The organism is Mesorhizobium sp. WSM4817 (genome assembly GCF_055811135.1).
Genome location: NZ_JBVVQQ010000023.1, coordinates 57,672 through 111,117, shown reverse-complemented (window position 1 = coordinate 111,117; position 53,446 = coordinate 57,672). Strand labels below are relative to the sequence as shown.

Below are 53,446 nucleotides of genomic sequence, written 5' to 3'. Positions count from 1 at the left end.
CGCGGTAGACGAGGCCGGCCAGCGGCAGGCCGGCAACCAGGATCAGGATGTTGAAGAGGATATGGGCGTTGACGATCTGGTCGGGCACGGTGGCGCCGAGAAAGGCGACCGACGGTTTCAACCACAGGAACAGGATCAGCATGGCCAGCGAGCCCATGCCGCGCATCAGGAGATTGCCGATCGGTACGACACGCACGCCCGGCTCCGCATTGCGGGTGAGTAGCGGCGCGATGATCGACGAACCCAGATTGACGCCGAGCACCAGCACGATGCCGAGTTCGGGCGGGATGAAGCCGCGGCCGGCGAGCGTCACCATCAAAAGGACCGCGGCGATCGAGGAATGGAACAGCCAGGTGACCAGCGCCGCCAGCAGATAGGCGGTGACCGGATCGCCGGAGAAGTAATCGACGACGACCGGCATCAGGGTGCTCTGGCGCAGCGGCTCCGAGGCCTGGCCGATCATTTCCAGCGACAACACCAGCAGGCCGATGCCGACCAGGATGCGGCCGAACTGGCGCCAGTCGCGCCGCTCGGTGGCCATGAACATGACGGTGCCGGCGACAAGACAGACCGGCACCAGCAGCGACAGGTCGAAGGTGAGCAGCTTGACCACCAGCGCCGAGCCGATCTCGGCGCCGCGCACGGCAAGCTGGCCCGATATACCGCTGACGATGCCGGCGCCGGCGAAGGACCCGACCAGCAAGGTGACGGCGGTGGAGCTTTGCAGGGCGATCGCCAGGCCGCAGCCGGCCAGAACCGCCATGAAAGGATTGCGCATGGTGGCGCGCAGCTTGTGGCGCAGCACATCGCCATAGGCGCGCTCGACACCTGTCTTCACCAAGCGGGTGGCAAACAGCATCAGCGCCACCGCGCCGGCAAGATGCAGCAAAACGACCGAACCGCTCATGTCAGGCTCGCATTCCGACAGCCACCAGCAATATGGGAGCCGTGATGGCAAAGGCGCAAAAGAGGGGGCGAATCAAGGACATTGCAAAGGTCGATACTACTCCGATTACTTTTAGCCGGATAATAAATTTTGCCCAATTCGGCCGGCTGTTGCGCGACAGGGCGTGTCGGAAATGGATGGATCGCAAAATGGTTGCATCGCCGGCCGGCTTCTTGATGGTCGCGCGCTCAAGTGCCGACGACCGCTTCAGATCAGGTTTGAGCTGAGTGTTGAATTAGCTATTATAAATATTTGAAATCATTACAAAAATGTAATCCGTGTGTTCAGTTTCGGTTCATTTTTCGGGCTCTATTGCTTGGGCATCGACAACCAAGGAGTACCCCGTCATGAAACGTATCATTCTTTCCGCAGTCGCCGTATCGATGCTGGCTGCGACGTCCCTGCAGGGCCAGGCAGCGCCGCTGAACGCGCCGAATGCACCGCAGTCGACCTACAGCCAGGTCGACTGGAAGAAGCCGGACAGGCACGTCAAGACGCGCGTCGTGGTGAAGAAGAAAGTCGTCGTCAAGAGGAACCATTGGCGCAACGGCCAGAGATATTCGAGTTGGAGGCGCCACCAGCCGGTCCGCGACTATCGCCACTATGGCCTGCGTCGTCCGGGCCGTGGCCAGGAATGGATCCGCGTCGGCAACGACTATCTCTTGGTCAGCGTCGTCTCCGGCATCATCTTCGGCGCGATTGCCGCGCACTGACCGTCAAACGTCGACCGGCGCAATGCCGGACAGGAAGGAAGGCGGCCGGCAACGGCCGCCTTCTTTTTGCCCTGTGAAAACCGGGTATGGTTCGCATTAGGAGTCGTCGGGTTTCGCCGGCGTGATTATATGGACGCAAACGAGCCGTTTCCGATGCGCTTTCCACCTGCCTTCCTCGACGAGATACGCGACCGCGTGCCGATTTCCTCGGTGATTGGCCAGCGCGTGGCGTGGGACAGGAAGAAGACCAACGCGCCGCGCGGCGATTATTGGGCGTGCTGTCCCTTCCATGGCGAGAAGAGCCCGTCCTTTCACTGCGAGGACAAGAAGGGACGCTATCATTGCTTCGGCTGCTCGGTTTCGGGCGACCACTTCAAATTCCTCACCGAACTCGACGGAATGAGCTTTCCCGAAGCGGTCGAGAAGATCGCCGACATGGCCGGGGTGCCGATGCCGTTGCGCGATGCCCAGGAGGAACGGCGCGAAAAGGAACGCGCCAGCCTGACCGAAGTCATGGAAATGGCGACCGCCTTCTTCCAGGAGCGGCTGCAGGGACCGGAAGGCGCAAAAGCCCGCGCCTATCTGCGCGACCGCGGGCTGACGCCGGCGACGCAGCAGTCGTTCCGGCTCGGCTATGCGCCCGACAGTCGCAATGCGCTGAAGGAGCATCTTGCCGCCAAGGGCGTGCCCAAGGCCGATATCGAGGCATGCGGGCTGGTGCGCCATGGCGACGACGTTCCGGTTTCCTACGATTGGTTCCGCGACCGCATCATGTTCCCGATCCCGGACTCCAGAGGCAAGATAATCGCCTTTGGCGGGCGGGCGCTGGCAGCCGATGCGCTCGCCAAATACATGAATTCGCCCGACACCGAGCTCTTCCACAAGGGTAACGTGCTCTATAATTTCGCCCGGGCGCGCAAGGCAGTGGCCAAGGGCGGCACGGTGATTGCCGTCGAGGGCTATATGGACGTGATCGCGCTGGCGCAGGCCGGTTTCGAGAATGTCGTGGCGCCGCTCGGCACCGCGCTGACCGAAAACCAGCTCGAACTGCTGTGGCGGATGGCCGGCGAGCCGGTGCTGTGCTTCGATGGCGACCAGGCCGGTCTGAAGGCGGCATGGCGCGCCGCCGACATGGCGCTGCCGGCGGTCCAGGCAGGCCGCTCGGTGCGCTTTGCGCTTCTGCCCGAAGGCAAGGACCCGGACGATCTGGTCAAGGCCGAAGGGCCGGACGCGTTTGGCGCCGTGCTTTCCGAGGCGCGGCCGCTCGCCGACCTTTTGTGGATGCGAGAAACGGCCGGCGGCATCTTCGACACGCCGGAACGACGGGCGGAACTGGAAAAAACGCTGCGCGAACTGACCAGCCGCATCCGCGACGAGAGCTTGCGCTATCACTACCAACAGGAAATGCGCGAGCGAGTGCTAAGCTTTTTCGGCGCCCAGCGCGGCGCGCGCCAAACCTATCAAGGGGGGCGCCAAGACGGGCGGTCCGGCGGGCGCTTTCAGGGCAAGGGCTCAGCTGCTGGCGGGCAGTTCGCACGCGGCGGCAATGCCGGTGGACGCACCGCGATCACCGAAAGCCTTGGCCGCTCGGCGCTGGTCAAGCGCGGCAGCGAGGGGATGTCGGTGCGCGAGGCGACGATCATCGCAGCTCTTGTCAATCATCCAGCGCTGATCGACGAGAATTTCGCGCATGTCGAGTTCCTCGACCTCGCCAACACCGATCTGAAGCGATTGCACGCGGCGATCCTCGATGCGATGGCGCATGACATGGCCAACGACCGCAACGCGGTGATCGCGACGATCGAACGTGCCGGCTGCGGCGAGATCTGGGCGCGCGTGGTGGCGCTGATCAAACGGGCGCGGCAATGGCCGGCGCTGGAAACGGCCGGACTTGACGATGCCCGCGACGCCTTCAGCCAGGCGCTCCACTTGCAGCGCAGCGCGCGCACCTTACATAAGGAGCTGAAACAGGCAGAAGCAGCGCTCGCCAGCGATCCCACGGACGAAAACTACCGGCATCTCGTCGAGATCCAGGCGCAATTTCGTGACGTGCAGGCAACGGAGGCGCTGATTGAAGGGTTCGGCGTGTCTTCGGGCAGGGCCGGGCGGGTGTAGGTCGAAGCTTACGAAAGAGTGAAAGTGCAGAACCGTGCTTGCGCGTCGAATCAGCCGCGGCGCTTTAAGTCGGGTAATTGATTCGCTTTTTTCATGCGAATCATGCGAGAGGCGCTTGACCTTCTGGCAGAATGACGGAATCAGGACGATTCGAAACGTTAACCCGCGCCGGCGTCGACGGAAATGCAGCGATGTGAGGTACCGGTCACTGGACAGGCGGTCAGCCTGACACAGTTACCAGGGTTAATCTGGACTTAACGAGAGATGCAGTTACTGGCCCGGGGAAACGCGTTCTAGCGAGAGCGCATCTGATTTAACCGGTACGGCAGCTTACGCGGCTTGATACTTATGCGGCTAGATACCTGGCCGCTTGGAGAAAATAAAGAATGGCGACAAAAGAAAAGGAAGAGGTCGAGACCGAACGTGAAGGCGCCACCGATGGCCCTCTGCTCGACCTTTCCGACGATGCTGTCAAGAAGATGATCAAGGCCGCCAAGAAGCGCGGCTATGTCACCATGGACGAACTGAATTCGGTGCTGCCCTCGGAGGAAGTCACCTCCGAGCAGATCGAGGACACGATGGCCATGCTCTCCGACATGGGCATCAACGTGGTCGAGGACGACGAGCAGGGCGAGGAGCCCGAAGCCGCCGACGCGGCTGCCGACGCCGAGGAAGACGCCAACGAACTGGCCGAGCAGACCGGTACCGCCGTTGCTGCGACGACCACCAAGAAAGAGCCGACCGATCGTACCGACGATCCGGTTCGCATGTATCTGCGCGAGATGGGCTCGGTCGAGCTTCTGTCGCGCGAGGGCGAAATCGCGATTGCCAAGCGCATCGAGGCTGGCCGCGAGACGATGATCGCGGGCCTGTGCGAAAGCCCGCTGACCTTCCAGGCCATCATCATCTGGCGTGACGAGCTCAACGAATCGAAGATCCTCTTGCGCGAGATCATCGACCTCGAAGCGACCTATGCCGGACCGGAGGCCAAGCAGGCGCCGGTGGTCGAGCGGATCGAGGAAGCCAAGACCGACGACAAGCCGCGCCGTTCGCGCGAGGACGAGGACGACATCACCAATGTCGGCGGCGACACGCGCGGTCTGACTGATGACGACGAGGAAGACGAGGACGAAGCCAGCCTGTCGCTGGCGGCGATGGAAGCGGAGCTGCGTCCGCAGGTGATGGAGACGCTCGACGTCATCGCCGACACCTACAAGAAGTTGCGCAAGCTGCAGGACCAGCAGGTCGAGAACCGGCTGGCTGCCGCCGGCACGCTGTCGCCCAGCCAGGACCGCCGGCTGAAGGAGCTGAAGGACCAGCTGATCAAGGCGGTGAAGTCGCTATCCCTGAACACGGCGCGCATCGAGGCATTGGTCGAGCAGCTCTACGACATCAACAAGCGCCTGGTGCAGAACGAAGGCAAGCTGTTGCGGCTGGCCGAAAGCTATGGCGTGCGCCGCGAGGAATTCCTGAAGGAGTACCAGGGCTCGGAGCTCGATCCGAACTGGACGCGCTCGATCGGCAATCTGACCTCGCGCGGCTGGAAGGAATTCACCAAGAACGAAAAGGACGCGATCCGCGACCTGCGCGCCGAGATCCAGAATCTCGCCACCGAAACGGCGATCTCGATCCTGGAATTCCGCAAGATCGTCAACCAGGTGCAGAAAGGCGAGCGCGAAGCCGCGATCGCCAAGAAGGAAATGGTCGAGGCCAATCTGCGCCTCGTCATTTCCATCGCCAAGAAATACACCAATCGCGGCCTGCAGTTCCTCGACCTGATCCAGGAAGGCAATATCGGCCTGATGAAGGCGGTCGACAAGTTCGAATACCGCCGCGGCTACAAGTTCTCGACCTATGCGACGTGGTGGATCCGGCAAGCGATCACCCGCTCGATCGCCGACCAGGCACGCACAATCCGCATTCCGGTGCACATGATCGAGACGATCAACAAGATCGTGCGCACCTCGCGCCAGATGCTGCACGAGATCGGCCGCGAGCCGACGCCGGAGGAACTGGCGGAAAAGCTCGCGATGCCGCTGGAAAAAGTGCGCAAGGTGCTGAAGATCGCCAAGGAGCCGATTTCGCTCGAAACGCCGGTCGGCGACGAGGAGGATTCGCATCTCGGCGATTTCATCGAGGACAAGATGGCGATCCTGCCGATCGACGCAGCGATCCAGGCCAATCTGCGCGAGACGACGACGCGGGTGCTTGCTTCACTCACCCCGCGTGAAGAGCGCGTGCTCAGAATGCGCTTCGGCATCGGCATGAACACCGACCACACGCTGGAGGAAGTCGGCCAGCAGTTCTCGGTCACCCGCGAGCGCATCCGCCAGATCGAAGCCAAGGCGCTGCGCAAGCTCAAGCACCCGAGCCGCTCGCGCAAGCTGCGGAGCTTTCTGGACAGCTGATGCCGGGCAACGAATAACAATTTAAAGGGCGCTTCGGCGCCCTTTTTCGTTGTGCGCCAGGCATGGCGCGTGGTGCGCAAGCACCGTTTGACCGGGATGGTATCCGGTCGATGACTTGGAGGTGAAAGTCCTCTGCGGACCCTGGTGATGGGAACCGCTAGCCGAACAGCAAGGGCGACGTCGCGAGGCGGGTCTGAAGGAAGCTGCAAGCAAAGTGCCGGCCTGACGAACAGGAAGCGCATATGAGGCGTCCGCATCCGGGCGAGGGAGCAATGAAGCCCGATATCACCCGGAGGGTGTGGCCGTAGATGCGACAGGTAGATGGCACGAAGGTCACGCGTCTTACCCTGGGAGGCCTGCCGGCCTGCCCCGGAAACGGGTGTGCTACCGCCGCCGAGAGGCGCCGGGAAGGGTCGGCAGGAGTCAGCAGAGGCCGTAGTAGCCGGACCAACCGGTGAAGGGCTGAACGTGTCGATGGAGGTCGGACTTCATTTCCGACCGCCTTGGGCAGATACCTCGCGAGAGGGCCTGAGCCGGAAGTAGCGGGCGGAACCCGCAAGATAAGGCTGGGCGCCAATAGGGCGGCGGCATTGAGGACCTCAAGCCGAGCGCGACACGAACCGCCGTGTACGGGACCGTACGCACGGTGGTGTGGGAGGGGGATGCCGCAAGGCTCCCTCCTACCCGATCAGGGATTGTCTCGCCGGACGGTGCGGTTGTTCTTGCAGCATACCGGCTGTGGGAGGATAATCGCGTGTCGGATGCTTTTTCTGGGCAACAAACCCGGATGCCCGCCCCGGCGGTGACGCCGCGCTCCGAGGCCTCCGGAGGGAGGTGTGCATGACAACCTATATCGTGCTGATCAACTGGACTGAGCAGGGCGCCAGAAATGTGCGCGAGTCGCCGAAGCGGCTCGATGCCGCCAAGAAGCTGCTGGGAGACATGGGCGGCTCGTTCAAGGCGTTTTATCTCACCATGGGCGAATGCGATATGGTGGCGGTCGTCGAAGCGCCCGACGATGCGGTGCTCGCTCGATTCTCGCTGATGCTGGCGACAGGCGGTAATGTGAGGACGCGGACGCTCAAGGCCTTCCCGGAATTGGCGTATCGCGAGATCGTCGCCTCGCTCGGCTGAGGCGTGCGCGGCTATAGACCCGCGCAAGCTGCCGGTCAGGCGCCGCTTGACGGCGCCCGGCCAATCTGGCTCGAAGGTGGCTGGCCGAAGTGGCTTGCCCGAAATGTTGCGGGGCGAAGGTGTTTCCCCGGATAGTCAGCGCAGCACTTCAACGCGCGTATCGAGACACATGCCCGAGCCTCTGCTGACCGTCTGGTACAATACCCGTTGTCCGGTTTGCGATGCCGGCATCGTCAGGCAGAAGCGGCGGCTGGTCGAGGCGATCAAGGCCGGGCGGATCGCGTTTCGCGACATCAATGCCGAACCGGCGGCGCTGGCCGGATACGGCGTGTCGCTGGAGGACATCCGCCGCCGGCTGCACGCAACCGATGCGGACGGCAGGCTGCTGGTCGGCGCCGACGTCGCAATTGCCGTCTGGCTGAGAACGCCGGGCGAGGGCTGGCTGGCAGCGCTGTTCGGCAATCGCGCCGTGCTGCCGCTGACGCGCTATGCCTATGATCGCTTCGCCGATCTTCTCTATGCCTGGAACCGGCGCAAGGGCCGCTGGTAACCGATATTAGCCAAGCTCGGTGACAAACTCAATCTGGTGGCACCGTACTCAGATACATCGTAAGATATATCTTGACTCAACGGCCTCATTCGCATAATTGAGATATATCGTAAGACATAACTCAAGGAGCAGACAATGCACGGACATCATCATTTCGGCGAGCATGCCGAGCGCGTTTTCGTGCATATGGCCGGCAAGTTCGGCGGTCGTGGCGGCGGCTTCGGCCCATTCGGCCACGGCATGAGGGGCGGCGGGCGCGGCGGGCCGGGCGACATGTTCCGCGCCGGGCGTATGCTGGCCGACGGCGATCTCAAGCTGATCACGCTGTCGCTGCTGGCCGAGGCGCCGCGCCACGGCTATGACATCATCAAGGCGCTGGAGGAACGCACCAGCGGCGTCTACAGCCCGAGCCCCGGCGTGGTCTATCCTACGCTAACCTTCCTGGAAGAGGCCGGCTATGCCGTCTCGTCGGCGGAAGGCAACAAGAAGGTGTTTTCGATTACCGAGGCAGGGCAGGCGCATCTCAATGACAATCGCGAGATGATCGACCATGTGCTCGATCATCTCGAGCGTTTCGGCCGCAAGATGGCAAAGGCGCGTGACTGGTTCGGCTGGAACGACGATGGCGAGGATAGCGGACGTCGCGGCCGCGGCGATTCGGAAAAGCGCGACGAATTCCGCGCCGTGCGCCACCGGCTACGCACAGCCCTCGGCGACATTGTCGACGCGCCCGCTGAAAAACAGGCCGAGGCGATCGCGATATTGAAAGGGGCGGCCGAAGCCCTCGAAGCGCTGTCGCGCGACTGACTTCCAGGCCGGATGCGGGCCTTGCCCGTTTGCCTAAGGACCGCTAGTGAAATCATCCTGCACCACGCTATGTGATACAGGATGATTGCCGTTGGAGGGCGCGCTCATGTCTTTTCTGAAACGTCTTTTCGGCGGCGGCGGCGACGCGGGCGAGCCAAAGAGTGCTGCACCGGCAAAGCAGATCGAGCACAAGGGATTTTTGATCAGCGCCACGCCGTACAAGGCGGAAGGCCAATACCAGACCTGCGGCGTGGTTTCCAAGGAGATCGACGGCGTGATGAAGGAGCACAAATTCATCCGCGCCGATCGTTTTGCCGGGCTCGACGACGCTGTCGACATCTCGATCAAAAAGGGCATTCAGCTGGTCGACGAACAGGGCGAGAAGATGTTCGGGTGAGACCCGATCGGTCTCCGGCGCATCTTGAAACGAACAAGGCAAGCGCCCTGTCAGGCGCCTGCCTTTGATTTCAAGTTGCCGACGGCTGGCGGCCTACGCCGCCGCAGCCTGTTTGCTTACGGTCGATGTCACCAAGGCATCCACCTTGGCTGATGCCTTGGCCAGAGCGGCAGTGACCGCATCCGGCCCCATGCCGACGCCTTCGATGCGGATGACTTCGACGTCGGTCATGCCGATGAAGCCAAGCACGCTGCGCAGGTAAGGGATGGCGTGGTCCATCTGCACGGCAGCGCCTTCCGAATAGATGCCGCCCGAGGCGAGGACGATGTAGACCTTCTTGCCGGTGACGAGGCCCTTCGGGCCATTCTCGCCATAAGAGAAAGTCTTGCCGGTGCGGGAGACGTGGTCGACCCAGGATTTCAGCGTCGACGAGATGCCGAAATTGATGAATCCGGTGGCGAGGATGATGGTGTCGGCCGCAAACAGTTCATCGAGCACGCCGTCGGAAACGCCGACGACCTCGGCCTGGCGCTGGGTGCGGGCCTCGGCGGGCGTATAGATGCCGGTCGAATAGTCCGGATCGATGTGCGGCAGCGGGTTTGCCACGAGATCGCATGCGACCAGCTTGGCCGAAGGATCGGCGGCGAGCAGCTTTTCCGCAAGTTCAGTGGCGATGCGGGTCGAATGCGAGGCATTGCCGCGCGGACTGGATGTGACGAGAAGGATGGACATGGCGGGTCTCCAGGGTTGGCTGAACTGTCCCGACCTATATGGGCGAGCTGACCCATTTGAAAAACCGGTATATTTTATGTATGTTCCATCCAAATAGTGGATAGAACGATGCAGCCAAACCCGACGCTCGATCAGCTTCAGATCCTTGTCACCGTCGCCGACACCGGCAGCTTCTCCGCCGCCGGCCGCAAGCTCAACCGAGCGCAGTCGGTCATCAGCTACGCCATCGCCAATCTCGAGGCGCAGCTTGGGCTGAAACTGTTCGAGCGCGAGGGCACGCGCGAGCCGCATCTGACCGATGTCGGCCGGGCGACGCTGGAAGATGCGCGGCGCATGGTCGGCGTATTGCAGCGCATCCGCTCTCGCGTCGACAGCCACAAGCAGGGCCTGGAGGCTGAAGTCGCGCTGTCGGTCGATGCGACGCTGCCTTCCACCGTGCTGGTGCGCGTGTTGAAGGCGTTCGAGGCGCAATTTCCAACCGTGATGCTGCGCCTGCATATCGGCACGCTCGGGCTGATCCCCGATCATGTCGTCAATGGACATGCCGATCTCGGTATTGGCGGCCTGCTGGGCGAGGTCGACGCGCATCTTGTGCGCATTGGCTTCATGTCGATGGTGCCGGCGGCCGCGCCAAGCCATCCGCTGGCGCTGCTTCCCAAGCCGGTGCCGCTGGAGGAGGTGCGCGAACACATCCAACTTGTCGTCAGCGACCAGTCCGAGCGCACCAAAGGGCGCGACTACGGCGTCTATGCCTACCGCACCTGGCGACTTACGGATATGCGAACCAAGCATGCGCTGATGCGCGAAGGGTTGGGCTGGGGCGGACTGCCGCGATGGTTGATTGCTGACGATGTGGCCAACGGCCGGCTGGTGGAACTCGATCTGGAGCCGTATCGCGAAGTCCGCGCGCCGCTTTATGCCATGCACCGCGCCGACCGCAGCCCGAAGCCGGCTGCGGCCTGGCTGATCGACCAGTTCAAGCGCCAGCTTGGCTGTTTCAACGAGTTCGAGCCGAACCAGGGGCCTGGGGCGACAGACCATCAATCAGCGCCATGAGAACGGCACGGTAGTCCTCGGTCGAAGCGCCTGCTTCGATGGCGAGCGCCGCGCGGTCGAAGGCGGCGGCAAGCAGCGCGGTCAGCGCTTCCACCGGCAATCTCATCATGGACTGCGAGCGCATCGCGGCAACCAGGCCTTCGCGCAACGAGCGGTTGCCGTGGCGGTTGTCGATCTCGTCCATGGCGGCGCGGCCGAGCACGGCCGGCCCGTCGAGCAGCAGCAGCCGGGTGCGGCCGGGTGCGCGCATGGCGGCAAGATAGGCATCCGAGCCGGCGATCAGTGCGTCGCGGGCAAACAGCGAGGGCGGCGAGGCGCGCTCGATCTCTTCCGCCACAGCCGCCGCCTCCTGCTCGACCACTGCGGCGAACAGCGCCTGCTTGTCGGCAAAGTGATGATAGAGCGCGCCGCGCGTGACGCCGGCCGCAGCCACGATCTCGGGCGTGCCGGTCTCCGCATAGGATTTCTCGGTGAACAGTTTTCGCGCCGCGGCGATCAGGTCGGCGCGCGTCGCTTCGGTGCGATCGCGGTTGGAGCGGCGCGCGCTTTTTCGTTGCATACATTCAGCCTGTATGTTAATGCGTATTCGCATGCAGACTGTATGTTATTTGACGGGAGAAGGAAAGATGAAGACGACAAGCTATTACCCGGTGCTGATGACCGGCGACGTTGCCGGCACGAAGGCCTTCTATGTCGCGCACTTCGGCTTCAAGCCGCTGTTCGAGAGCGACTGGTACGTGCATCTGCAATCAACCGAGGATCGCCGCGTCAATCTCGGCATCGTCCACGGCGATCATGAAACCATTCCTGAGGAAGGGCGCGGCCGGACCTCCGGCCTGCTGATCAATTTCGAGGTCAAGAACCCGGATGCTATCTATGAGCGGGTCATCGCCGCCGGCCTGCCGATCCTGCGAACGCTCCGCGACGAAGCCTTCGGCCAGCGTCATTTCATCACCAAAGACCCCAATGGCGTGCTGATCGACGTGATCAAGCCGATCCCGCCGAGCGCCGAGTTTCTGGAGCAGTTTGTCGAAGGCGCGGCGGGCTGAGCGAGACAGGGGCTGGCAGGAATTGTCTGTAGATATCAGCTGAAGCCTTCAGCCGCGTGGCCGGTCATGTCTTTGCGGTCTATGCTGAGCTCATCAGCCTGGGCCTCATTCCATGCGTGAAATCTGCCTTGTCCGCGCACCCTCCAACCTTGGCCTGCGTCCGCTGAGGCCAGGTCATATTCCGGGCACGTGGCGTGCGCCGCAGGCGTTGACCGAAGCCGGCCTGATCGAGACGCTTTCGCCCCTCAAAGTGGTTGATCTTGATCGGCCCGCCTATAACACGGAGCCGCAGCCGGGCACCCGGCTGCGCAACGGCAATGCGATACGCAGCTTCAATCTCGGACTCGCCGAAGTGGTTGCCGGCGCGCTGAGACGAGGCGAGTTCCCGCTGGTCGTCGGCGGCGACTGCGCGGTCCTGCTTGGCGCGCTGGCTGGTGCACGGCGATCCGGTCCGCTGGCACTGGTCCATGTCGATGGCCATAGCGATTTCCGCCATCCGGGCAACTACGACGTCGATGCTTCGCTCGGCTCGGCCGCCGGCATGGACCTTGCGCTCGCCACCGGACGTGGTGAGCCGTTGCTGACCGACTGGCCTGAGATCGCGAGCCCACTTGTCGCGGACGAACAGGTGGTTCAGATCGGCGAACGCGAGAACCGCAACCCCGACTTCGCCTGGCCCGACATCACTTCGACCGGGATGACGCTGATCGATGTCTTTACCGCGCGGGAGCTCGGCGCGGCAGAGGTCCTGGAAAAGACCTTGACCACGCTGGCGCGAACCGGCTGGCCCTATTGGGTGCATTTCGATGTCGATGCGCTCGATCAGACGGTGATGCCTGCGGTGGATTCACCAGGCAGCCCCGGTATCGATCCCGACGATCTCATCGCCGTCCTCGCGGCGCTGGTGGCGGATCCGCGCTGTACCGGAATGGACATGACCATTTTCGATCCGGACCTCGATCCGACCGGCGAGCTGGCAGTGCTGTTGGTTTCGCTGCTTGGCCAACTGTTTGCGCCGCGATAGTTATTACGTCCGCGCCACCGGCATCAGCGTGACCTGAGAAATGCCGGAGCGGCGCACCACTGTGCACAGCGTTTCGCGGCCGATGCGCTCGGCGTCGAGCATGCGCACCAGATCGTCGACGCCGGTGACCGGGCGGCCGTCGATGGCGGCGATGATGTCGCCCTCTTTCAGGCCGGCTCTGGCGGCCGGGCTGTTCGCCTCGACACTGCGCAGGCGCACCGCCGTGCTGCTCGACACTTGCGACAAAAGGGCGGCGCGACGCGGCAGGGTTGTCGTGTCGGCCGAGACACCGATGAAGGCGCGGCGGACGCGGCCGAAGCGGATGATCTCCGAAATGACGAAATTGGCGGTGTTGGAGGCAACCGCGAAGGCAATGCCTTGCGCGCCATGGATCATGGCTGTGTTGACGCCGATAACCTCGCCCGCCGACGACACCAGCGGTCCGCCGGAATTGCCGGGGTTGAGCGCTGCGTCGGTCTGGATGACATCGTCGATCAGCCGGCCGGTGGAAGCACGCATCGAGCGGCCGAGCGCCGAGACGACACCTGATGTGACGGTCCATTCGAAGCCGAGCGGGTTGCCGATGGCAATGGCGATCTGGCCGCGCCGCAGGCGCTTGGAATCGCCGAGCGGCGCAATATCGGCAAAGCTACCGTCGGCACGCACCAGCGCGATGTCGGTGTCGGGGTCGCGGCCGAGAACGCGGCCTTCTCTGGAGACGCCGTCCGGCATGGTGACGCGGACGCTGCGGGCATCGCCAACGACGTGGAAATTGGTGACGACCAGCCCATCCGGTGTGATGACGAAGCCGGAGCCCAGGCCGCCGGCACCACCGATGCGCTCGATGCGGCAGACGGCGGGACCGATGCGGTCCACGGCATCAGCGACCGTTGCCGAATAATCGTCGAGCAGCGCATCGTCGAACTGCAATTGCTGGGCGGGGAGGGACATGGCAGGGCTCCGTGTCTTTAGAGCAAGATGAAGGATGCCTATATGTGCGGAGCGGCCGGATCGGCCGCGACCTGACCAGATGGCCAGTCCGACGCCCAACTAGCCGTCAGGCGAGTACCCGCCAACGCGCTGCCGAGCGATATCTGGGGTAGAGCGACGAGCGTCCATTGGACGCTCAAAGTGCGCTCTAAGACTTTGAGTTCTCGCACCGTGTTTTCCGAAAATCGATGCCGATTTTCGGGCCGAGGCGAAAAAGACCCAGGAGACCGACATGAGCGACTTCAATCTAAGCGCATTTTCCAACGCCATCGCCGATATCGCCGCCGCAGCGGCGCCGGCGACGGCGAGCTTTGCCACGCATCAGCATCGCACCGCGACCGCCTTCCATTGGCGCGACGGCTATTTTGTCGCTGCCGAGGAGGCGGTTGAGGCCGGCGAGGAGATCGAGCTGACGCTTTCTTCGGGCGACAAGGTGAAGGCTGAACTGGTCGGACGCGATCCATCCACCGGGACCGCCCTTCTGAAGCCGGCCGGCGCGCCGGACGTGCCGCCGCTGACCAAGGCAGGCACGGTGCGGCCGGGCCATCTGGCCATTGCCGTCGGCAATAGCGACGGTGCGTCGCTCGCCGCATTCGGCACGGTTGGTGAGGTCGGTCCGGCCTGGCGCTCGATGCGCGGCGGCACGATCGACCGGCGCATCAATCTGGCCGTCAATGCCGGTGGCCGTTTCGAGGGCGGCCCGGTGCTCGACGCCAAGGGCGCACTGATCGGCATGCTGCTGTTCGGGCCGCGCCGGCGGGCGCTGGTTATGCCTTACGAGACGATCGAACGGGCGGTGGCGACGCTGCGCGAGAAGGGCCATGTCGCGCGCGGCTATCTCGGCGCCGGCCTGCACCCGATCCGCAACGGCGACACGCATGGCGCGATGGTGATGAGCCTCGACGACAATGGCCCGGCGAAGGCGGCCGGCCTGCATCTTGGCGACATCATCGCGTCGTGGAACGGCGAGGCCGTGCACGGCCCGCGCGAGCTGATCCGCAGGCTCGGGCCGGACAGCGCCGGCGCGTCGGTGACGCTCGGCGTGGTGCGCGGCGGCGAACGGCGCGACGTCGTGCTGACCATCGGCGAAAAACCGCTAAACTGAGAAGATCGATGGCAAGTCACAGGATCACGGGGCGGCGGCTGACGGTGCTGATCGCACTCGATGACGTCGTGCGCGCCGAGCACCTGTCCACCGCTCTTGCCGCGACCGGCGATCTGCTGCCGATTGTGGCCGGTAGCAGCAATAGCGCCGACAGAGCGGATGTCGCGATCGTCGATGGCGTTTACCTGGAAAGAGGGGGCGTGGAAGGCGGGCCCAGCGATCCTGTCATACCTCGGGTGCTCCTGTCGCAACGAGCGAGCCGGCGGCGGCCGGCCGATACCGTGTTTGCCGTGCTGCCGCCGGCAGTGGACGATCTGCTGATCGCTGCCGCCGCGCGACTGGCGGCGGCTGGCTATCGGATCTCGGGCGAGGGCCGCCCCTTGTCCGATCGACATGACGATTTCGCCTTCCATGACGACGATCTCTCCGACGAGGAGCCGGTCGGCGACAGCGCCGGCCGGCCGGTGCTGTCGCCGCGCGAGAGCGAAGTGCTGGCGCTTTTGGCCGAGGGCGCGCCCAACAAGGTGATCGCGCGGCGCCTGAACATTTCCGTGCATACGGCGAAGTTCCACGTCGCGGCGATCCTGATCAAGCTAGGTGCGGCCAACCGCACCGACGCCATCGCCATCGCGATGCGGCAAGGCCTGGTGCTGGTTTAGTGAATGACGTCCCAAGGCAGGATGTGGGGCGACCATTGTCAAAGTTTGCGCTGCCCCTCATCCGCCTGCCGGCACCTTCTCCCCGTATAGTGACGGGGAGAAGGGAGCTGAACGCAGCCACGGCTCCATTCTTGCGACGTTGCCAGTTGGCGAAAGCTGTGATGAAGGCGTCCTTCTCCCCGTCTCTATACGGGGAGAAGTGCCCGGCAGGGCGATGAGGGGCAGCGCGACGCCGCGGAAATCCTCCGCAGCGTCACCATCTCTCGATGCTCCCCGCTCTTGTATCCGGCGACGGCACGGGGCAAGGATCGCGACCAACCGATTTGCAACGGAGGCGCAAGACATGTCGCTCAAGGGAAAGACGCTGTTCATCTCCGGCGGGTCGCGCGGCATCGGGCTGGCGATCGCGCTGCGCGCCGCGCGCGACGGCGCCAATGTGACCATCGCGGCCAAGACCGCCGAGCCCCACCCGAAGCTGCCGGGCACGATCTATACGGCGGCTGAGGAGATCGAGCAGGCCGGCGGCAAGGCATTGCCGATGCTGTGCGACATACGCGAGGAGGGGCAGGTGGCCGAGGCGGTCGCCAGAACCGTCGAAAAATTCGGCGGCATCGACATCTGCATCAACAATGCCAGCGCCATCCAACTCACCGGCACGCTGGAAACCGACATGAAGCGCTACGACCTGATGCACCAGATCAACACACGCGGCACGTTCCTGGTTTCCAAAATGTGCATTCCGCACCTGAAGTTGGCCGACAATCCTCACATCTTGAATCTGGCGCCGCCACTCGACATGAAGGCCAAATGGTTCAAGAACCATGTCGCCTATACGATGGCCAAATTCGGCATGTCGATGTGCACGCTGGGCATGAGCGCGGAGTTCGCCAGGGACGGCATCGCCGTCAATTCGCTGTGGCCGATCTCGACGATCGATACGGCAGCGGTGCGCAATCTTCTGGGCGGGGCGACAGTGGCGGCGATGAGCCGTTCGCCCGATATCATGGCCGATGCCGCGCATGCGATCCTGCTCAGGCCGTCGCGCGAAGCGACCGGCAATTTCTACATCGACGAGGAGGTGCTGGGCGCCGAGGGCGTCAGCGATTTTTCGATCTATGCGCCTGACGCGACAGGTCCGCTTGCCGGCGATTTCTTCGTGCCGGACGAGGTGTTTGCGAATTCGAAAACCAACGTGAAAAATATCTACTGACTGGCACCGGCATAGCCCTCGTTTCCCAACCGAAGCAGGAAACAAAAACCCCGCCGGCGAGGGGGTACCGGCGGGGCTCATGTGTCCCGCTGGAGTCGGGACAGGGCAGGGAAGCCCTAGCCAGAATCTGGGGTGGACGACCTCGCGATTCAATGCCTGGTTAAATCGCGACTTACATTCTCCTGCAACCTCGGCTCACTGCCGGAAATTGCCCATCCCGGTGAAACGGGGGTGGGCTGCGTCTTCCCGCATAGATTCCAGAAACCAGTTCAGGTTCCTGGAATTGCGAATTAATTCGCGCTGGCGACCGGCGCCACCAGCGAGGTGATGCGGCGGATGGCGACGCGACGGTTCTCGCGCTCAGGCTCCGACGTATCGACCTTGAGATACTCCTCGCCATAGCCCTGTGTCGTCAGGTTCTCCGGCGGGATGCTGAAGGCATTGCTCAGGGCTTCGGCGACCGCCTCGGCGCGACGGTCGGACAGAGCGAGGTTCGCCTCCGGCTTGCCGACGGCATCGGTATGGCCCTCGATCAGGAAGGTTTCCGCCGGGTTCTTCTCCAGCAGCTTCTCCATGGCGGTGGCGACGCCTTCCAGTTTCTGCACCTCGGTTTCGGGGATCGAGGCTGAACCGAATTCGAAGTTCAGCGTGTCGAGGTCGATGCGGCGGGCGATGTCGCGCACGCGGGCCGAGCGCTTGACCTCGTCGATCGAGTAGAGGCGCTGCACCCTCTCCACCGGCGGCTGTTCTAGGAAGGCATAGTAGTCTTCCGGATCCTCGACCTCCTCGGAATCCAGAATGTACTCCTCGCGCGGAATGTCGATCCGAATCGGCGGCAGGTCGTCGCCCGGATCGCGCCAGTCGCCATCGTCCTCATAGTGTCGCTCGTCGACATAGCTCAGCACATATTCGCGCCCATCGGGCGCGATGCGTGAACGCTGGACGACGTCGCCGTAACGGTTACGGATGGTGACGATCTGGATACCGTTGTCACGCTCGACGATTTCCCGGGTGCGATTGCTCGACAACTCCTCATAGTAGACGTTCCGCGCGCCACGCCGCATGCGCGGCGCATCGTCGCTTTCCACGATCGTCTGGTTGTTGAACTGGAGGATGACGCGGTCGCCGAGTTCCCTGACGACGTCGACCCCGCGCGGGCGTTCACGACGGCGGCGAATGTTTTCCTCGTCGGGCGCACGCTCAACGCGTCTGCCCTTTTCCTCCGTCGCCCGAACCATCCTCTCAAGCTTGATCGCCTGCTGGGCCGCCCTGTCGTCGGTGGGCGGCGGTCCCTGGTCGACCGGAGCCGGCCTCGGGGCTTCCGCCTGTTCGCCGTCCTGCTGGGTGGGCTGACCACCCGCGTCCTGGCCGCCGGTCTCTTGCGCGTTGTCCCTGCCGCCCTTGCGCTTGCGCCTGGCATCCTTCTGGCTGTCGAACACTGGAGCCTCGCCTTGTGCCGGACCTTCGCCTTCGGCGGGCGCGGCCTGTTCGCGCTCGGCGGGCTGCTCGCCGGTTGAAGGCTGCTCGCCTGTCACCGGCTGTTCGTCGACAGGCTTCTTGCCGCGTTCCCTGGCCTGATCCCGGGGCTTGTCGCCCTCAGCGGGAGCCGTTTGCTGGTCGGTCGGAAGCGGCTCGGCCTGCTCGCCGGCTTCCTTGCTGGCTGGCTGTTCGGATGGTGCGGCTTCGATCTGCTGATCCTGTTCCCGCTTCTTCCTGCGCGGCGTGACCTGCTCGTTGTCATTTGCAGGTGCGACCTCTTCGCCAGGCGCAGCCTGCTCGGCTTCCTGCTGCTGTTGCCGGTCGCGCTTCTTTCTGCGCGGTTCGGGCTGTTCGTCGCTGGCAGGCGCCGCCTGCTCGGCGGGCTTTTCGGCAGGTGCTGCTTCCTCCTGCTGTTGCCGGTCGCGCTTCTTTCTGCGCGGTTCGGGCTGTTCGTCGCTGGCAGGTGCGGCCTGCTCGGCGGGCCGTTCGGCCGGTGCGGCTTCCTCCTGCTGTTGCCGGTCACGTTTCTTTCTGCGTGGCTCGGGCTGTTCATCGCTGGCAGGTGCGGCTTGCTCGGCCTCCTGCTGTTGCTGCTCGCGCTTCTTTCTGCGCGGCTCGGGCTGTTCCTCGCTGGCAGGTGCGGCCTGCTCGGCCTCCTGCTGTTGCTGCTCGCGCTTCCTGCGCTGACCGCCCTGCTGCTCCTCGCCGGAAGGCGCGGCCTGTTCCTCGCGCTTCTTGCGAGGCTTCTGCTCCGGTTCCGCCTGCGGTGCGCAGCCTTCCGCCGACTCGCCTTCGGGGCAATTCGATTGCACGGGGATCAACGGCGTGGCGGTATTCTGCGGTGGGTCGAACGCGGCACTGCCCTGCAACGGGAATGCGCCCAACGGCGCGGACGCCATCAGCAGGCCAAGTGCCGTGCCTGCCAGAATCCGTGGTTGGCGTTTCATTAAAAATCCTCCTTTGGCGTCCCATCCCGGCCCAAACTGTTCATCAACCGGATTGGTTCCGGTTAGCGGGCATTAACGGCTACGAAGGGCAATTGGCCGGCGTTTTGAAGGCGACTTCGTGTTATTCCTATGGTGCCGGCCTATGGTGCTGGCCGGGTCTGCGTCTGTTGCGGTGCTTGACCTTCACCCGGCCAGGGGCCACATCCCGTCGATGGAAACGCCGTTCTGGAAAACCAAGACGCTCGAGGCGATGACCCCGGCCGAGTGGGAATCGCTTTGCGACGGCTGCGGCAAATGCTGCCTGTCGAAACTCGAGGACGAAGACACTGGCGCGATTTACTGGACGAGCGTCGGCTGCCGGCTGTTCGACGCCGAAACTTGCCGCTGCTCCGATTATGCCAACCGGCTGGCGCGTGTCCCGGACTGCGTCGGTCTGACGCCGCAGAATGTGCGCACCATCAGTTGGCTGCCCAAAACCTGCGCCTACCGGCTGGTCGCCGAGGGCCACGATCTCTACTGGTGGCACAGGCTGGTTTCAGGCAGTGCCGAGACGGTGCATGAGGCCGGCATCTCCATGCGGGGCCGGGTCAGCGCCAGCGAGACGGATCTCGCCGAGCCCGACGACTATTTCGAGCACATGCTGGACGACGAGCCCTAGCGACGGGCCTTCAGGAACCGGAACCGGCTGCCCGACAGCGCGTTTTCGACCCAAATGGTTCAGAACCGACCGGATTGTTCAGAACCGGTAAGCCGAGAAGACTGCGCAATTGCTTGTTTCTACATGAACCAGAAATGAACGGCCGGTTCGTAAAAAGTTCAGATACGCAAGCGCATTCTCCTCGCCATCGGTTCGACCAAGACACATTGGTTCGATCAAAGGCGGGCGGAAGCCCTGAACAAGGAGAGAAGACATGTTCAACACGATCAAGACGGTGGCCCTTTCGGCGCTTATCGGCCTCGGCACGCTTGCCGCCATTCCCGCCACAGCCCATGCAGACAGCATCTACCTCGGCTTCGGCAACAATGACGAACCGCGCGTCGGCGTCTATTCCGGCGATGACGATGATTACTACCGCGAACGCCGCCGCGAACGCGACTGGCGCCGGTCCTGCTCGCCAAACCGTGCTCTCGGCAAGGCAGAGCGCATGGGTCTGCGCCGTGCCCGTATCATCGACGTCGGCCGCCGCACCGTGAAAGTAGCGGGCCGCCAGTATGGCGACCGCGTCGTGGTCGTGTTCGCCAATGAGCGCGGCTGCCCGGTCCTCTACCGGTAAGCGTTCGGCACGTTTGCCTACCGGCAACGGCCTGCTTGGTGGGGATGATCTTCTGCGAAGGTCAGCTTGGGACATGACCTTCTGCGAAGGTCGGCCTGGAGACACGACCTTCGCAGAAGGTCGGTCTGGAGTAGAGCCCCCTGAGATAGAAGGGTGCGGCTCGAAAAAACCCCGGAGGACCAATCCTCCGGGGTTTTTCATGCAGCAAAGTCAATATTGCTGCAACAGCCGCCTTCAGCGGGCGGTCACTTCAACTCGAAAGTGACTGTGACCTGCACCGTGTAGGAATTCTCGCCAGCCTGCACCGGAACCGATTCGCGGGCCGCATCAAAGGCCTTGGCGGTCATCGGTATCGGCGGCGGCGCGACGTTCTGGTCGGTGATTTCCAGCACCCGCCCGATGCTGACGCCGGCGGCTTCGGCCAGCGTCCTGGCCTTGGCCATTGCGTCGGCGACCGCCTTCTTGCGGGCTTCGGTGACAGTTGCCGTTGGATCCTCGTTGGAGAACGAGATGCCGCCGCCCTGGTTGACGCCGAGCGATACCGCCTTGTCGAGAATCTCGCCTGTCTTGTCGATGTCGCGGATGCGCACCGAAAGCGTGTTTGTCACCTGGTAGGCGATGAGTTCGGCTTCCTGGCTGCCGTCCGGCTTGTTGGTATAATTGTAGCGCGGGCTGATCTGGATGCCGGCTGTCTGCAGGTCGCGCTCCTTGATGCCGGCCGACTTCATTGCGGCGATCACCGAGGCCATGGCGTCGTTGTTGGCATCGAGCGCGGCACGCGCGGTCTTGGCCTCGCGCATGACGCTGAGCGTCAGCAGCGCCAGATCGGGGGCCGCGGTCGCTTCGCCTTCGCCAGTGACGACGATGCGGGGCGGCGGCGGCGAATCGGCCGCGCCGGCCATCGCCGGAAAAGCGATTGCGGCGGCGAGCGCCAAGGGCAAAAGATGTCTGGTCATAAAAATCTCCTCGGTCTGCGATCCAGTCGCGCTTGTCGACTACCGCATCCGCCCAGGAATCGGAATCGATTTCGGGAAGCACGATGCGTAGATTTAAAGCGTTAGAGCGCATCTTGCGCGTCTAAGTGGACGCACGTCGCTCTAGTGTCTGAATACGGGCTGATTTGGACGATTTCGGCCAGCCCATCCGGAAAGCCTTGTGCGATTCGGGGAAAAACATTAATCCAGCCGCGTGTGGGGCCTGTAGCTCAATGGTTAGAGCCGGCGGCTCATAACCGCTTGGTTGGGGGTTCGAGTCCCTCCGGGCCCACCATAACCATTGATGTTATTGACAAAAACTGCCCTCGGCCCAAAACGTTTTGGGCCCATTATGGGCCCAAAGCAAACATCGTGGTTCCGGTTTGTTCCGACTCAATTTGATTATTTGACAATGCGGAGATTTGCCCGCCGCTTCATGGCATCACGCTTGGCCTCGCGCTCGTTGATGGCACGAGCAATATCAACCGCGATCCGCTTCTTGTTGGCCTCACGCACATATTCATCTGTTACCGTCATGGAGGAATGGCCCATTGCCTCCATGATAGCCCGCGCTTGGATGTTGCATTCAGCGAGGTAGGTGCCGAACGTGCGGCGCAGGCCATGGAGCGTGTAGCCGCTAGGAATTCCCGCCTGCCGCGTCCAGTGCTGCATCATGCCGGTCAGGCTCTTTTCCGAGAATGACCTGCCATAGGCGTTCTTTAAGACAGTGCCGCCTTTCGAGCGATCGAGCGGGTCCAAGGCCGCTGCTAGTTTGTCTACGACTGGAATGAACATCTCCCGCCCGCCATGGCGATTGCGGTTCTTCTTCTGGCGAAAATCAAAGGCCTCGATTAGCACCAGCGAGCCGTCGAACAGTTCGATCTCTTCCGTTAAAAGATCGTCCCACTCAAGAGCAGCGATATCGCCGCGCCGATTTCCAAGCCAGAAGCCGAGTGCATAGCAGGTGCGTGCGGCTGTGCCGATTGGGTGTCGCTCCTCGAACCTTTCGCGCGTCGCAATTGGCCAAGCTGGGTTCTTGGTCGATTTGGGCACCCGCACACGGATAGATAGCGATGGATCATCCTGCGGCTTGATCCATTTTTCGACATCGGTCGCGACCCATAGAAGCTTCTTGATGGCGACCAACATGTGTTTGGCGACGGTGCGGTTTGTCCTGAAGATGCCTTCAATGATGGCGCGAAGCCGATCCGCGTCGAGATGTTCGACAGGAGTATCGCGCCAGGTGAGTGGGTAGTTGGGATCGACCCGCAGGTTTAGAAAACGCTCGATCAGTCGCGCATTCTTCTGCTGCGTGGCTTCATCAAAATCCAGCCACTCCATTGTCGTTTCAAGCCGGCGCGCGGCATGGCCAAAGCTTTTTGGCAGTGCCCGACCAGGCAAATCGATGATAACTGCCTTCTTGCCTTGACCCTGCGTGGCCTTCTCGTAAGCCGCCTCGAACTCGGAATCGCCGGGCTTACCGGGAATGCGGAGTTCGGGCATGCCTTTTGCGCGGTAGCGATAGATTAGTTTGCCCTTCTTGAGGCGCGAAGAGACCCCAGGGTATCGCGCATCCTTGAAGGGCCTAGCCATCAAACCCTCCTTCCAGACTTCTGCCGCTGGTGCTCAACGCGCGGGGAGTCCTCCAGCATCGCCTGTAGCGGAAGGGCTTCGCTTTCGATGGCAACGCGCAGGAGCACCGGGTAAGGGAAGCCTCTGCCTTGCTCTATGCCTTCGAATGTGCGTTTCGGTATTCCCAGCACCTTAGCTGCGGCTTCGGCAGTGAATCCTCCCTTGGCCCGCCAGGCTTTCACTTCTTGTGCAATCTTCTCATTCTCGTTCACGTCACGCCCCTCCGTACGGCAACGATTATACGACGCCTGCGGCGTATACGCAACGAGCGTATTGGTTACCTTCTTTCTCTATCCCGTCTGCTTCTTTCCAGCAGTTCTTGAAGACCACTATCTTTATCCGGCAACGAGGTGAAAGCTATGTCGAGAGCCACCCGGTCCCAGACAGCGCGGCTGTTGATGCGCTTGGGCTTCGGCATGCGCCCATCGGCGACCATTTCATCAAAAAGCGTCGATCCGACACCGATGTAGCGAGCTGCTTCCTCACGGGTTAGACCTCGTGGGGGATACGAGATTGCATCACTTTTCATGGGCGCTGCCTCGCTCCTGAGACTCCTGGCGTGTTGTTGTCGAAAGCCACAAGTTGCATCCTGGGTTGCCATTCGCAGCGAGGGGTCCGTGTCGACTTAAAGAAAAAGAGCGCGTTAAGCGGAAGGGGCCTGACTAGGTTCGTTCGGCTTAAACTGGCAGCAACGTGTGAACGGGTGGATCACGGCAGGAGAGACTACCCGTGGGGCATGTCAGCGGACGGCTGGCCGTCCCCGTTGCATTCCACGACCGAGGCTTACCAACGGCGAGTGCCCCGTTGGCCTTTTCGCAGCTTCTTTAGTGTCGAAATTTGAGCCGTTATGCTGAGCGCCGTCGTCGTCCCGAACACCGCCACCATGAAATAGCTGTCTTATGTGCCGAAACTGATACGCCATTTTCGACATAGACGTAGGACCAAGACAATTTCGAGTAGCCGATCGAAATCGGCGATGGCACTGCACCACGATCGGAAGCTTTGCTCTGGGAGCGATCGACGAGCCACTACACGGATGTCGCGTTTAGGCCGGTTGCCGACCGTTGTTCGACACAAGGAGGCTTTCATTTCGGTGCGAGCGTCATGGTGATCTGACCCAAAGCAGCCATAGTCTGCGGTTAATCGCGGGCGGCGTTTCCATTTTTCGATATCCTGAAGTCGGCGGTACCGCCGCGAGGATCCGACGGAGACGTAGACGCGGCAGGCGGGCAACAAATCTCCTGACATACCGTGTTACGGAGTGCTTGCACGATAAGGCCGATGACTAAAAGGCACCATGGTAGTGCATAGTTCCAGGGTTCAGGATTGATCGGCTTGCGTGCCGTGCAGCAGTCGTTAATGATGTTGAGGCAAAGTGGTTTGTGGCGGATGGAATCGTAGGCCGCGCCGAGGCTGTGGCGAAGGAAGATTAGATGGCCAAACACACAACCGTTCACAAGCTGCGACCGGAAACTGGGAATGGCAACGGCACCCGCGATACCCTGACTGCACTTATCGAAGAGGCTCATCGTCAGAACAAGCGCGACAATTCCGGGCGAACCTTGGTGCGCGAGCAGTCGCCGGCGCGATTCTACGGCGGAGGTTCGAGCATGTTACCCGAAAGTCTTCAGCCGCTGCTACGTGAGGTTGCGCCAGCGCGCCGGGTAGAGCAACTCGTCCTTGTAAAAGAAATTCTATGGGAAATTCAGGAGCTGATTAACGAAGTCCGGCAGACCGCGTTGCTGCGCTCGCATTCGCTCGAGCCACGCCATACGATAATGTTGGTGGGCCCACCCGGCACTGGAAAAACGAGCCTTGCCGAGGCGGTCGCCACAGAACTTGCGCTTCCGTTTTTCACTGTTCGCTACGATGGCTTGGTTGGCAGTTATTTAGGCGAGACGGCCTCGAGACTTCAATCAGTCGTCGAATATGCTACCCGGACGCCTTGTGTCCTCTTCTTTGATGAGTTTGACAGTGTTGGGAAGGAACGCGCTGATGCTCACGAAACTGGGGAGATTAAGCGGGTCGTCAGCTCTTTGCTGCTGAACATGGACGCACTGCCGAGTAGTTGCATCGTGATTTGCGCGACCAATCATCCCGAGCTCCTCGACAGGGCGGTTTGGCGCAGATTCGAGATACGCCTAACACTTCCAAAACCCGGAGCGGCTGAACTGCGGGAGTGGTATTTTAAGACGGAGAACGCTCTCGGTGAATTAGGTATAAGCGCCGACAATTTCGTGAAAATATTTAAGGGGGAGACATTCTCTGAAATAGAGGCCGTAACACTCGACGCTCGCAGAAAAGTTGTGCTATCGCATGGGAAGTTGAGGCCTAGCGATGCATTCGCCCAAGCGCTCGACAGGTGGAGTAGACGTCGAGACGTTGGGGGGGCTCAGTCGGGTGGCACAGAAACCGATAGTAAGAATAAGCAGAGAACCGGCAAGGCGAAAGCGAATCAAAGGTCAACGGGCGAGGTTCCCGAAGGCGATCTCTTGGGGAGAACAAGCAAAGCGCCATGACGCCAAATTCGGCGATATAGAAAGTGGCCTTGGGCGGATCCTGAGCGGCGCAGACCTTTCAACGTCCCCTAGTGAAGTAACCCCCGACCGCGCGCTCGTTTTCGAAGTGATCGGCCCGCTGTCGAACGTGGCGAAATTTGTCGCGGCGGTACGCGCGGCCGGGTTTGAGTGGCTAGGCGAAGACTTCGATGAGGACACTAGCGACGAAGACGAAGGCGAGGAAGCAGACGAGCCTGCCGCTGACAGCGGTCAGAGCATGCTCTATGTCACCATGCCTACCATTCGCGGTCTTCAGAAGGTGCTTTCCCTATGGAAACAGTATTCCACCAATCAGCCAAAGCCTAGGACTCACGACGGGGAATGGTGGCCTCTTTTCGCATACTTGAACGACGTCAGGACATGGTCGGCTAAAGACAGGGTCGACCCTGCGCTCTCCCGTTTTGTCGACCGTATGATGCGAAAATTTCCAGACCGACCGATCCGGTTGGAACTTGATCTCTGGTTCCGAAGTGACCTCAATTTGAGAGCGGCGGCACGCGAATATGTTACCGATCTCATGTCGCTGGTCGCCGGAACCGTCCTCGACTTCGTTACGATTCCAGAAATCCAATATCAGGCAGCTCTAGTCGAGCTACCAAACGAGCAGGCGCTTCGCCTCGGCTCACTCCAGGGCCCTCTGTCGACTGCCGACCGCGTGATGCGCGTCCGACCGCAGTCGCTTTATACCAGCGAGGCCGGGGATGCTGCATTCTCAGTCTCTGATCATCGTGATCCTCCGTCGACACCTGACGCAAGACCCGCAGTGGTAGCGCTACTCGACGGCTACCCAGTCGAGAACCACGTCCTGCTGAGGAATAGGCTGCGGGTGAGCGAAGTGGACGTTCATGCTGTAAACGTCCCCGTGGCAAGGCGCAGGCACGGTACTGCTATGGCGTCTCTCATTATCCACGGTGATTTGGGTGACGATACTGTTCCTATCGACCGGCTACTGCAAGTGGTGCCGATACTTGGCGCGCCGCAAAACCTCGCAGAAGAATGCACACCACAGGATCAGCTTCCGCTTGGCCTAGTTTATCGGGCGGTCTTGTCATTGGTCGAAGGGTCTGATGGCGTGGGGCCCATGGCCGAAAACGTGGTCGTTATCAACCATTCGATCTGTGATCGAGAAGCGCCGTTCGGTCAGCGCGCGAGCTACTGGGCGAAACTGCTCGACCACCTTAGCCATCGTTTCCGGCTGCTTTTTATCGTCAGCGCCGGAAACAACATGGAGCCTTTCGCGGTCGACACGTACGCCGACTGCAATGCATTCGAAACGGCTAGTCCAGTAGAGCGGCAGATCGCTCTGCTTAGCGCTCTCAATCGGAGCAGGGGGGGCAGGATAATGCTGAGCCCCGCGGAAACCCTCAACGGACTAACTGTGGGCGCGGTACATGGAGACAGTTCCGTCGGAGCGCCTCTTGGTTTCGTGGATCCCTTTGACACAATGTCGGGCGTAGCAAACCTCGCGTCGAGCGTTGGGCTTGGAGTTAATAGAGCAGTGAAACCCGACATTGTCGAACTCGGTGGCCGGCAACTGGCACGTTCGGAAGATGATGCAGGCTTCGTTTCAGCCTGGGCAATTGAGCACCCGGACGTCGGTCAGGTGACCGCGGCGCCTGGTGTCGGCGCTGCCCAAAACCTGGTCAGGCGCAGTACGGGTACAAGTAACGCTGCGGCTCTCACCACACGAACAGCCGCGCGGCTGGTGGACGTTCTGGAGGATCTCTTCGACGAAAACGGCGAGCAGTGGCTGGAGGCCAAAACGCGCGCGGTCGTCTTGAAGGCGCTGCTCGCTCACGGCTGCACGTGGGGCGGCGCAGGCGAGATATTGTACGAACTTTACCCTGGTGGAGCTCTCCGGAAGAAAGAAGCCATCAGCAGCGTGCTAGGATATGGCCGTCCCGATCATTCGAGGGTCTTCAGTGGTCAAGGGAATCGCATCACTCTGCTTGCCGACGACATAATTTTCCCCGATACGCTCCACGAGTACAGACTTCCCATCCCCCGCGCGATGGTCAACAATCGCGAGCTTCGGCGGGTCGTGGTCACACTCGCCTGGAGCAGTCCGATCGATCCTATAACGCGACGTTACCGTGGTGTCCGCCTCGAAGTTGTCGATGGCGATGGAAAACGGGATTTCTGGAAAGGGATCAAACGCACACTCTCGCCGGACGGGCGGGCCGCGCGACGCGGTACGCTCCAACACCTTGTTTTCGAGGGCAAAAACCTGATTTCGCAAGGCGGTTCGGGCGATATTTTCCTCGGTGTTCAGGCAATGGCGGAAATGACGCCCTTTGCCGCGGCGGAAGTGCCATATGGCCTGGCAGTGACTCTTGAGATGAGCCAACCCGTCAGGACAGACCTTTTCGCAGACGTAGAGGCACGCGTGAGAGCTAAGCGAGTCGACGTGACGCAGCGAGTGCCAACCCGGGTGAGAACCTAAGGTGCCAGGCGACAAAAAGAGTATCGGCTACAAGAGCCGCGCGACCATCAAGAGCTATCTCCAAGACATCGGAGACGATGAAGCGGTGGAAGAGCTGTTCCCCAGCGGCGGGGTTGGACAAGGTCTGGCCAGCCCTTGGGGAAATCAGGTCTGGGCCCATACGGGAATGATGTGCGGCTTCCTGCCTCCTGAATCGGGCGGTCAGCTGGCGCAAATCCAAAGCGCGTTCTCGCTCGAACCTGACGAGACGCTAAAGAACTCGAGGGTCAAGATTACGCTCGAAAAGTTCTGGATTCACAGGTACCCAGGCAGCGGCACTCACCAGATACTATGCGAGTTCACCGGAAAAAACCAACTCCAGAATGAGCCGGAAGAATTGCGTTTCGCGCTGACCACAGAAGCCAAGGATGGGGCAAGTGCAGCGATCAGCGGGTCTCCCATCTTTCTTGGTGTGTCGGTCGGCGAAAACGGAATCGCGTTCGAAGGAAAGACCATCAACGTCATCAGCAAGGGCGACGAAACCATTCTTAACGCAATCGGGAGCGGTCCGTTTAAAGAAGGTCTGGGCCTGTTGACCAAGGCTCAACCCGCTCTCAGGCCGTTCGTCGGCCTAACATCCAGCGTGGTGCAGTCCGTTCTCAGTAGGAATAAGAACAAGCAGGTATTCCATTTCAAGCTCGGACTAGATTTCGCGAAGAGTCAAACTTCGGTGCCGCTCCGGCACGGCTCGTTCATTGTCGCGCAGGGAGATTCTTCGCATTGGGATTGGAACGCCTTGGCGTGGAACACGGGCTCCGGCCAAGTCGTCGACAAATCGACGAAGCGCCCAATTTTGTTCAACTATATCGTTTTCAGGGTGTCCGCTTATGCCTAGGTGCCTGATTGCAGGAACATTGGAAACTTTGATCACTGTCAGTTCTGTTGGCGCAACATTACCTACCATCGCGTGGTTCGACGGTTGCGTGCCGCGGCAAGTTGAAAAGGAAGGGAACTATGAGCAATCCTAGACGCGTGGCCGTCTTTCTCGACGGCACTGGAACACTGTCGGCGACAACACAAACGTCTGGCGCATCAAAATCTCTGTGCGACCCGGACGATTCCCAGCAACTTATCCAATGCGGCGTTGGCGTCGGGACCCACCTTGGAGAGAAGGTGAGGGGAGGTCTCTTCGGCTACGGCCCCGATCACGAGATCACCGACGCATATGAGTGGCTAATCGACCATTACAACGAGGGCGACCAGCTGTTCGGTCCTCGGCTTCAGCCGGGGAGGCTATACCGCTAGGGTTGGCGATCGACAAGGATTCGCAACTCGTTCAGGCCAACGCTCTGGACCGGACGATGCTTCTAGGCGCAACCCCAGCCTCGCCACGTCCTCTTGAGATGTAGAGCAGCGCTGGTTGTCGGCGCTCATGCGAATGTCGGGGGCGGGTATGCAGGTGACCTGCTGGTCCAGATCCCTCTGAAGTGGTTCATAGCCAAGGCTACGGCGCTCGGTCACAAGTTGCGCTGGGACGTGGATATCGACCAAGCAAACGTCGTGCCACGCATATCCGACTCCTAGCCAGCTTCTTAGGTGGCAGCTATCAGTTTTTCAGCAGCTGGTATTTTAGAACGGTCGACGTCCAACCGGTTCTGGGAACCAAAGCTCGGACGTCGACGATCAACGAAACCATCGATGGCAGCGTATTCGATGGTTGGTACCCCAGAACATCGTGGAGCGGGCGAAACGCATGGCGGTCGACTCGGGCGCAGTAGCGCAGTCAGTTGTGGCCGGGGGCCCGAAAACACTCGCACCAACCTAATGTGCCCACAGCAGACCTTCATGTTACGATAGGTGCGGAGACCGGGGTTGCAACCATACTTGTTTGAGTTCAGCCGCGGGTTTCGCGTTCTCAATTTCATCCAGATAATCGGCCCACCATTGCATCATTCTGACTCGCTCTTCCCAGTGCTCTGCCCGGGCGTAGGCGCGGCGAACTTCGTTGTTCTCAATGTGGGCTAACTGCCGCTCTATGGCGTCCGGATGCCACTTGCCGCATTCGTTTAGCAGAGTTGATGCCGTTGCTCGAAAACCGTGCGCGGTTGCTTCTTCCTTGCTGTAGCCAATGCGACGCAACGCGGCGTTAAGCGTGTTGTCAGAAATCGGACGCCAATTCGATCGAACACTATGAAACAGCAGCGATCCACCTCCAGATATTTCTCTAAGCGAGGTCAGAACGCTGACGGCCTGCCTTGAAAGCGGTACGCGGTGCGGCCGTCGCATCTTCATGCGTCCTTCAGGGATGGTCCACACCGAGCTTTTGAAATCGAACTCGTCCCATCCGGCCGCGCGCAGCTCGCCGGGGCGGGGAAACAGCAACGCCATCAGCTTCAGGGCGGCTCGGGTTGTAGCCTGTCCGTCAAATGCATCGATCGCTCTCAGCAAGCCTCCCAAGGCCTTAGGATCGGTAATCGCGGCACGCGACGTGACCGTCGGGCTGATGAGTGCACCCCTCAGGGCGATAGTCGGATCTGCCTCGGCGCGTGCGGTCGCGATTGCGTATCGAAGCACGCTGCCGATGGTGGAGCGCAGTCGCCTAGCCGACTCGTATCGACCGCGAACCTCCACGCTGCGGAGAACGGCAAGAATCGTGGCCGAATCGATCTCCCGAACACTTTTGTCTCCAAACGTTGGATAAGCAAAGTCGAGCAGCCATTTGACCTTGGTGATGGTCCGGTCGGCACGTCCTTCCTTCTTCAGCTTGTCGATATATTCCGCCGCGATTGAGCGAAAGGTGTCCTTTGCCGAATCGGCCTTTTTTTGCCACTTACGCTCCTGTGCGGGGTCGATGCCACGTAGGAGGAGACGTTTGGCGGTATCGCGCGACTCGCGTGCCTCAGCGAGGGAGATAAGAGGATAGCTGCCCAATGCTAGAAGCTTCTGTTTGCCGCCAAAACGATAGGCAAAGCGCCATAGGCGAGATCCGGTAGGCTGAACCCAAAGCTGGAGCCCGCCACCGTCAGACAATTTGACGAGCTTGGAAGCGGGTCGGGTATTTCGGCATTTCACGTCGGAAAGGGCCATTCTCGGGACCTCCATTTGGCTCCATCGATACCATCAGGATCTCCAATACCAGCGAAAATACCAGCCCCCCGGCTCGTTAGACCAACTACGCCGAAATTCCACAAAACCCGACCATCCGCGCTTTTCGCGCCGAAATCGGAAAAGATTTCAGCTAGTTGGCGGAACAGAAGCGTAGAAGCTTCGGCGAAAGAGACTCTCGGGAGAAGAGGGGATGGTGCCCAGAGGCGGATTCGAACCACCGACACGCGGATTTTCAGTCCGCTGCTCTACCAACTGAGCTATCTGGGCCTGTTCCGGCACGCGGGCAGTTCTGCACGCCGGATTTCTTGAAAGCGCCGCAGGCGCCCCTTGAAAGCGCGTGGGTTATAGCACGGGAATCCGGCCTGTCCAGCGCCTAAGCGTTGATTTCAAGCGGCAAACGAGCAATCACTGGGCAGCTCGATTCATGGGACGCGGTCGAAGTCACCAAGCCTTGCCGACGCTTCATTTGGGAGGGTCGTTGTCCGTTTCGTCCTCGTCGTCGCGGCCCGGAATGACATAGGCGCCCTTGAGCCAGCGGTTGAGGTCGATGTCCTTGCAGCGCACGGAGCAGAACGGGTAGGTCTCGCGCGCCGACGGCTTGCCGCATTCGGGGCAGGGCCGCTTGGGGCGCAGCGGCGTGACCTTGTCGTCCGAACCCGAGTTCATGGCCGAACTGACTGCCAGTTGGCGTGCACCTTGAAGCCCTCGCCGGCCAGCAGCGCCACCGTCTCATAGAGTGGCAGGCCGACGACGTTGGTGTAGGAGCCGACAAGCTTGACCACGAAGGCGCCGGCCAGACCCTGGACTGCGTAGCCGCCGGCCTTGCCGCGCCATTCTCCCGAGGCCACATAGGCGTCGATCTCGGCGCGCGGCAGCCGCTTGAAACGCACCCTGGTCTCGACCAGTCGCTGGCGCAGCTTGCCGCTCGGCGTAACCAGGCAGATGCCGGAATAGACCCGGTGCGAACGGCCGGACAGCAGTCCGAGGCAATTGTCGACGTCGTCGAACGTTTCGGCCTTGGGCAGGATGCGCCGGCCGACGGCGACCACCGTGTCGGCGGCCAGCACGAAGCTCGGTGCATAATCCTCTTCCGTCTGCAGCGAGGCCAGCGCCTTTTCGGCCTTTTCCTTCGACAGGCGCTTGGCCAGCGAGCGTGGATGCTCGGCGCGCAGCGGCGTTTCGTCGACGCCGGCCGGCAGCACGCGGTCCGGCTCGATGCCGGCCTGCTGCAGCAGTTCGATCCGGCGCGGCGAACCCGAGGCAAGCACGAGCTTCTGCAAAATGCTCATCGCGATCCCGGCCGAGCTCTGACGATCTTACTTGAAACGGTAGGTGATGCGGCCCTTGGTCAGGTCGTAGGGTGTCATCTCGACAAGGACCTTGTCGCCGGTCAGCACGCGGATGCGGTTCTTGCGCATGCGGCCGGCGGTGTGGGCGATGATTTCGTGTTCGTTTTCAAGCTTCACCCTGAACATCGCATTGGGCAATAATTCCGTGACGACACCCGGAAACTCGAGGACTTCTTCCTTCGGCATTCGATACCTTTGCTTGGATGGATTCCCAGCGCCTAGAGCATGATGCCGAAAAGTGTGAAGCGGTTTTCGGACGACATCATGCTCTACGTCTTGGATTTAGAGGCGGATTCAGATTTCAGGTCGAACAGACCTGAAATCATCCGACTCTAGCCGGAATTTGGGCGGAACCTATATGATAATCGTGCGCTTGTGAACATGCTTAAATCAGCCCGGTTTCTCTGCTTCCGGCGCCAGAAAACGGCGGCCGATCCGCGCCCTCAGCCGTTCGCGCACCTCGCGATAGGCGGCCATGATCTGCTCGCGCGTGCCGCCGACGCCAGTCGGGTCCGGCATCGGCCAATATTCGACGTCGACGGCAAGCGAGCGGGTAAGCTCGAGCGCGGTGTGATGGGCTTCCGGCGACAGCGTGATGATCAGGTCGAAATAGTCGTCCTCGAGATCGTCCAGTGTCCTCGGGTGCCGGTCGCCGAGCGAAAGCCCGTCCTCGGCCAGCACGGCGTCGACGAACGGGTCGCGTTCGCCGCCGCGCACCCCGGCCGACGCGACGAAGGTGGTGGCCGGAAGCACCTGACGCGCCAGCAGTTCGGCCATCGGCGAGCGCACGGCGTTCATGGCGCAGACGAACAGGATCGAGCGGGGCAGGATCGAGCGGGGCAGAGGGACTGACAGTTCAGCCTCGCCAGTGCAGTACGCAGACCAGCGTGAACAGCCGGCGCGCCGTGTCGAAATCGATGTCGATCTTGCCGGCCAGCCGGTCCATCAGTGTCTGCGAGCCCTCATTGTGCAGGCCGCGCCGGCCCATGTCGATCGCCTCGATCTGGCTGGGCGTCGAGGTGCGGATGGCATCGTAATAGCTTTCGCAGATCATGTAATAGTCCTTGACGATGCGCCTGAGCGGCGTCAGCGACAGGATGTGGGTCACGACCGCCGCGCCATCCTCGCGCGTCACCGCGAAGACCAGGCGGGATTCGGCCAGCGACAGTTTTAGCCGGTAGGGCCCGGCGCCGTCGTCATTGACCGGCTGGAAGCTGTTTTCCTCGATCAGGTCGAAGATCGCCACCGCCCGCTCATGCTCGACATCGGGCGTCGAACGGCCGATCGATTCGTCGAGTTCGACATCGATCAGCCTGGCACGGGTTCGATCGTAGTCCGCCATGTCAGCTACATATTCAGCCGGATGGCGACGGAGCGTCCATGCCCGTCGAGGCCTTCCGCTGTGGCCAGCGCGATGGCCGCCGGCGCCAGCGCCCGCAATTGCTCCGGCCCGAGCTTCAGGATCGAGGTGCGCTTGACGAAATCGAGCACCGAAAGCCCGGACGAGAAGCGCGCCGAGCGCGCCGTCGGCAGCACGTGGTTGGAGCCGCCGACATAGTCGCCGATGGCTTCCGGCGTGTGGCGGCCGAGAAAGACGGCGCCGGCATTGCGCATCCGCGCCAGGAAGGCTTCCGGCTCGTCGATGGCAAGCTCGACATGTTCGGCCGCGATGCGGTCGACCAGCGGCAGCGCCGCCTCGATTCGGGGGACGTGGATGACGGCGCCGAAATCGCGCCAGCTCGCCGCCGCCGTCCCGGCGCGCGACAGGTTTTGCAACTGGCGTTCGACCGCCCGCTCGACCGCCGCGCCGAAGTCAGGATCGTCGGTGATCAGGATCGACTGCGCCGACACGTCATGCTCGGCCTGGGCAAGCAGGTCGGCGGCGATCCAGTCCGAATCGTTGCTGCCGTCGGCCACGACAAGCACTTCCGATGGCCCGGCGATCATGTCGATGCCGACCGTGCCGAACACCTGGCGCTTGGCCGCCGCGACATAGGCATTGCCGGGGCCGACGATCTTGGCGACCGGCTTTATCGTTTCGGTGCCGTAGGCAAGCGCTGCGATCGCCTGCGCGCCGCCGACGCGGTAGATCTCGGTTATGCCGGTCAGGTCCGCCGCCACCAGCACCAGCGGATTGATGACGCCGCCGGGCGCCGGCACCGCCATGACGATGCGCTCGACGCCGGCGACCTTGGCCGGCACGGCGCCCATCAGCACCGAGCTTGGATAGCTCGCCGTTCCGCCCGGTACGTAGAGCCCGACCGCCTCGATCGCGGTCCAGCGCGAGCCGAGCTCGACGCCGGCAGCGTCGGTATAGCGGTCGTCGTTCGGCCGCTGCCGCTCGTGATGCGAACGGATGCGGTCACGGGCGAATTTGAGCGCCTCGATCGTCTGCGGGTCGGCTGCATCGTAGGCCTTGGCGATGTCGTCTTTCGACACGGCAATGCCGAGGCCTTTCAGGTCGGCCTTTTCGAATTTCTGCGTGTAGTCGATGAGCGCCGCGTCGCCCTCGGCGCGGACCCGCGCGATGATCGCGCGCACCACCGCGTCGACGTCCTCCGAGACCTCGCGCTTGGTCAAAAGGAACGCGGCAAACCGCGGCTCGAAATCGGCATCGGACAGACGAAGCGTGATGGCCATCTTGTGTGCTCAGGCTCTGTGGAAGGGGCGCGACGTCGCTTCCCAGGCGCCGCCAGTGTCAGCCAGCCGCGCCTCGATGCACTCGACATCGAGCATGATGGCGCCGCCGCCTGAAAAGATCAGCTCGACAATGCCGGCCGGCTTGTCGAGCGCCACGAAGCTGATCGCCAGCAGCGACAGCACCTCGTCCGGCTTGTCGCGGGCAATGCCGCTGGTCTTGGCGCCCAGCACCCGGTCGAAATGCAGCACGCTTTGCCGCCGTTCATTGTGCTGGCGGAACAGCCCCGATTTCGCCTCCCAGACGAAGCGGTTCATCGTCATCACGAAGCGCTTGACCGCCGGCATGTATTCGAGGTCGCCGACCTTGAGCACGGCGTCCTGGACATGGGCCGAGACGATGCTCAGATCCTGATCGTCGAGCGCGACAAGCTTGAGAAGGTTCATGCGGAGTTCGCACCTGCGAAGGTTTACATCAGTTTTCTGTTAGGCGGTCTTGGCGATCCGTGCAACCGCGCCACGGATTCCAGCACAATCGCTTCATGTGTGCGCTGCCCCTCATCGCCCTGCCCGTCCTCCGCAGCAGCTGCGCTGCAGCTGCGGAGGGTGGACCGGGCACTCTCCCCGTATAGTGACGGGGAGAGTGAACGCCTTCGCAATGGATTTCGCCAATCAGCAGCGGTGCAGGAACAGGCCTTCTCTCCGTCACTATACGGGGAGAAGGTGCCGGCAGGCAGATGAGGGGCAGCGCCGACCTCAGGCCCGCTACCTCTACCCCGAAATCCGCTCGATCACCGCGCCGCAGCCGGACAGCTTTTCTTCCAGCCGCTCAAAACCGCGGTCGAGATGATAGACCCGGTTGACCGTGGTCTCGCCTTCGGCCGCCAGGCCGGCGATGACCAGCGACACCGAAGCGCGAAGATCGGTCGCCATCACCGGGGCGCCCTTCAGCTTCGGCACGCCGTCGACGATCGCCGTCTGGCCGGACAATGTTATGTGGGCGCCGAGCCGGGCAAGTTCCTGGACGTGCATGAAGCGGTTTTCGAAGATCGTCTCGGTGATGCGCGACTTTCCCTTGGCCATCGTCATCAGGCCCATGAACTGCGCCTGCAGGTCGGTCGGGAACGCCGGGAAGGGCGCTGTCGTCACGTCGACCGGCGCGATGCCGGCGCCGTTGCGCCTGACGCGGATGCCGGAATTGGTCTGCGTGATCTCGGCGCCGGTTTGGGAAATCACGTCGAGCGCGGTCTGCAGCAGGTCCGCCCGCGCGCCTTCGAGCACGACGTCGCCGCCGGTCATGGCGACGGCCATCGCATAGGTGCCGGTCTCGATGCGGTCGGGTATCACCCGGACGCGCGCGCCCGACAGCGCCTCGACGCCGTCGATGGTGATGGTCGCGGTGCCGGCGCCGGAAATCCTGGCGCCCATGGCGTTGAGGCATTCGGCGAGGTTGACGATCTCGGGCTCGCGGGCGGCGTTTTCGAGCACCGTCTCGCCCTTGGCCAGCGAAGCCGCCATGACAAGCACATGGGTGGCGCCGACCGACACTTTCGGGAAGACGTAGCGATTGCCGACAAGACGGCCGTTCCTGGTCTTGGCGATGACATAGCCGGTATCGACGTCGATATCGGCGCCCAGCGCCTGGAGGCCTTCCAGGAAAAGATCGACCGGCCGCGTGCCGATGGCGCAGCCGCCGGGCAGCGACACCTTGGCCTCGCCCATGCGGGCAAGCAGCGGGCCGATCACCCAGAACGAGGCGCGCATCTTCGACACCAGTTCGTAGGGGGCCGTTGTATCGACGATGTTGCGGGCGGAGAAAGTGACGGTGCGCGAATAGCCCTCCTGCTGCTTTTCGCGGCGTCCGTTGACCGAGTAGTCGACGCCATGATTGCCGAGGATGCGGATCAACTGCTCGACATCGGCCAGATGCGGCACGTTTTCCAGCGTCAGCGTGTCGTCGGTGAGCAGCGAAGCGATCATCAGCGGCAGCGCGGCGTTCTTCGCGCCCGAGATCGGGATGCTTCCGGCAAGCTTGTTGCCGCCGACAATTCTGATGCGATCCATGGAAGAGCGTCCCCTCGGCCGAAAGGCCGGTTTAATCGGTTGAGTCTGTTGTGGCCGGTCTAGACCCCGGCCCGTCTAAACCATTGGCCGGCTTGGTTCAAGAAACAGGATTCCCGCGCCGTGGCTGTCGATAATAGGTCATTCCTTTTGCCTTTCGAGCCCGTCCGGCCGCTTGTCGGCCCCGCCAGTGCGTCGCGAGCGCGACTGCGCCTTGCGCTTCTGCAGATTGGCGCGCAATTGCTCGGCGAGCCGGGTCTTGCGGTCAGCTTTTGTCGACGGCCCGCCCTTGTCAGATGGGCCCTCCTTGTCGGGTGGACCCTCCTTGTCAGATGGAATTGCCTTGTCGTTCATGGTTCCGTCCCGGCTGGCCCGCTATTCAGGGATAGCCAACATTGTGGCGCTGCCATGTCCGCAAAAGCCGTCGGAGCGGGCTTTCACAGATGGCTTGCACTTGGCCTTGCGCTTGCCGGTTCGATATGGCAGAAGCCCCGCCATCAGCGGCTGCGGTAGCTCAGTGGTAGAGCACTCCCTTGGTAAGGGAGAGGTCGAGAGTTCAATCCTCTCTCGCAGCACCAGTTTATCCCCTTGAAATCGCTCAAGCCCTTGACACGCAAGGCTCTCGTGATCGCTGCAGATTCCTTCAACGGAATTGGTTGGCACAAGATCGACAAGCGCAGTCCCTTGACATCGACGTGTATCCATTCCCATACGATGAAGGTGAGGTGCGACGAGATTCAGGCTCCCACGGCCAGAACAGGCATAGCGCCCGGGAATCAGCCATGCGTGCGAACATCCTGGCTGCACAAACCATGCCGGCTGGGATTTTCGCGAGGCCTAGCAAGCCTCGCGCAGGTTCTGCTTCGAACATCGCGCCGAGAGGGAGCGGTTTCTTTTAGAACGTCAACCAATCCGCCATCCCTTCGCGTCTGAAGCCCTACCGGGTTTGACGTCGATCAGCCTCGTGCCCCCGAAGGATTTCTACAACGCGATGGCAAGACTTTAGGCATGTCACCGTTTCGCGGTGTCAGCATCCCGCTCGTCGCGTCTGAGGAACTCGCTGGTGACCGTGCCGAGTTGGTTTTCCAGCCAATCTGCCATCGCCTCTTCTTCGCGGAGGTTTTCTTTACATGCTCTTTGGGTCTCGGAGTCGCCGACCTCGCCGGCTGCGGCAATGAGCATTTTGTAGCTGGCGATTTCCATATGTTCGAATGTGTAGCTAGCCAGTGATCCTTTCATCACCTCGTCGCCTGCAAACATGCCGCTGATGTTCTGTCCGATGGCGATTAGCTTACCGCCGGCGTCCTTCAGCGTCGAAGAGCCGTCGCCGATCCGATCGAGGCATTGTTCAAGACGTTTTGCCTGTTGCCTCGTTTCTTCGAGATGCATGTTCATCCGGTCGCGAATCTCGGGATAGTTTTCGAGACGCTCGATTTGGCCGCTCAACATGGTCTCGGCTTGTTCTTCCATGGCGTGAGCGTCGCGAAGCCACTGCACCAGACGTTCCTTGGAGTCTGTCATGTCTGTCTCCGTTGGTCAGCATTGTCTTACTGCCATCGCAACGCCGCCACAGACCGTTAGTTCCGATCGCCTGCAAAGCGCAGTCGATACCCGGCGGTGACCACGACAACCCGTCCCGCAGGTCACTGCCTCCCCGGCCAAAAGCCCCTTGAAGCGCAACATTAGCGTCAGCTAATAGTGCTCTGTGAGCAGTGGGCGTTGCCTGGTAGGCGCCGGCCGGCAGCTTTGGGTCCGCCGCAGGAACAAGCTCCAGAGGTTAGGCGGTGAGTATCGCGCGATACGTAGGCCAACAGTTCGAAAAATCCTGCCCCCAAATCAGATCAGAGTGGCCCGAGGACAAATGTGGCCAGTAGGGCAACAAAAAGCACAGCGGTGATCACGGCGCCCCACATGAGGACCCTTCCTGTGCCGCGTTGCTCTTCCTCGCGAGGTATCTCTTTCGCCATAGCAAGCATCCTTTTTGAGAAGTTCGGTGACTCAGCAACGTGTCTTGCGGAGGCTGGTTCCCGGCAGGAGGGGCCTATTGATGCCCTGGTTCTTTTGGATGTTCCCTTGGACCCACGCCATGGGCGCGCTGTCGCTAGAAGTCCATGCGAGGGACGCCGGTTATGGCACCGAATTCTTACTGCTAATTTAGCTGGAAGTGATGGAACCTGTTTGCCCCCGCCAAGTTCGTTAGGCAATGGAGGAGATTGCCACCATGAACAGTGTCATTTATCTCATCGGCCTTGTCGTCGTCGTGCTTGCGATCCTCTCCTTCCTCGGATTCCATTAGGAGATACCATGCAGCGCGAAGACGATCAGGGCCGTAAGCCGGCCGATTTCGAAACAGCCAAAAGCGAACTGTCTGAACGGTTCCAGCAGGAAACGCAGACCGCGACAGAGGCGCTACACGGCGCTCGCGACGAACTCGCCAGGAAGGCGGGCGATTACGCTGCTGAAGCGAAGCAGGCGTTGTTCGACAAAGCCGAGGGAACACAGCGCGATATCAGCTCCAACCTGAAGGCCTTTAGCGGAGCCTTGCGAGCAGCAAGCGAGCATCTGGCGAATAATAATCAACGGACCGCTTCGAAGTTCACCCTCGATGCCGCCGGCTCGCTTGAACGCCTTTCATCTTCGTTGAAGGACAAACCATTCGAAGATGTTCTTGGCGAGATGCGGTCTTTCGGCCGCGAAAACTCAGGGGCGCTGATAGCCGGCTCAGTATTGGCAGGCTTGGCGCTGGGGCGGTTTATCAAGAGCACGCCGCCATCTGCTCGGACCGAGACACCGAGTCGATCGCAAACAGACGGGGGTTCAGAAACGGTTTCGAACTCGGATCAGTCCGCTACGCGATCGGCAGAGGCACCTGACACTACGCCGCCCCCCTTCAATCAGCCCAGAGACGACAGGGATTTGGCAGGCGCAAGCCTGGAGCAGAACCCATGAACAACAATCAGGAAAGTCGCGGCCTCGCAACCCTCGTCAGCGATCTGGCACAGCAGGTCACAAGCCTGCTTCAAACCGAAAGTAGGCTGTTGCGGGCCGAAATGTCGGAGAAAATCAGCAAGGCCGGCACAGGCGCCGCCGAGGTTCTGGCCGGCGCCATATGCCTACTCGCGGCCTTGATGGTGCTTTTGCAAGCACTCGTAATCGCCCTGGCGAGTGCCGGCTTGGGAGCGGGATGGTCCTCGCTGCTGGTCGGGATCGTCGTCGCGGTACTGGGGATCATTCTCTTGCGCTCCGGCACGAAAAGCATGGCTCCTTCCGAGCTAACGCCTGATCGCACACAAGACCAACTCAAGCGCGACGCACGCGTGATCAAGGATCAAATGAGATGAGCGAAAAATCCGCAGCCGAGCTCGAACGCGATGCCGACATCGCCCGTGCTAAAGTAGCAGACACCGCCGATTCGATCCGCAGCAAGATGACACCGGGTCAATTGATCGACGAATTTACCGGGATGTTCGCCGGTGGCGAGGGATCTGCCATGCTTGGCAATTTCAAGTCGCAAGTCAGGGACAACCCGTTGCCATTGACGTTGATTGGAGCCGGCCTGGCCTGGCTGATGCTGGGCGACGGCACGTCGGCAACCAACTCAGCTGCCGCCGCCTATCGGACAGGCACGGCTCCTGACGCTTTCTCTAACTTGCGCGGCGATGATTTCAGCCAGGGCAACGAAGGGTCCGGAATCGGGGCGATGCTCTCCGATACCGCCGGTTCGGTTACATCAGCAGCAAGCGACGCGGCCGAAGCTGCAGCAAACGCTGCAACGGGCGCCAAGGAGAGGATGACAAAAACCGCCGGACAGCTCGGCTCAAGCGCCAGCGAGATAGCGGCTCGGACGCGCCAATCGGCACAAGACCTCTTCGAGCGCGAACCGCTGGCTATCGCCGCAGTCGGCCTTGCGCTGGGCACTGCCATCGGGGTGATGCTGCCCCACACAGCCACAGAGGACGAGCAACTTGGCGCCTACCGCGACAAAATTCGCGACAGTGCGGAGGAGGTTTTCGAAACGGGCCTGGAGCAAGCAAAGCAAGTTGCCGCCGAGGCCTACGAAACGGTCAAGGAAGAGGCCGACCGGCAAGGCTCGGGTGGAGATGCAGGCACCCTAGCAGGCAAGGTCGGCAAAGTTGTGGAATCGACCGCAAACAGAACTGAGGAAGCCATTCGCGATCGTTTGCCGGGGTCGTCGGACGAGTCTTCTACCACCACATAGCGTCGCCACCAGCCTGAATGACGCGCTTGGTCCATACGATGTCATCCGGCACCGTCGCCGGTCGTAACCACACCGGACGGATGTGGTCTTGAAGTAGCGGCATTCACAATGGCGGCTTTGAACGCGGCGAAGGTCTCCGGCGGCACGTCCTCAGACTGGTAACATTTACCGCTGGCCACGAACCACGCCGAGAGGGTTCTGCGTTCCGGATCGTATTCCGTTTGCGTATCGAGGTGAACGCCATAACGCTCACACCTTGGTTCGGCGCGGGCCTGCTAGGTTTCTCCCCTTTTGGGTCCTATGACGGTAGTTAGAAAATCGCCAGATCGTCCTGAACGCGGGTCTGCAACGACCTAAACTTGCGTCCCGATCCACCGCGTGAAGGTGGACCGACCCCGCTACCGCGACGTCGAAAGCCGGCGCTTCAAGCAGAGGCGCGCCTATCGGGGATCCCTTCGCCGTCGGCACCTGACCCGATCGTTCCAAGTCGGCCTGGTCCGGTGCCTGAACGACCGCCTGGAAGAGCTCGAACCCATCCCGAAATACGGCTGGTGTGTCGGGCATCGGCCCGCGTAGCGACCGACGCCTAAAGGCCGGCAGACAGGCCGCCGACAAGGTCAACCTGAACCGCGCGTTGGGCAACCAAGTCCGAAACCAAGTTCGCACGATATTTGGAATCAAGATTAGTCGGGTTGCCTCCCCGGCCGTAAGCCTTGAAGCGGAACGTTAGCGCGCGCTGATGGTTTTCTTTCAGCAGTGGTTGGCAATGCGACGTCAGAGGCATCCAATGTTGACCGTCGAAGGAAAATGGATATGGGACAGCTGGCATTGCCGGGATGATCAGGGACTCTGGCATGCCTTCTTTCTGCAGGCCGATCGCTCGCTAGGGAATCCCGAACTGCGACACTGGAATGTCACCTGGGGCCTTGCCACAAGTCCTGACCTGCGCAAATGGACGTATCGGGGAACGGTTTTCCGGCCGAGCAAAACTCCGTCTTTTGATGATCTGACGATCTGGACCGGCTGCATTGTGCGGAACGACAGGAATTCATGGACCCTCTTCTATACCGGGACATCACGCGCTGAAGAGGGCAAGATACAACGAATCGGACGCGCGAGTAGCGCCGATCTAGTCCATTGGAGAAGGCAGGGCCTTGCGCTCGAGCGCACCGGTGAGAATGCCGAGTATTACGAGGGTTGCGTTCCGCGGCGCTGGAAGGACTGCTCGCTGCGGGATCCTTGGGTGATACGTGACCCCGAGGGCTCTGGCTGGCTGATGTATTTCACGGCCCGATCGCCGATGCCATCGGATACCAATGCCTCTGGTGCAATTGGCGTTGCCCATTCGCACGATCTTGTAAATTGGCAGCTTCAGCCTCCGGTTTATGTCGGATCTTTCGGGGAAATCGAGGTCCCCCAAGTCTTCCAGCGGGGCGACAAATGGTTCTGCCTCTTCTGCACACATTCACAATGTTGGTCGGAAGAATTCAAACGCAACTATCCGGGAGAGCCGGTAGCGGGCATCCACTATCTTGCTGCCGATCATCCCTTGGGGCCATGGAAACCGGCGGACGGTCCATTCCTATACGGCACACCCGACTGCGAGATATATGCCGGGCGCCTTCTTACACATGGTGACCAGGACTATCTACTTGCCTTCATTTCGGGTCCGGAGGAGCGGTTTTCGGGGACAATCTGCGACCCTATTCCAATCCACTTTGACGCGTGCGGAAGATTGGCCTTGGTCGAGCCACGATCTCCAGATCCGCCGACTGATTATAGAGTCTCTGGTCTTCCTTCACGTCGGGCGATCTGAAAAATTGGCACGAGCGCGACCCGCTTTCCGCAGGCTTGTCTGCGGCGTCGGTCGAAATGGGCTTTGCAGCGTGAACGCGTCTGGCAGAATTCCCTTTTCGACCTGGCTCCAGGTTACGGGAGCTGCTATCGGAAAGTGTGGTCCGGCTCTTGGCGAATACGCACCGACCGCCGTGTTTCCTCGCCCATTTCGGAGATAATCCAGGAAGATCCGCCCTACGCGGGCGGACGGCGCAGCCGCCAACAGGTAGCGATCGGGATACTTGTTGACCAGCTGCTGCGCCAGCCTGCGTGCATACTGCCTGGCCGCATCGTGGGTGATCGCAGCGTTCAGCGGCGCCATCACATGCACGCCTTTGCCGCCAGTCACCTTCGGCCAGCTGTCGAGTCCTGCTGAACGCAGCATATCGCGGAGCGCCAAAGCCGTGCCGGCAACTAGCTCCCATTCGACTCCTTCGCCAGGATCCAGATCTATCACGAGGTGGTCGGCATGCTCGATATCATCAATGGTGGCGTTCCATGGGTGCAATTCGACAACGCCCATTTCCACCAAGCCAAGAAGCCCATCAAGGTCATCGACCCACAGCCTCACACCTTCGCCACCTTCGCGTTTCTGAACTCGCAGCTGATGCACGGCATCCGGAACTTTGGGCAATCTGCCCTTGTGATAGAACGTGACGCCGTGGGAGTGGCGAACCAGCTTGAGCGGGCGTCGGCCAAGGTGGACGAGCGCCTTCCTCGCTACCTTCGTCCAATATCCGATCAGATCCTCTTTCGAGGGCACGACGGCGTCGGGCAGCAATTGCAGAATGTTTTCGGGCGGGACGCCCAAACTTTCATCGGACGGCGGCCGCTTACGGGCTAAACGCGGCGCGCGGGCTGGTGGGCTCAGATCATCGCGCAGCCCCTTGAACACCGCCTCACGCAGCAGTCCGTCATTGGTGATCCCGCTATATTGGATTTCGGCCTCGACTGCTGGGTGCACCCAAGTTGCCTTGGGCTTGTCTATCGGTTCCGAGAGTGGAGATTTCGCCACAATCAGTGGGTCCAATCGTTCGCGCACTTCGCGTGCATCGCGCAGGCTGTAGCCGCTTTGCGCCTTGCCGGCATAGTGGACGCGATTCCCCTCGCGGCGGCCGAGATAAAGCGAGGCAATCCTGCGCGGCTTCGCCCCCAGCTTCTCGACGAAGGCGACGATCGGAAAGTTGTCGCTCTTGATGCATTTGAGCTTGAGCCAACTCTCCTGCCGGCCGGAGCGGTAGCGGGAATCTGCACGCTTCGACACGATCCCCTCCAGGCCCATTTCGCAGGCGTGCTCGAACACTGTCGGGCCGTCGCCCTCATAATGATCGACATAGACCAGCACCGGCGGCGCGCCCTCCAAGAGACGTTGCAAGGCGCGCTTGCGCTCCACCAGCGGAGCGTCCCGCAGATTCTTGCCGTTGAGGTGAAGCAGATCGAAAGCGTGGAAGATCAGCTTCGTTGACTCAGCTTTTCCAAGCTCGCGGCGTAGTGCCTGAAAGTCAGGAAGCCCGGTAGCGCCTAATACAGTCGCCTCGCCATCGATGATTGCGCGCTTTGCTTTCAGCTCAGCCGCGGCACCGACAATCGGGCCGTATCGGCCGGTCCAGTCGAAGCCCCTTCGGAAGGCCTGCGCCTTGCCCCGCTGGATGATCAGCTGGGTCCGATAGCCATCGTATTTGATTTCGTGAATCCATCCATCGCCCTTGGGCGGCTTCTCGACCAGCGTGGGCATTTGGAATTCAATAAACGACAGCCGGCCAATGCCAGGCTCGGTAAGCATGCACTTGGACTCCAGACGCTTCGATTTGAATCAATATCCCCGTTTCGAATCGGTTCCGAAAAACAAAGTGAGGTCCGGCAGTGCTGGCATTCTCCCGTGTGAACAGAACTTAATCCCGCAGGCCCGCGGCAACGAAATCGGTTTGCCGGCGTTGCAATTGATTCGAAGCTCACAGGAGAACGATATGGGCGATGACATGAGCGAGCGAGATTTCCGCGACCGCGTATCCGCCGGTGACGACTACGAGATCGAGTATTTTGCCCAGCAGAACGGCGTCTCGGCAGACCAAGTCCGCCAACTTATCAAAGGCAACGGCAACAACCGGGCCGCTCTGACAGAAGCCGCGAGGCGCTGCGTGAGCGGAAATGAGAAACAGCGAGGCCACCGGCTACAAGGGTAAAGATCACGACCGGCCGATCAAGCCCGAGGCGGAGCATCTTGAGCGCTGTCCTATCCGCGGGCAGGACTTCGACAAGCGCGATCTTGGCCAGGTGCTTCATCATGCCGAGCCAGAACATCAACCTCTATCGTTTGTGAATTGAAAGCCCGCGCCCCACGAGGAAAGGACGCGGGCCGATCGGTGCATCTCCGATCTGCAGCCCATCGTTGGGAGGGAACAAGATTGCTGCACTTCCCGAACATTCATCTCAAGCATGTGTTCCAGAGAAAGCGAAATATGCCTAGAAAGTTTGCGCCATTGATCGCAACAAAACCCTCCCGCCGGCGTTCCGGTTCAATCCAAGTGCAAAAGGCTCACCATGGGCGAGGAAGAAAAGTCCGACCGCGACCGAATGACGGATTTCCAGGCGCAGTTCCTCGCCAAGGAAGCCGGAATAACTGAAGCTCAAGCGCGCGAGCTGATCAAGTTGATCGGCACCGATCGGGCATCACTACTTCGGGAAGCTCGGCTACTGAAAAGCCGGCTGAAGCCGCCGGACGCTTAGGAGCATTCACAATACTACCCATATGGGACAATTTTGAATAGAAGCGGCTCGATTGAATGAGGGTCGCGCGCGAGCAGATATCGATGATCTTCGCCAGAGGATAAACGATGCCCGCCGCCTAATACTGGCACCCGTAAGCTGTTGGATCGCATTGCCGCAGACGATACGCTGAGTAGTAATCAAGCGCCTAAAATCCCGCACCCCAAATCGCACAGCATTCCACGCTCGACCTTTGCACATCGGCCGTCGATTCACGCGGCCTGCGGAGAGGACCGCGGCTGATTGTAGGGCGCAGGTGCAGCGTGCCATCTACGACTTCTTGGTCTTCGAATTCCTCTTCGGTTTCGGTGCCGATGCAGCAGGAAGAGCAGTCTCGGCTTTCAGTCGTTGCTCCCGCAGCCGAGCTGTCTTTGCATCTCGTGCGACGCGCTCAATGTCTGTTAATGCCCGTGCAGCATCCGACGTGCGCTCCTGTCGGTCGTGTTTTTCTTTGTCGGTTAAGCCTTGCCTTTCCCGCATTGTTGTCCTCGATCTGACGGTATGGCGTTTTGTTACCGACCCGAACGATTGTCGCCGGATCGTGTTCCCCCAGAAACAAAAACCCGCCGCGCCTTTCGGCACGGCGGGTTGACCTCGCAGTCGCTTAGGTCATTCGATGACTTTGATGATCTTGCGTGTGCCCGGGTCAACGACAACGGTCCGATTGTCGACGACAACGGTGCGGTATTTGGTGTTAGGGACTTCATGGAGCTCGACCGTCTCGGGTAGGGTTGAGCCGATATTGAGCTCCACTCCAGGGAGGTTCACCGATGCGAGCGGCTCCTTTTTCACGTATTCCCTGATGACCGTCTCCTGTTCAGGCTCGATGATGACGTCCTGAGCCGCAGCAACGCCGATACCTGCCAGCAGCAGGAGTCCCGCGGCTGCAGTGGAAAGACGCATTCTCATAAGTGTGCCTCCTTTATGTGAGCTTTGGTCCGCTGAACGCGTCTTCGCGCGCCAGGCTCCCCAAACCTCATGCTGTTGCAAATGTTCCTTTTGCTGGGCTTTGGTCTGACGCGCGGCGGGACCTAAGTCTGACCTGTTTCGCGGTAATGGCCGGCCATGGCGGGACACCCGGAACCGCCGTTGCGCACAGTCGTTGCTCGCTGCGAGTTCACTGGAGAACCCGATGGAAAATAGTGTTCACGAAGCCCGCTGGTTACTCGCTCCGGTCTTCGCAGTCTCCATCACGTTCCTGGCGATTGAAATAATCGTTAGCTAGGGACCGGCCGGACTTTGAAGATTGGACCGAAGAACGAATTGACATCTGCGCAGCTAAGTCCCTTCCTGCGTTGATAAAGGACTACCCGCCATTCCTCGATTTGGCGGGTGGTCCATGCGGCTGACCAAGTCCACTCAGGAGGCCTGTCAGCGGTTTAAGGTCGCGCGGGCGGCATCACCTCACATCAGATCTTCGGCAACCCCGTCGAATTGCCTGAGGCCTTCGCTTGGAGGCCTTCGCTTAAGAAGGCGCTGTTCACTTGCAGCCGCCTTGAAGGCATCGAACGCAGCTTGGTGACTGCAATGCCCGGCCAGGCATTCCTCGATCATTCGGACTGCTTCAAGTCGGGACGGCTTGTCCATGAATGGCCATGGTTGCTGAAGCGCTTTCGCAGCGTCGGCTATCGACGCGACCACCATCGGCCTGTGATTCAGGTAGATTGTAATCGGGACAAACGCCGTCACTTTCGTCGCTCCCCAGGAGTGAAGGCGGTTAAACGCGAAGATATGGCGGTGGTTGCATCATCATCGTGAATTCAGGGCGCCGCTGCCCGACGCGAACGGCCATGCAGGCCTTAACCGCCGCCAAGATCCAGGACGTCAATGCGGTCGAGCAAAGGCGCGAGGCGCCGTTTCGTGGCAGCATGCCCACGTTGCGAATAAATGCATGTGTGGAAGGGGATACTCGCTCCGGTTGCCCTTCCAGCATTTGTTGACTCTTAAGATTATGTAGAGCTAATATAGAGGGTGTGACAATTTAGGGGCCAAGTCTCTCTAAGTTGATCTTTTGTTTTGTTCGTTTGAGACTTAATTAAAGTTTGCGACCAGCATAAGCAAATCCCACAATTTTATGAGGATAGGTCGGAGATGCAAGTCCTATCCTTTACTGTGCTGAGCGCAGGATTGTTAAGAACGCTTCTGATCGCTGACCAGCCTGTTCAGGGCAATTCTTATACGAACGACCTTTGCCCTTGTGAGATTCGCGAGAAGCTTCTTCTCGATGACCGAGTCGACGTAGTCGATGTCGCAATCGTCCTTGCGGCCGATATGTCCGGCTCCATCAACCAGATAGAGGCCACGCTACAACGCGAGAGCTACGCGGCTGCTTTGGAATCATCGACCGTGCTGAAGGTGATTAAACAGGGTATGCACGGCAAGATCGCTGTCACTTTTGTCGAATGGTCGAGCCGCGGCTCCTTAAAAACGCGGCTGGATTGGACCGTTCTCTCTGACGCGAATGATGCGTCGGTTATCGCGGAAGCAATCCGGAAAAAGTCGCAAGGCCAATACCGTGATCCGCACAGTGCGAAAACGTCGATCTCATACGCCATTGACGTATCTGTTGATGCGTTTGACAAACTTCCTGTCCCGACGTTGCGCAGGGTCATCGATATCTCAGGCGACGGAACAAACAATGACGGATCTTCACTTGAGGAAAGCCGCCAGAGAGCGCTTCAGAAAGCCATCGTAATCAACGGTCTCCCGATAGGCGCGGAAGTGGAAAATGGTGAGACGACTGCGGAATATTATGAGCGGCACGTTATCGGGGGGGCCGGCTCGTTTATCATTCCAGCCGACAGCTCGGCTGAATTCCAATGGGCCATAATAAACAAGCTAGTCCGAGAAGTAAGTTCCATATCCAGCGAGACACGCTTTTAGGCTGCTGACGGCGGCATTCGCGGGCGACCCAGCCCGGGTTGGCGACCTAATCGTGCTTAGCGAGAACGCCACCGACCGTGGAGGGATGGACGTCGAACAGGCGGGTCGGCCTCGGACGCGCTCGCTGGCATTGGTCACTCTTCGCCATTTGTCTTCGTATTGCGCTCAGCTGAGTTCTTGGGCTAGTCCGATGAGGAGCCCTTCAGGCCCACGGATGTAGCAGAGCCGATACGAGGCTTTATGCTGGACTACTTCGCCTTCGAGCTGCGCGCCGCGCGTGCGGAGCCTTTCAAGCGTCTCGTCGATGTCGTCCACGGCTAACATGACACGGAGGTAGCCTAGGGCGTTGACCGGGGCGTTCCGGTGATCTGCGACGACAGGCGGCGTGAGGAAGCGGGAGAGCTCGAGCCGGCTGTGGCCGTCCGGTGTGCGCATCATGGCAATCTCGACACGCTGATCGCCCAGTCCAGTGACACGTCCGGCCCATTCTCCTTCGATCGTGGCCCGCCCTTCGAGCTCGAGGCCGAGTTCGCGAAAAAAATCGATCGTCCCTCCGAGGTCTTCGACGACGATTCCTACGTTGTCCATCCGCTTGAGCGCCATGTTTCGAATCTCCAGGGTGTTGTTCCAATCTACAAGGTGTCGCCCAGTCTAACAGCGGACGCTTGAGGTGCCCCCAACACCGATAGATGATGACATGTGGACGTGCGGTCGTGTCCACATGTCTACAATTCTGCGGCCCCACGGGGCTAAGGACAGGCATCACGAAACGGATGTGGTGAGAACGCCACATGCAGCAACCGAACAACCCGCCGCACATCGTGCCGATGCGGAGGCACGCATGAACGCGGCCCTACTGATGCCGCGCGAGCCGGTCCATGGGTGCGTTTGCTTCGGCCAAACTAGCCAGCGCTTGCTCGACTTTTTGAGCCGAGGCGTCAGTGCGCTTGATGTGCCGGATCATTTGCTGCCTCAACCGCGCGAGCCTTTCCGCGCGATGTACATCGCCGTATCTCGCAGTTTCAAGGTGGAGGGTCGCGAGCCTCATGGGCGACGATTCCGATTATCTAGTAGTAGAAATTCGCGAATCCGCCTTTCGTTCCGATGTCCGACCTTGCCCTCGCAAAAGCTGGCCGGACGGCCGCGACGAATGAGCCGCATCCCTGCCAAAAGAGAGATCGTCCGCTGATGCTGCTCAGTCGACCGCGGGTCCAACCGGACGGTAGCCGAAGTGATTTCGGAAGTGGCCGTTGAAGAAGCGGCCGTTGGCGAAGGCGGCTTGGAACTCGGCGAAGGTCTCCGGCGGCACGTCCTCAAACTGGTAGCATTTACCGCTGGCCACGAACCACACCGAGAGGACTTTGCGCTCCGGATTCCGTTTTGTGTATCGAGGTCGACGGCATGACGTGACTACTCCAATCAGGGAGAGCGTCCATCTGAAGTTGCCCGCGCCCACGGAGGGGAGGGACGCGGGCTGATCGGGAGGGGACACCGGTCTCGCAGCACAGAAGATGCTGCAGGAGGCGAACGTCCTGCCTATGCCGGTGTTCCATAGGAAACAAAAAAACCCGCCGCACAGGAGAGCGACGGGGCGATCAAGCGGTCACCGAGCGCGGGTGGGTCGGGATTTGCCCGGTTCGCGGATCGTGGAAAAATCCTAGGCGGCCGGCTGCGTCGCGTCTACCAACCGGCGGTTGGCCCGGTTGCTTGTTTGACAGACACGCGCTTATGATGACTGCTTAAAAGCGCCGATCGAGCCTTTTGCCGAGCGGCTCGTGTGCGGGAGGGACGCTATGGCCGAGCAGGAGCAGTGGCAGCTGCAAGGCAGCGCCGCGGAACTCTACGAGCGCTACCTGGTCCCGGCAATCACAGCCCTGTGGGCTGCCGACCTGGTGGATCGTGCTGCGCCTCAATCTGGTGAGCGGGTTCTGGACGTAGCTTGCGGCACCGGCGTGGTGGCACGCTTGGCGGCCGAGCGTATGGGAAGTGGGCAGGTCGTCGGCCTCGACATCAACACGGGCATGCTTGCCGTTGCTCGATCCCTCCCGACAGGCGCTGGACCGCGTATCGACTGGCACGAGGGAAGCGCGCTCGAAATGCCGTTCCCTGACGCCACCTTCGATCTGGTTCTTTGCCAGCTCGGACTGCAGTTTTTCCCGGACCGGTCGAGTGCGCTACGTGAGATGTTCCGGGTGCTGGTGCCTGACGGCCGACTGGCCTTAAGCGTTTTCAGCGCTATTGAGCGCACTCCTGCGGCAAAGGCGCTGGTGGACGCCTTGGATCGACACCTCGGTCCAGGCGCTTCGGCAACGAAACGGTCCGAGCATTCACTAGCCGATGCGGACGAGCTTTACCGATTGGTGGCCGGGGCGGGATTTCGTCAGGTGACCATCCACACGACGACACAGAACATCCGATTCCCCTCGTCAAAGGAATATGTGCGACTACAGCTGGCAGCGACTCCGCAGGCAGGGCTGGTCAGCGGAATGGATGCCGGACACCGCGACGCAGTCATCGCAGCGATTATGGGTGATGTAAGTTCTTCGCTGGCAATCTATTCAACTGGAGGGGAGCTGATGTTCGCCCAAGAGGCTCACGTCGTGCTCGCACGCAAATAGCGCAGCTCACTGTGCGGCATCCGGTGTTCAACAGCGCCCACGGAAGTGAGCCTAATTAGAGGAGGAGCGTAGCAGCCCCTCCTCCTTGACAGCAACCTCGAAGGCCTTCCTTACGTCGTCGGGCGTGCGCTCGCCATCATGGACGGCCATGCAGGCCTTAACTGCCTCCACATAGTCCCCGCTTGGTCCACTTCATGAATTCAGCAGCGGCTCCCTCGACATTGTTGCAGCCGTAGGTGAGCCCAGGTCGGTCGGTCTCGATGTTGACGGGAGGGTGAAACCAATGGATGGCCATGATACCTCCTACTCAGGCGAGAGATACATCTCCGCCTCTTTAGCGGCAGCCACGAAAGCCTTTCGAATCACGTGAGGGTCAATCGGATCGCCCTCCAGTGCTGACAGGCAGAGGGTCCACGCCTTGTGCCAGTGAGGTCCTCTCCGGGTCCACGTCTTGAGCTGCTCAAGGGCTGCCCTCGCATTGTTGCAGCCATGCCTGGCCCCTTCCGTTTCAGTCTTCACGAACACCGGAGGGACGAACCAAAGGGTTGCCATGATACCTCCTACTCAGGCGAGAGATATACGGTCGCCTCCTTGGCCGCCGCATCAAAGGCTTCACGGACCTCTTGGGGGGACACTCTGCCCTCGAACGCGTCAACGCATGATTGGACCGCCTTCGTCCATTTCGAGCCTTTGTGTCCCACGCCACGAGTTCCTGAGCGGCTCCCTCGACACGTTTCGCCTTCACGTAGACGGAGGGAGAGAACCAGAGGAGTCTCATGATGAATAAATTAGGGGATGCTCACTTGTTTGGTAGAGGCGAGATCACAGCGGCGGCTCGATCGAGTTCTCTGACCGGCTCTCATTTCCGGGTCATGCCAGTCGCTTCGCGCCGCTCAGCGTTCGATCTGATGCCTGGGTCATTTGATGAACGTCACAGTGTTACAAAAAGCTCGTAAACAGTTGATTCTATTAGAAAAAATCAGAGTTCAATCCTCTCTCGCAGCACCAGTTTCAAGGCTTTCTGGAAGGGCTTCTATGCCGCCCTGTGCGCAGCTGCGCGGGGCCAGCGCGCGGGGATGCGCGAGTGCGCCGGATCGACCGCCGCCACCTTGTCTCAGTTTGAAGTTCGGCCGCGGGTGGCGAAGGTTTTGCCAATCGCGTGTTTGCAGCCTATGCTTCGATATCGGCCGCCGGTGCTGCGGATGCAGCCGACAGTAAGAGGGTACGTGCTCTTGCCCGTCCGGGAGAGAGCCGTGTCCCTTCCTTGCAATCGTGTGTTGAAAGCCCTCTCCCCAGAGGATTTCGCGCTGCTGCGGCCGTCAATGCATCATGTCCAACTGGACCTCAAAGCCCAGCTGGAGGTGCCGTATCAGCCGATCGAGCATGTGTATTTTCCAGAGGCGGGTATCGCTTCGGTGGTCGCCACCATGACTGGGGGGCGGCAGAGTGAGGTCGGGATCATTGGCTATGATGGCATGACAGGCGTTGCCGTCATTCTCGGCCAGGACAGCTCTCCCAACGAAACCTACATCCAGGTCGCAGGCAATGGCTGGTGCCTGCCGGTTGAGAATCTTCGTGCTGAGGTGGCAAAGAGCCAGTCGCTTCGCGCGTCGCTGCTTGCCTATGCCCACGCCTTCCTTGTCCAGTCGTCGCGGACGGCACTGGTCAATGGCCATTCCAAGATCGAGGAACGGCTGGCCCGCTGGTTGCTGATGGTCCACGACCGGACCGAGGGAAACAAGATCCACCTGACGCATGAATTTCTGGCGACCATGCTCGGCTCTCGGC

General features: G+C 61.0%; 58 protein-coding genes, 3 tRNA genes and 1 pseudogene (2 of these 62 only partly in view). 31 read left to right on the top strand and 31 right to left on the bottom strand.

Features of this window, described 5'->3' with window-relative positions; all coding sequences use genetic code 11:
- Positions 1-907: the 5' portion of a Na/Pi cotransporter family protein gene (locus tag AC0L2K_RS26685; protein ID WP_287230915.1), read on the bottom strand. It extends 758 nt beyond the left edge of the window; only the first 907 of its 1,665 coding nucleotides appear in the window; its start codon is at positions 905-907; its stop codon lies off the left edge, out of view.
- Between the two features lie 386 nt (positions 908-1,293).
- Between AC0L2K_RS26685 and AC0L2K_RS26680 the strand changes: the two genes are divergently transcribed.
- From AC0L2K_RS26680 to AC0L2K_RS26650, 7 genes are all read left to right on the top strand, one after another.
- A complete protein-coding gene (locus AC0L2K_RS26680) occupies positions 1,294-1,659 on the top strand; it encodes an RcnB family protein (protein ID WP_023799752.1) in 366 nt (121 codons plus the stop codon).
- Positions 1,660-1,812: 153 nt separating this feature from the next.
- The gene (dnaG, locus tag AC0L2K_RS26675; protein WP_128171164.1) at positions 1,813-3,774 is read left to right on the top strand and encodes a DNA primase; all 1,962 of its coding nucleotides are present in this window, start codon (positions 1,813-1,815) and stop codon (positions 3,772-3,774) included.
- Between the two features lie 386 nt (positions 3,775-4,160).
- Positions 4,161-6,182 carry an RNA polymerase sigma factor RpoD gene (gene rpoD, locus AC0L2K_RS26670; protein ID WP_027151164.1) on the top strand — a complete coding sequence of 674 codons (2,022 nt, stop codon included), beginning with the start codon at positions 4,161-4,163 and terminating at the stop codon, positions 6,180-6,182.
- Positions 6,183-7,022: 840 nt separating this feature from the next.
- On the top strand, positions 7,023-7,316 hold the full coding sequence (locus AC0L2K_RS26665; RefSeq protein WP_091595053.1) for a GYD domain-containing protein: 294 nt from the start codon (positions 7,023-7,025) through the stop codon (positions 7,314-7,316).
- A gap of 169 nt (positions 7,317-7,485) precedes the next feature.
- Positions 7,486-7,866, top strand: a complete 381-nt coding sequence (locus tag AC0L2K_RS26660) for a thiol-disulfide oxidoreductase DCC family protein (protein ID WP_473532773.1) — start codon at positions 7,486-7,488, stop codon at positions 7,864-7,866.
- Between the two features lie 135 nt (positions 7,867-8,001).
- Positions 8,002-8,673 (top strand): PadR family transcriptional regulator, encoded by a 672-nt coding sequence (locus AC0L2K_RS26655; RefSeq protein WP_473532772.1) that lies wholly within the window; start codon positions 8,002-8,004, stop codon positions 8,671-8,673.
- A gap of 106 nt (positions 8,674-8,779) precedes the next feature.
- Positions 8,780-9,070: an HlyU family transcriptional regulator gene (locus AC0L2K_RS26650; protein WP_023799746.1), complete on the top strand. Its 291-nt coding sequence runs from the start codon at positions 8,780-8,782 to the stop codon at positions 9,068-9,070.
- A gap of 93 nt (positions 9,071-9,163) precedes the next feature.
- Here AC0L2K_RS26650 and AC0L2K_RS26645 read toward each other — a convergent pair whose 3' ends face one another.
- Complete coding sequence (locus AC0L2K_RS26645; RefSeq protein WP_473532771.1) at positions 9,164-9,802, bottom strand: FMN-dependent NADH-azoreductase; 639 nt, start codon at positions 9,800-9,802, stop codon at positions 9,164-9,166.
- A 108-nt stretch (positions 9,803-9,910) separates the two neighbouring features.
- Here AC0L2K_RS26645 and AC0L2K_RS26640 point away from each other — a divergent pair, with 108 nt between their 5' ends.
- Positions 9,911-10,858, top strand: coding sequence for a LysR family transcriptional regulator (locus AC0L2K_RS26640; RefSeq protein ID WP_128170293.1), 948 nt, complete (start codon positions 9,911-9,913; stop codon positions 10,856-10,858).
- On the opposite strand, the gene AC0L2K_RS26635 is transcribed toward AC0L2K_RS26640, so the two are convergent.
- Entirely contained in the window at positions 10,800-11,417 is a 618-nt protein-coding gene (locus AC0L2K_RS26635; RefSeq protein ID WP_128173820.1) for a TetR/AcrR family transcriptional regulator, read from the bottom strand. The genes AC0L2K_RS26640 and AC0L2K_RS26635 overlap by 59 nt on opposite strands.
- 67 nt (positions 11,418-11,484) lie before the next feature.
- Between AC0L2K_RS26635 and AC0L2K_RS26630 the strand changes: the two genes are divergently transcribed.
- Positions 11,485-11,907, top strand: coding sequence for a VOC family protein (locus AC0L2K_RS26630; protein WP_473532770.1), 423 nt, complete (start codon positions 11,485-11,487; stop codon positions 11,905-11,907).
- 112 nt (positions 11,908-12,019) lie between these two features.
- Positions 12,020-12,931, top strand: coding sequence for an arginase family protein (locus tag AC0L2K_RS26625; protein WP_473532769.1), 912 nt, complete (start codon positions 12,020-12,022; stop codon positions 12,929-12,931).
- Between the two features lie 3 nt (positions 12,932-12,934).
- Here AC0L2K_RS26625 and AC0L2K_RS26620 read toward each other — a convergent pair whose 3' ends face one another.
- Entirely contained in the window at positions 12,935-13,882 is a 948-nt protein-coding gene (locus AC0L2K_RS26620) for a S1C family serine protease (RefSeq protein WP_128173819.1), read from the bottom strand.
- A 271-nt stretch (positions 13,883-14,153) separates the two neighbouring features.
- Between AC0L2K_RS26620 and AC0L2K_RS26615 the strand changes: the two genes are divergently transcribed.
- From AC0L2K_RS26615 to AC0L2K_RS26605, 3 genes are all read left to right on the top strand, one after another.
- Entirely contained in the window at positions 14,154-15,026 is an 873-nt protein-coding gene (locus AC0L2K_RS26615) for a S1C family serine protease (protein ID WP_473532768.1), read from the top strand.
- Between the two features lie 8 nt (positions 15,027-15,034).
- On the top strand, positions 15,035-15,685 hold the full coding sequence (locus AC0L2K_RS26610; protein WP_128173818.1) for a helix-turn-helix transcriptional regulator: 651 nt from the start codon (positions 15,035-15,037) through the stop codon (positions 15,683-15,685).
- A 343-nt stretch (positions 15,686-16,028) separates the two neighbouring features.
- A complete protein-coding gene (locus AC0L2K_RS26605; protein ID WP_128175681.1) occupies positions 16,029-16,895 on the top strand; it encodes an SDR family oxidoreductase in 867 nt (288 codons plus the stop codon).
- A 290-nt stretch (positions 16,896-17,185) separates the two neighbouring features.
- Here the strand turns inward: AC0L2K_RS26605 and AC0L2K_RS26600 are convergent, their stop codons facing one another.
- On the bottom strand, positions 17,186-19,321 hold the full coding sequence (locus tag AC0L2K_RS26600; protein ID WP_473532767.1) for an OmpA family protein: 2,136 nt from the start codon (positions 19,319-19,321) through the stop codon (positions 17,186-17,188).
- Between the two features lie 211 nt (positions 19,322-19,532).
- Between AC0L2K_RS26600 and AC0L2K_RS26595 the strand changes: the two genes are divergently transcribed.
- Both AC0L2K_RS26595 and AC0L2K_RS26590 read left to right on the top strand, forming a co-directional pair.
- Positions 19,533-19,979, top strand: a complete 447-nt coding sequence (locus tag AC0L2K_RS26595) for a YcgN family cysteine cluster protein (RefSeq protein WP_091595075.1) — start codon at positions 19,533-19,535, stop codon at positions 19,977-19,979.
- Positions 19,980-20,232: 253 nt separating this feature from the next.
- Positions 20,233-20,595: a hypothetical protein gene (locus AC0L2K_RS26590; protein ID WP_128247787.1), complete on the top strand. Its 363-nt coding sequence runs from the start codon at positions 20,233-20,235 to the stop codon at positions 20,593-20,595.
- Positions 20,596-20,840: 245 nt separating this feature from the next.
- Here AC0L2K_RS26590 and AC0L2K_RS26585 read toward each other — a convergent pair whose 3' ends face one another.
- On the bottom strand, positions 20,841-21,551 hold the full coding sequence (locus tag AC0L2K_RS26585) for an SIMPL domain-containing protein (protein ID WP_027151186.1): 711 nt from the start codon (positions 21,549-21,551) through the stop codon (positions 20,841-20,843).
- A gap of 237 nt (positions 21,552-21,788) precedes the next feature.
- Between AC0L2K_RS26585 and AC0L2K_RS26580 the strand changes: the two genes are divergently transcribed.
- Positions 21,789-21,864 (top strand) — tRNA-Ile (locus tag AC0L2K_RS26580).
- A 107-nt stretch (positions 21,865-21,971) separates the two neighbouring features.
- Here AC0L2K_RS26580 and AC0L2K_RS26575 read toward each other — a convergent pair.
- The 3 genes from AC0L2K_RS26575 to AC0L2K_RS26565 all read right to left on the bottom strand — a co-directional run bounded on the left by AC0L2K_RS26575 (position 21,972) and on the right by AC0L2K_RS26565 (position 23,730).
- Positions 21,972-23,162, bottom strand: a complete 1,191-nt coding sequence (locus AC0L2K_RS26575; protein WP_473532766.1) for a site-specific integrase — start codon at positions 23,160-23,162, stop codon at positions 21,972-21,974.
- Positions 23,162-23,413 carry a helix-turn-helix domain-containing protein gene (locus AC0L2K_RS26570; protein WP_473532765.1) on the bottom strand — a complete coding sequence of 84 codons (252 nt, stop codon included), beginning with the start codon at positions 23,411-23,413 and terminating at the stop codon, positions 23,162-23,164. The genes AC0L2K_RS26575 and AC0L2K_RS26570 overlap by 1 nt, the downstream gene beginning before the upstream one ends.
- 65 nt (positions 23,414-23,478) lie before the next feature.
- Positions 23,479-23,730, bottom strand: a complete 252-nt coding sequence (locus AC0L2K_RS26565; protein ID WP_473495827.1) for a helix-turn-helix transcriptional regulator — start codon at positions 23,728-23,730, stop codon at positions 23,479-23,481.
- 904 nt (positions 23,731-24,634) lie between these two features.
- On the opposite strand from AC0L2K_RS26565, the gene AC0L2K_RS26560 reads away from it, so the two are divergent.
- The 4 genes from AC0L2K_RS26560 (at position 24,635) to AC0L2K_RS26545 (ending at position 29,486) form a co-directional block, all read left to right on the top strand.
- Entirely contained in the window at positions 24,635-25,720 is a 1,086-nt protein-coding gene (locus tag AC0L2K_RS26560; RefSeq protein WP_473532764.1) for an AAA family ATPase, read from the top strand.
- Positions 25,721-25,847: 127 nt separating this feature from the next.
- Positions 25,848-28,202 carry a S8 family serine peptidase gene (locus AC0L2K_RS26555; protein WP_473532763.1) on the top strand — a complete coding sequence of 785 codons (2,355 nt, stop codon included), beginning with the start codon at positions 25,848-25,850 and terminating at the stop codon, positions 28,200-28,202.
- A 1-nt stretch (position 28,203) separates the two neighbouring features.
- On the top strand, positions 28,204-29,076 hold the full coding sequence (locus AC0L2K_RS26550) for a hypothetical protein (RefSeq protein ID WP_473532762.1): 873 nt from the start codon (positions 28,204-28,206) through the stop codon (positions 29,074-29,076).
- Between the two features lie 119 nt (positions 29,077-29,195).
- Complete coding sequence (locus AC0L2K_RS26545) at positions 29,196-29,486, top strand: phospholipase effector Tle1 domain-containing protein (RefSeq protein WP_473532761.1); 291 nt, start codon at positions 29,196-29,198, stop codon at positions 29,484-29,486.
- A 543-nt stretch (positions 29,487-30,029) separates the two neighbouring features.
- Here the strand turns inward: AC0L2K_RS26545 and AC0L2K_RS26540 are convergent.
- From AC0L2K_RS26540 to AC0L2K_RS26490, 11 genes are all read right to left on the bottom strand, one after another.
- Complete coding sequence (locus AC0L2K_RS26540) at positions 30,030-31,268, bottom strand: tyrosine-type recombinase/integrase (protein WP_473532760.1); 1,239 nt, start codon at positions 31,266-31,268, stop codon at positions 30,030-30,032.
- A gap of 212 nt (positions 31,269-31,480) precedes the next feature.
- Positions 31,481-31,556: transfer RNA gene (locus AC0L2K_RS26535), tRNA-Phe, on the bottom strand.
- A 195-nt stretch (positions 31,557-31,751) separates the two neighbouring features.
- Positions 31,752-31,955, bottom strand: a complete 204-nt coding sequence (gene yacG, locus AC0L2K_RS26530; RefSeq protein WP_027155506.1) for a DNA gyrase inhibitor YacG — start codon at positions 31,953-31,955, stop codon at positions 31,752-31,754.
- Positions 31,952-32,578 carry a Maf-like protein gene (locus AC0L2K_RS26525; protein ID WP_473532759.1) on the bottom strand — a complete coding sequence of 209 codons (627 nt, stop codon included), beginning with the start codon at positions 32,576-32,578 and terminating at the stop codon, positions 31,952-31,954. Before AC0L2K_RS26525 ends, yacG begins: the two co-directional genes overlap by 4 nt.
- 27 nt (positions 32,579-32,605) lie before the next feature.
- Positions 32,606-32,824 (bottom strand): translation initiation factor IF-1, encoded by a 219-nt coding sequence (gene infA / locus AC0L2K_RS26520; protein ID WP_006200926.1) that lies wholly within the window; start codon positions 32,822-32,824, stop codon positions 32,606-32,608.
- Between the two features lie 204 nt (positions 32,825-33,028).
- Entirely contained in the window at positions 33,029-33,493 is a 465-nt protein-coding gene (locus tag AC0L2K_RS26515) for an arsenate-mycothiol transferase ArsC (protein WP_268931755.1), read from the bottom strand.
- Between the two features lies 1 nt (position 33,494).
- Positions 33,495-33,980, bottom strand: coding sequence for a UPF0262 family protein (locus AC0L2K_RS26510; RefSeq protein ID WP_027155503.1), 486 nt, complete (start codon positions 33,978-33,980; stop codon positions 33,495-33,497).
- Between the two features lie 5 nt (positions 33,981-33,985).
- Positions 33,986-35,278, bottom strand: a complete 1,293-nt coding sequence (gene hisD / locus AC0L2K_RS26505; RefSeq protein WP_128170283.1) for a histidinol dehydrogenase — start codon at positions 35,276-35,278, stop codon at positions 33,986-33,988.
- A gap of 9 nt (positions 35,279-35,287) precedes the next feature.
- Positions 35,288-35,722, bottom strand: a complete 435-nt coding sequence (locus tag AC0L2K_RS26500) for a DUF2948 family protein (RefSeq protein ID WP_023803275.1) — start codon at positions 35,720-35,722, stop codon at positions 35,288-35,290.
- Between the two features lie 324 nt (positions 35,723-36,046).
- A complete protein-coding gene (gene murA, locus AC0L2K_RS26495; RefSeq protein ID WP_128170282.1) occupies positions 36,047-37,339 on the bottom strand; it encodes a UDP-N-acetylglucosamine 1-carboxyvinyltransferase in 1,293 nt (430 codons plus the stop codon).
- 138 nt (positions 37,340-37,477) lie between these two features.
- Positions 37,478-37,690 carry a hypothetical protein gene (locus AC0L2K_RS26490; protein ID WP_031255389.1) on the bottom strand — a complete coding sequence of 71 codons (213 nt, stop codon included), beginning with the start codon at positions 37,688-37,690 and terminating at the stop codon, positions 37,478-37,480.
- Positions 37,691-37,839: 149 nt separating this feature from the next.
- Between AC0L2K_RS26490 and AC0L2K_RS26485 the strand changes: the two genes are divergently transcribed.
- Positions 37,840-37,914, top strand: a tRNA-Thr gene (locus AC0L2K_RS26485).
- 433 nt (positions 37,915-38,347) lie between these two features.
- Here AC0L2K_RS26485 and AC0L2K_RS26480 read toward each other — a convergent pair.
- A complete protein-coding gene (locus tag AC0L2K_RS26480; RefSeq protein WP_027155497.1) occupies positions 38,348-38,857 on the bottom strand; it encodes a ferritin-like domain-containing protein in 510 nt (169 codons plus the stop codon).
- Positions 38,858-39,640: 783 nt separating this feature from the next.
- Here AC0L2K_RS26480 and AC0L2K_RS26475 point away from each other — a divergent pair.
- Genes AC0L2K_RS26475 through AC0L2K_RS26465 form a run of 3 tightly spaced genes read left to right on the top strand, consistent with a single transcriptional unit; the run spans position 39,641 to position 41,555 of the window.
- Positions 39,641-40,285 (top strand): hypothetical protein, encoded by a 645-nt coding sequence (locus tag AC0L2K_RS26475; protein WP_287363936.1) that lies wholly within the window; start codon positions 39,641-39,643, stop codon positions 40,283-40,285.
- On the top strand, positions 40,282-40,677 hold the full coding sequence (locus AC0L2K_RS26470; protein ID WP_128247784.1) for a phage holin family protein: 396 nt from the start codon (positions 40,282-40,284) through the stop codon (positions 40,675-40,677). The genes AC0L2K_RS26475 and AC0L2K_RS26470 overlap by 4 nt, the downstream gene beginning before the upstream one ends.
- Positions 40,674-41,555: a hypothetical protein gene (locus tag AC0L2K_RS26465; RefSeq protein ID WP_287225357.1), complete on the top strand. Its 882-nt coding sequence runs from the start codon at positions 40,674-40,676 to the stop codon at positions 41,553-41,555. Before AC0L2K_RS26470 ends, AC0L2K_RS26465 begins: the two co-directional genes overlap by 4 nt.
- A gap of 41 nt (positions 41,556-41,596) precedes the next feature.
- Here the strand turns inward: AC0L2K_RS26465 and AC0L2K_RS26460 are convergent.
- Positions 41,597-41,764: pseudogene (locus tag AC0L2K_RS26460) on the bottom strand (hypothetical protein); the annotation flags it as partial.
- A gap of 578 nt (positions 41,765-42,342) precedes the next feature.
- On the opposite strand from AC0L2K_RS26460, the gene AC0L2K_RS26455 reads away from it, so the two are divergent.
- Complete coding sequence (locus AC0L2K_RS26455; RefSeq protein ID WP_473532758.1) at positions 42,343-43,371, top strand: hypothetical protein; 1,029 nt, start codon at positions 42,343-42,345, stop codon at positions 43,369-43,371.
- Here the strand turns inward: AC0L2K_RS26455 and ligD are convergent.
- Positions 43,354-45,174, bottom strand: a complete 1,821-nt coding sequence (gene ligD / locus AC0L2K_RS26450) for a DNA ligase D (RefSeq protein WP_473532757.1) — start codon at positions 45,172-45,174, stop codon at positions 43,354-43,356. The genes AC0L2K_RS26455 and ligD overlap by 18 nt on opposite strands.
- A 4-nt stretch (positions 45,175-45,178) precedes the next feature.
- Here ligD and AC0L2K_RS26445 point away from each other — a divergent pair, with 4 nt between their 5' ends.
- From AC0L2K_RS26445 to AC0L2K_RS26435, 3 genes are all read left to right on the top strand, one after another.
- Entirely contained in the window at positions 45,179-45,574 is a 396-nt protein-coding gene (locus AC0L2K_RS26445; protein WP_473532756.1) for a DUF3606 domain-containing protein, read from the top strand.
- On the top strand, positions 45,540-45,716 hold the full coding sequence (locus AC0L2K_RS26440) for a hypothetical protein (protein WP_287181090.1): 177 nt from the start codon (positions 45,540-45,542) through the stop codon (positions 45,714-45,716). The genes AC0L2K_RS26445 and AC0L2K_RS26440 overlap by 35 nt, the downstream gene beginning before the upstream one ends.
- Positions 45,717-45,932: 216 nt before the next feature.
- On the top strand, positions 45,933-46,118 hold the full coding sequence (locus AC0L2K_RS26435) for a hypothetical protein (RefSeq protein ID WP_473532755.1): 186 nt from the start codon (positions 45,933-45,935) through the stop codon (positions 46,116-46,118).
- A 648-nt stretch (positions 46,119-46,766) separates the two neighbouring features.
- On the opposite strand, the gene AC0L2K_RS26430 is transcribed toward AC0L2K_RS26435, so the two are convergent.
- On the bottom strand, positions 46,767-47,066 hold the full coding sequence (locus AC0L2K_RS26430) for a DUF1236 domain-containing protein (protein ID WP_128175915.1): 300 nt from the start codon (positions 47,064-47,066) through the stop codon (positions 46,767-46,769).
- Between the two features lie 495 nt (positions 47,067-47,561).
- Entirely contained in the window at positions 47,562-47,846 is a 285-nt protein-coding gene (locus tag AC0L2K_RS26425) for a DUF982 domain-containing protein (RefSeq protein WP_128175912.1), read from the bottom strand.
- A 402-nt stretch (positions 47,847-48,248) separates the two neighbouring features.
- On the opposite strand from AC0L2K_RS26425, the gene AC0L2K_RS26420 reads away from it, so the two are divergent.
- Positions 48,249-49,040: a DUF1194 domain-containing protein gene (locus tag AC0L2K_RS26420; RefSeq protein ID WP_128175910.1), complete on the top strand. Its 792-nt coding sequence runs from the start codon at positions 48,249-48,251 to the stop codon at positions 49,038-49,040.
- 165 nt (positions 49,041-49,205) lie between these two features.
- On the opposite strand, the gene AC0L2K_RS26415 is transcribed toward AC0L2K_RS26420, so the two are convergent.
- Both AC0L2K_RS26415 and AC0L2K_RS26410 read right to left on the bottom strand, forming a co-directional pair.
- The gene (locus tag AC0L2K_RS26415; protein WP_473532754.1) at positions 49,206-49,643 is read right to left on the bottom strand and encodes a VOC family protein; all 438 of its coding nucleotides are present in this window, start codon (positions 49,641-49,643) and stop codon (positions 49,206-49,208) included.
- Positions 49,644-50,235: 592 nt separating this feature from the next.
- Positions 50,236-50,382 carry a KTSC domain-containing protein gene (locus AC0L2K_RS26410; RefSeq protein WP_473532753.1) on the bottom strand — a complete coding sequence of 49 codons (147 nt, stop codon included), beginning with the start codon at positions 50,380-50,382 and terminating at the stop codon, positions 50,236-50,238.
- A gap of 451 nt (positions 50,383-50,833) precedes the next feature.
- On the opposite strand from AC0L2K_RS26410, the gene AC0L2K_RS26405 reads away from it, so the two are divergent.
- A complete protein-coding gene (locus tag AC0L2K_RS26405) occupies positions 50,834-51,658 on the top strand; it encodes a class I SAM-dependent methyltransferase (protein ID WP_473532752.1) in 825 nt (274 codons plus the stop codon).
- A gap of 51 nt (positions 51,659-51,709) precedes the next feature.
- Here AC0L2K_RS26405 and AC0L2K_RS26400 read toward each other — a convergent pair whose 3' ends face one another.
- From AC0L2K_RS26400 to AC0L2K_RS26385, 4 genes are read right to left on the bottom strand one after another with little or no spacing between them, the layout of a single operon-like run.
- Positions 51,710-51,808 (bottom strand): hypothetical protein, encoded by a 99-nt coding sequence (locus AC0L2K_RS26400; protein ID WP_023800259.1) that lies wholly within the window; start codon positions 51,806-51,808, stop codon positions 51,710-51,712.
- A gap of 7 nt (positions 51,809-51,815) precedes the next feature.
- On the bottom strand, positions 51,816-51,953 hold the full coding sequence (locus tag AC0L2K_RS26395; RefSeq protein WP_473532751.1) for a hypothetical protein: 138 nt from the start codon (positions 51,951-51,953) through the stop codon (positions 51,816-51,818).
- Positions 51,954-51,961: 8 nt separating this feature from the next.
- Positions 51,962-52,210: a DUF982 domain-containing protein gene (locus tag AC0L2K_RS26390; RefSeq protein ID WP_027155572.1), complete on the bottom strand. Its 249-nt coding sequence runs from the start codon at positions 52,208-52,210 to the stop codon at positions 51,962-51,964.
- A gap of 8 nt (positions 52,211-52,218) precedes the next feature.
- On the bottom strand, positions 52,219-52,359 hold the full coding sequence (locus AC0L2K_RS26385; protein WP_287181097.1) for a DUF982 domain-containing protein: 141 nt from the start codon (positions 52,357-52,359) through the stop codon (positions 52,219-52,221).
- A 552-nt stretch (positions 52,360-52,911) separates the two neighbouring features.
- Here AC0L2K_RS26385 and AC0L2K_RS26380 point away from each other — a divergent pair.
- On the top strand, positions 52,912-53,446 hold the 5' portion of the coding sequence (locus AC0L2K_RS26380; protein WP_473532750.1) for a Crp/Fnr family transcriptional regulator. Its footprint extends 149 nt past the window's final position; the window shows 535 of its 684 coding nt (coding positions 1-535); it begins with the start codon at positions 52,912-52,914; its stop codon lies beyond the right edge, outside the window.

Excerpts from the sequence above, each read along its gene's own strand:
- infA (WP_006200926.1), bottom strand. The coding sequence starts at position 32,824 with ATGCCGAAGGAAGAAGTCCTCGAGTTTCCGGGTGTCGTCACGGAATTA.
- AC0L2K_RS26440 (WP_287181090.1), top strand. The coding sequence starts at position 45,540 with ATGAGAAACAGCGAGGCCACCGGCTACAAGGGTAAAGATCACGACCGG.
- AC0L2K_RS26680 (WP_023799752.1), top strand. The coding sequence starts at position 1,294 with ATGAAACGTATCATTCTTTCCGCAGTCGCCGTATCGATGCTGGCTGCG.
- AC0L2K_RS26590 (WP_128247787.1), top strand. The coding sequence starts at position 20,233 with ATGTTCAACACGATCAAGACGGTGGCCCTTTCGGCGCTTATCGGCCTC.
- AC0L2K_RS26645 (WP_473532771.1), bottom strand. The coding sequence starts at position 9,802 with ATGTCCATCCTTCTCGTCACATCCAGTCCGCGCGGCAATGCCTCGCAT.
- AC0L2K_RS26655 (WP_473532772.1), top strand. The coding sequence starts at position 8,002 with ATGCACGGACATCATCATTTCGGCGAGCATGCCGAGCGCGTTTTCGTG.
- AC0L2K_RS26615 (WP_473532768.1), top strand. The coding sequence starts at position 14,154 with ATGAGCGACTTCAATCTAAGCGCATTTTCCAACGCCATCGCCGATATC.
- AC0L2K_RS26455 (WP_473532758.1), top strand. The coding sequence starts at position 42,343 with ATGTTGACCGTCGAAGGAAAATGGATATGGGACAGCTGGCATTGCCGG.
- AC0L2K_RS26490 (WP_031255389.1), bottom strand. The coding sequence starts at position 37,690 with ATGAACGACAAGGCAATTCCATCTGACAAGGAGGGTCCACCCGACAAG.
- AC0L2K_RS26595 (WP_091595075.1), top strand. The coding sequence starts at position 19,533 with ATGGAAACGCCGTTCTGGAAAACCAAGACGCTCGAGGCGATGACCCCG.
- AC0L2K_RS26415 (WP_473532754.1), bottom strand. The coding sequence starts at position 49,643 with ATGGCGCTCAAGCGGATGGACAACGTAGGAATCGTCGTCGAAGACCTC.
- AC0L2K_RS26525 (WP_473532759.1), bottom strand. The coding sequence starts at position 32,578 with ATGAGCATTTTGCAGAAGCTCGTGCTTGCCTCGGGTTCGCCGCGCCGG.
- AC0L2K_RS26500 (WP_023803275.1), bottom strand. The coding sequence starts at position 35,722 with ATGAACCTTCTCAAGCTTGTCGCGCTCGACGATCAGGATCTGAGCATC.
- AC0L2K_RS26620 (WP_128173819.1), bottom strand. The coding sequence starts at position 13,882 with ATGTCCCTCCCCGCCCAGCAATTGCAGTTCGACGATGCGCTGCTCGAC.
- AC0L2K_RS26545 (WP_473532761.1), top strand. The coding sequence starts at position 29,196 with ATGAGCAATCCTAGACGCGTGGCCGTCTTTCTCGACGGCACTGGAACA.
- AC0L2K_RS26395 (WP_473532751.1), bottom strand. The coding sequence starts at position 51,953 with ATGGCCATCCATTGGTTTCACCCTCCCGTCAACATCGAGACCGACCGA.
- dnaG (WP_128171164.1), top strand. The coding sequence starts at position 1,813 with ATGCGCTTTCCACCTGCCTTCCTCGACGAGATACGCGACCGCGTGCCG.
- AC0L2K_RS26480 (WP_027155497.1), bottom strand. The coding sequence starts at position 38,857 with ATGACAGACTCCAAGGAACGTCTGGTGCAGTGGCTTCGCGACGCTCAC.
- AC0L2K_RS26475 (WP_287363936.1), top strand. The coding sequence starts at position 39,641 with ATGCAGCGCGAAGACGATCAGGGCCGTAAGCCGGCCGATTTCGAAACA.
- AC0L2K_RS26400 (WP_023800259.1), bottom strand. The coding sequence starts at position 51,808 with ATGGCCGTCCATGATGGCGAGCGCACGCCCGACGACGTAAGGAAGGCC.
- AC0L2K_RS26420 (WP_128175910.1), top strand. The coding sequence starts at position 48,249 with ATGCAAGTCCTATCCTTTACTGTGCTGAGCGCAGGATTGTTAAGAACG.
- AC0L2K_RS26650 (WP_023799746.1), top strand. The coding sequence starts at position 8,780 with ATGTCTTTTCTGAAACGTCTTTTCGGCGGCGGCGGCGACGCGGGCGAG.
- AC0L2K_RS26665 (WP_091595053.1), top strand. The coding sequence starts at position 7,023 with ATGACAACCTATATCGTGCTGATCAACTGGACTGAGCAGGGCGCCAGA.
- AC0L2K_RS26430 (WP_128175915.1), bottom strand. The coding sequence starts at position 47,066 with ATGAGAATGCGTCTTTCCACTGCAGCCGCGGGACTCCTGCTGCTGGCA.
- AC0L2K_RS26610 (WP_128173818.1), top strand. The coding sequence starts at position 15,035 with ATGGCAAGTCACAGGATCACGGGGCGGCGGCTGACGGTGCTGATCGCA.
- AC0L2K_RS26585 (WP_027151186.1), bottom strand. The coding sequence starts at position 21,551 with ATGACCAGACATCTTTTGCCCTTGGCGCTCGCCGCCGCAATCGCTTTT.
- AC0L2K_RS26470 (WP_128247784.1), top strand. The coding sequence starts at position 40,282 with ATGAACAACAATCAGGAAAGTCGCGGCCTCGCAACCCTCGTCAGCGAT.
- yacG (WP_027155506.1), bottom strand. The coding sequence starts at position 31,955 with ATGAACTCGGGTTCGGACGACAAGGTCACGCCGCTGCGCCCCAAGCGG.
- AC0L2K_RS26565 (WP_473495827.1), bottom strand. The coding sequence starts at position 23,730 with ATGAAAAGTGATGCAATCTCGTATCCCCCACGAGGTCTAACCCGTGAG.
- rpoD (WP_027151164.1), top strand. The coding sequence starts at position 4,161 with ATGGCGACAAAAGAAAAGGAAGAGGTCGAGACCGAACGTGAAGGCGCC.
- AC0L2K_RS26625 (WP_473532769.1), top strand. The coding sequence starts at position 12,020 with ATGCGTGAAATCTGCCTTGTCCGCGCACCCTCCAACCTTGGCCTGCGT.
- AC0L2K_RS26600 (WP_473532767.1), bottom strand. The coding sequence starts at position 19,321 with ATGAAACGCCAACCACGGATTCTGGCAGGCACGGCACTTGGCCTGCTG.
- AC0L2K_RS26660 (WP_473532773.1), top strand. The coding sequence starts at position 7,486 with ATGCCCGAGCCTCTGCTGACCGTCTGGTACAATACCCGTTGTCCGGTT.
- AC0L2K_RS26575 (WP_473532766.1), bottom strand. The coding sequence starts at position 23,162 with ATGGCTAGGCCCTTCAAGGATGCGCGATACCCTGGGGTCTCTTCGCGC.
- AC0L2K_RS26640 (WP_128170293.1), top strand. The coding sequence starts at position 9,911 with ATGCAGCCAAACCCGACGCTCGATCAGCTTCAGATCCTTGTCACCGTC.
- AC0L2K_RS26560 (WP_473532764.1), top strand. The coding sequence starts at position 24,635 with ATGGCCAAACACACAACCGTTCACAAGCTGCGACCGGAAACTGGGAAT.
- ligD (WP_473532757.1), bottom strand. The coding sequence starts at position 45,174 with ATGCTTACCGAGCCTGGCATTGGCCGGCTGTCGTTTATTGAATTCCAA.
- AC0L2K_RS26510 (WP_027155503.1), bottom strand. The coding sequence starts at position 33,980 with ATGGCGGACTACGATCGAACCCGTGCCAGGCTGATCGATGTCGAACTC.
- AC0L2K_RS26465 (WP_287225357.1), top strand. The coding sequence starts at position 40,674 with ATGAGCGAAAAATCCGCAGCCGAGCTCGAACGCGATGCCGACATCGCC.
- AC0L2K_RS26635 (WP_128173820.1), bottom strand. The coding sequence starts at position 11,417 with ATGCAACGAAAAAGCGCGCGCCGCTCCAACCGCGATCGCACCGAAGCG.
- AC0L2K_RS26605 (WP_128175681.1), top strand. The coding sequence starts at position 16,029 with ATGTCGCTCAAGGGAAAGACGCTGTTCATCTCCGGCGGGTCGCGCGGC.
- hisD (WP_128170283.1), bottom strand. The coding sequence starts at position 35,278 with ATGGCCATCACGCTTCGTCTGTCCGATGCCGATTTCGAGCCGCGGTTT.
- AC0L2K_RS26390 (WP_027155572.1), bottom strand. The coding sequence starts at position 52,210 with ATGGCAACCCTTTGGTTCGTCCCTCCGGTGTTCGTGAAGACTGAAACG.
- AC0L2K_RS26435 (WP_473532755.1), top strand. The coding sequence starts at position 45,933 with ATGGGCGAGGAAGAAAAGTCCGACCGCGACCGAATGACGGATTTCCAG.
- AC0L2K_RS26540 (WP_473532760.1), bottom strand. The coding sequence starts at position 31,268 with ATGGCCCTTTCCGACGTGAAATGCCGAAATACCCGACCCGCTTCCAAG.
- murA (WP_128170282.1), bottom strand. The coding sequence starts at position 37,339 with ATGGATCGCATCAGAATTGTCGGCGGCAACAAGCTTGCCGGAAGCATC.
- AC0L2K_RS26630 (WP_473532770.1), top strand. The coding sequence starts at position 11,485 with ATGAAGACGACAAGCTATTACCCGGTGCTGATGACCGGCGACGTTGCC.
- AC0L2K_RS26405 (WP_473532752.1), top strand. The coding sequence starts at position 50,834 with ATGGCCGAGCAGGAGCAGTGGCAGCTGCAAGGCAGCGCCGCGGAACTC.